Origin of the sequence: Domibacillus robiginosus, from assembly GCF_000966195.1 — a bacterium.
Taxonomy (GTDB): domain Bacteria; phylum Bacillota; class Bacilli; order Bacillales; family Domibacillaceae; genus Domibacillus; species Domibacillus robiginosus.
This window is the reverse complement of the sequence record NZ_LAHL01000024.1, coordinates 1-54,865: the sequence shown is the minus strand read 5'-3', so window position 1 is coordinate 54,865 and position 54,865 is coordinate 1. Positions and strand designations below refer to the sequence as shown.

Here is a 54,865-nt window from a genome sequence, read left to right as displayed (position 1 = left end):
AGCAGGACGCCGCCTGGCACGTTAAGACAACTTGAGAAATCAGGTTGTCTTTTTTGTATTTAAAGGCAAAATAATTGAAGGAATGCTTTCTTTCCTTTATAATTATCGTCAAATATAGTCAAGGTCAAGGTGGGGAAAACCATGAGAAACGTTTCTGATATTATTGAACAGTATTTGAAACAAGTACTCGAACGCAATGGAAGTGAAATTGTCGAAATTAAGCGAAGTGAGATTGCTGACAAATTTCAATGTGTCCCATCTCAAATCAATTATGTAATTAATACGCGTTTTACGATTGAGCGCGGGTATATAGTTGAAAGTAAAAGAGGTGGCGGCGGCTACATTCGCATTATTAAAGTGACTGTACATGAGCAAAGTGATCTTCTTGATCAATTAATGACCCTTACAGGTACAAGGCTTTCACAAGCGAGCGCAGAAAATTTTGTTTATCGTTTGCTTGAAGAAAAGGTAATTTCCACTCGCGAGGCGAAATTAATGATAGGTGTAATGGAACGTTCTGTAATTAACACCGAGTTGCCTGAACGAGATGAATTAAGGGCACGAATGATGAAGTCATTTTTAGCATCTCTTAAATATGTAGAAGGCAGGTGAGCAGAATGATATGTCAAGAGTGTCATGAGCGGCCGGCAGCCCTTCATTTCACTAAAACAGTAAATGGAGAAATGACGGAAGTTTATTTATGTGAGCATTGCGCTCATGAAAAGGGTGAACACTTATTTAGCAGCCACCCGGCTTTTTCATTAAATAATTTGCTGGGAGGGTTATTTAATCCTGAGCCTCACTTTTCTGCAAACCCTTCTTTTCGGGAAAAGGAACTACATTGCGAAAAATGCCATATGACATTTCAGCAATTTCTACAAAGCAGCAAGTTTGGCTGTTCTTACTGTTACAAGTCGTTTGATTCAAAATTATTATCTATTTTAAAACGGCTTCATGGTGGTAATACTGTTCACCAAGGGAAGATTCCAGCACGTATGGGAGGGGCTCTTCACTTGCAAAAAGAAGTACATCAACTGCGTGAAAAACTTCAAGACATGATAAGTAATGAGCAATTTGAAGAAGCAGCAGGTATTCGTGATCAGATTCGTGCCTTAGAGAAAAAAATGCTGGGTGAAGGAGGCGGTTTGTAATGTCTCTGGAACGATTCATCAACCAGCAAACCACTGCATGGATGAGTGGAACAGGGCCTGATTCTGATGTGGTCCTTAGTACACGTATAAGATTAGCACGTAATTTAGAGGATGTCTTGTTTCCATCAATATTGTCGGCGGAAAAAGCAAAAGAAGTTGTAGACCAGATAAATGAAGCGGCTTCTGAACCATTATCACTTGAACTGTTAAAAATGGAGGATATCTCGCCTCTGCAAAAAAGAGTACTGGTAGAAAAACATTTAATCAGCCCTTACTTAGCTGAAACATCTTTATACGGTGCAGTACTTATTTCTGAACAAGAGGACGTAAGTATTATGGTGAATGAAGAAGATCACCTCCGTATACAGTGTTTATCTTCAGGATTACAGCTGCATGAAACACTTGAAAGAGCCAATCAGATTGATGATGTCATTGAAAGCCGTGTGCAATATGCTTTTGATGAAAAGATGGGTTATTTAACTGCTTGCCCGACCAATGTAGGAACAGGACTTCGGGCGTCTGTTATGATTCACCTCCCTGGCCTGGTGTTAACCCGGCAAATGAGTCGTATTATTCCAGCTATTAGCCAGTTAGGACTTGTTGTTAGAGGAATTTACGGGGAAGGCAGCGAAGCTTTAGGTAACATCTTTCAAATTTCAAATCAGCTGACACTTGGAAAATCAGAGGAAGACATCATTAACGACTTAGACAGTGTTGTACATGAATTGATGTCTCGTGAGCAGTCAGCACGCGATGCTTTAATGCAAACGTCGCCTATTCAGCTTGAAGATCGGATCTTTCGTTCGTACGGCGTTTTATCAAACAGTCGTGTCATTGAAACAAATGAAGCATTTCAATGTTTGTCAGATGTTAGATTAGGGATCGATTTAGGGTATATCACTCATATACCAAAAAGCATCTTAAATGAGCTGATGATTTTAACGCAGCCAGGCTTTTTGCAGCAATACGCCGGAGGACCGCTTCGAGCGGAAGAACGGGATATTCGCCGAGCCGCATTGATTCGAGAACGGCTTGAACTAGAGGAAACGAATTAAGATAAGGGGGAAATGGATATGATGTTTGGACGTTTTACAGAAAGAGCACAAAAGGTATTAGCGTTAGCACAGGAAGAAGCGATTCGCCTGGGTCACAATAATATTGGAACAGAACACATTCTACTCGGACTTGTTCGTGAAGGCGAAGGAATTGCGGCTAAAGCGCTGTACGGTCTCGGTCTTAGCGCGGAGAAGATTCAAGAAGAAGTAGAAGAGCTAATTGGAAAAGGTGACGGTGCTTCTAAAACTGTTCATTATACACCACGAGCAAAAAAAGTGATTGAGCTCTCCATGGATGAGGCTCGTAAGCTTGGTCATTCTTATGTAGGGACAGAGCACATTTTACTTGGATTGATCCGTGAAGGAGAAGGAGTAGCGGCACGCGTACTTGGAAATCTTGGTGTCAGCTTAAACAAAGCGCGCCAGCAAGTATTACAGCTGCTTGGCAGTAGTGAATCAGGCGGTGGCCAGGGCGGCCAGGCGTCAAATGTTAGTACGCCAACGCTTGATGGCCTGGCGCGTGACTTGACGGTGATTGCTCGGGAAGGAAGCTTAGACCCAGTTATCGGCCGCAGTAAAGAAATTCAGCGTGTCATTGAGGTGCTCAGCCGACGTACGAAAAACAATCCGGTTTTAATTGGGGAACCAGGTGTAGGTAAGACAGCTATTGCTGAAGGTCTTGCTCAGCAAATCATTAATAATGAGGTGCCAGAAACCCTTCGCAACAAGCGTGTGATGACACTTGATATGGGAACGGTAGTGGCTGGAACAAAATACCGTGGTGAATTTGAAGACCGCCTGAAAAAAGTAATGGATGAAATTCGTCAGGCAGGTAATATTATTTTATTTATTGACGAACTGCATACATTGATCGGTGCAGGAGGCGCAGAAGGTGCCATTGATGCTTCCAACATCTTAAAACCGTCCCTTGCAAGGGGCGAACTACAATGTATTGGTGCTACCACGCTTGATGAGTATCGCAAATACATTGAAAAAGATGCAGCGCTAGAACGTCGATTCCAGCCGATTCAAGTTGACGAACCAACACTTGATGAGTCCATTCAAATTTTAAAAGGACTGCGTGACCGGTATGAAGCTCATCACCGTGTAGCCATTTTAGATGAGGCGATTGAAGCAGCTGTAAAAATGTCTGATCGCTATATTTCTGACCGGTTCCTGCCGGACAAAGCAATTGATTTAATCGATGAAGCTGGCTCAAAGGTTCGACTTCGCTCTTTTACAACACCGCCAAACTTAAAAGAGCTTGAAGTGAAGCTTGAAGCACTGAAGCATGAAAAAGATTCTGCCGTACAAAGCCAGGAGTTTGAAAAAGCAGCCTCTCTACGTGATTCTGAACAAAAGCTTCGTGAAGAGCTGGAGCAGACAAAAAACAGCTGGAAAGAAAAGCAGGGTACAGAAAACAGTGAAGTGACAATGGAAGACATTGCGATGGTTGTGTCAAGCTGGACTGGAATCCCGGTTTCTAAATTGGCACAGACTGAAACAGACCGCTTGCTAAATCTGGAAGAAATTTTGCATTCCCGCTTGATCGGCCAGGAAGAAGCAGTAACGTCTATTTCCAAAGCGGTTCGCCGGGCACGTGCAGGACTAAAAGATCCAAAACGCCCAATCGGCTCGTTTATTTTCCTCGGCCCAACAGGCGTCGGGAAAACAGAACTGGCTAAAGCATTGGCTGAATCTATGTTCGGTGATGAGGATGCGATGATTCGTATTGATATGTCCGAGTACATGGAGAAGCATTCAACCTCTCGTCTCGTTGGTTCGCCTCCAGGCTATGTAGGTTATGAAGAAGGCGGTCAGCTGACGGAGAAAATTCGCCGCAAGCCATACTCCGTTGTTCTATTGGATGAAATTGAAAAAGCGCACCCGGACGTATTCAATATCTTGCTTCAAGTTCTTGAAGATGGACGCTTAACGGATTCAAAAGGCCGTACGGTGGATTTCCGCAATACTGTCCTCATTATGACATCTAACGTTGGGGCACAGTCATTGCAAAAAAATAAATACGTCGGTTTCAATATTCAAGATGCGTCGCAGGACCATAAAGATATGAAAGGAAAAGTGATGGATGAGCTAAAACGTGCATTCCGTCCTGAATTCTTAAACCGTATCGATGAAATTATCGTCTTCCATGCTCTTGAAAAGAAACATTTGAAAGAAATTGTTACTCTTATGACGGATCAGCTGACAGCACGTTTAAAAGAGCAGGACATCAATGTCGAGCTGTCTGATAAAGCGAAAGAGAAAATTGCAGATGAAGGATATGATCCGGAATATGGGGCGCGTCCGCTTCGCCGGGCACTTCAAAAGCAAGTAGAGGATCGCTTGTCAGAAGAGCTGCTTAAAGGTAACGTGTTAACTGGACAGCACGTTGTGGTGGATGTAGATGAAAAAGGTGATTTTGTCGTCCGCACAGCGGCAGGTTCAGCTTCGTAACAAAAGAGTACAGCGGGTCTGCCATGGACCCGCTGTTTTTTATGAAAAAGGAGAAGGAAAATGGCTAAAGTAAAAACAAAGTTCGTTTGTGGAGCATGTGGGTACGAATCACCAAAATGGATGGGGAAATGCCCGGGCTGTGGTCAGTGGAATCAAATGGTTGAAGAAACAGAAATCACTGGAAAGCCAAAGAGAACGACCTTTGCCCATTCAGACACGGTCATGGCAAAACCATCCAGGCTGATTGATGTAGAAACCTCTCAGGAGCCGAGAGTAGAAACTGATTTAAAAGAATTAAATCGAGTGTTAGGCGGCGGCGTTGTTCCTGGTTCACTCGTTTTAATAGGCGGCGATCCGGGTATTGGAAAATCTACGCTTCTTTTACAGGTTTCTTCACAGCTTTCGTCAAAAGGAAGCAATGTACTTTATATATCGGGTGAGGAATCAGTAAAACAAACAAAAATGCGGGCTTCTCGAATGGGCATTAACGAAACAAGCTTATATATTTATGCTGAAACCAATTTGCAGCTTATTCATTCAGCAATTGAAAGCATGAAGCCGCAGTTTGTAATTATAGATTCGATTCAAACGGTTCACCATCCGGAAGTAACCTCAGCACCAGGAAGTGTATCCCAGGTGCGTGAGTGTACAGCTGAACTTATGCGTATTGCTAAAGTAAACAATATTGCTATTTTTATCGTGGGCCATGTAACAAAAGAAGGGGCTATTGCAGGTCCTCGTTTGCTGGAACACATGGTAGACACTGTGCTTTACTTTGAAGGAGAGCGGCACCATACGTATCGGATTTTAAGGGCTGTGAAAAATCGATTCGGCTCAACGAATGAAATGGGCATCTTTGAAATGAAGGAAGCGGGCCTTGAAGAAGTAGCAAATCCATCTGAGATTTTTTTAGAAGAGCGGACAAAAGGAACATCTGGTTCCACTGTCGTAGCTTCAATGGAGGGGACGCGGCCGGTATTGGTAGAAATACAGGCACTTGTGTCACCAACGGTCTTTGGAAATCCACGGCGGATGGCAACAGGCATTGATCATAATCGTGTGACGCTTATTATGGCTGTGCTGGAAAAGCGTGTCGGTCTGCTTTTGCAAAATCAAGATGCTTACTTGAAGGTAGCAGGCGGCGTAAAGCTTGATGAACCGGCGATTGACTTGGCGGTAGCAGTAAGCATTGCCTCCAGCTTTCGCGACGAGCCAACAGGTGCTTCTGACTGCTTGATCGGTGAAGTAGGGCTGACTGGTGAAGTGCGCCGGGTGTCACGAATTGAGCAGCGTGTAAACGAGGCGGCAAAGCTTGGATTTACTCGTATTATTGTTCCAGCTAACAATATTGGCGGCTGGACAGCGCCCGCAGGAGTCCAAATTATTGGGGTTTCTACCGTAAACGAAGCATTAAAAACGGTATTTGGTAAGTAAAACCAAAATGAAGCGTATTCGAGTCTCGTATTATTAGCGCGGGGCTCGAAACGCGTTTATAATAGAAAGAATAAGGAGGTGAAAACAAAACATGTTAAAGCGTCTTGTACAGGGTGGGTTCATTATTTTAGGCGGTACGCTTGGCGTATTTCTTATCCCGGACTTATTCCTTTACTTTCATCTTGCTCATCCATTTATTAATAACCCCTATGTAACAGCGCTTTTAGGAGCACTCCTTTTCTATTTGCTTACCTTTTGGGCAGTAGACTACATTGTGGAGTTTATTAAATGGATTGAAGATCGAATTGTCAATGCTCCGCTGAAAGATATAGTAACAGGCGGCCTTGGTTTGTTAGCCGGCCTTCTTGTGGCTATATTGGTCGGTATCCCGCTTGCTCAGCTGGAGCTGCCGATTGTCAATACGGTAGTACCCATTTTGCTGACGATTGGCCTCGGCTACCTTGGCTTTCAGTTTGGCTTTAAGCGCCGGGACGAACTGGCTTCTCTTTTTTCTTCAAACAAATCTTCAAAACGAAAAGAAGTCCAGGCAGAAGAAACCACACCTGCACTGCCGGCAAAGTCACTGAAAATATTGGATACAAGCGTCATTATTGATGGACGAATAGCCGATATTTGTGAAACAGGTTTTTTAGATGGAACTATTGTAATTCCACAATTTGTTCTTGAAGAATTACAGCATATTGCTGATTCTTCTGATACACTAAAGAGAACAAAAGGACGCCGTGGTCTTGATATTTTAAACCGCCTGCAAAAAGATGTCCCCATTGATGTTGAAATGACAGAAAAGGATTATGAGGATGTACAGGAGGTAGATTCAAAGCTTGTAAAGCTGGCGAAAGAAACAGGTGGGATCGTCGTCACGAATGATTTTAACTTAAATAAAGTATGTGAATTTCAAAAGGTGCAGGTACTCAATATCAACGATCTTGCCAATGCTGTAAAGCCAGTAGTGATTCCAGGGGAAGTCATGCATGTATTGGTAATTAAGGATGGAAAAGAACAGCGCCAGGGCGTTGCCTACCTTGATGATGGAACAATGATTGTCGTAGAGGACGGCCGCGATTTTATCGGCAAGCAAATTGACGTGATCGTTACAAGTGTCCTGCAGACATCTGCCGGACGGATGATTTTCGCAAAACCGAAGCATGCATAAGAAGAAAGGAAAGGTTTAAACGAATGGACTATTATGTCGTGATTCCGGCTGCCGGAAAAGGAAAGCGCATGAAAGCAGGTATGAACAAAGTGCTGCTTGAGCTCGAGGGTCTGCCACTTATTATTCATACGCTCACTGTATTTGAGGAGGATGCTTCATGCAGGGGCATTGTGTTGTCCGTTCATCCGGATGAGAGGAAGGAGTTTGAGCAGCTTTTAGCGATACACCGGATTACAAAGGTGTGCGCATTCGCAGATGGCGGCAAAGAACGACAGCACAGTGTTTACAGCGGTTTAAAAGCACTTCCGCCGGAATCAGACATTGTCCTCGTTCATGATGGCGCAAGGCCGTTTATAACAAGAGAAACGGTAGCTGCGCTTGTGGAGAGTGCTCAGGCAACCGGGGCTGCCATTGCAGCTGTTCCGGTAAAAGATACAATAAAAAAAGCGCAAAGCGGTATTGTGTCCGAAACGGTGGAACGGTCAAGTCTTTGGTCTGTACAAACGCCTCAGGCTTTTCAAAAAGCCGTTCTCCTTGCCGCGCAGAAAAGGGCGGAAGAAGAAGATTTCCTGGGAACGGATGAATCTTCACTGGTAGAACGGACGGGATACCCAGTTTGTATTGTCGAAAGTGATTATGACAATATTAAATTAACCACACCGGAAGATTTGTATTTTGCCCGGGCCATTATCGCAAAAAGAGATGAAAGCAAGGTGTAAACAACATGTTTCGAATCGGACAAGGGTTTGATGTACATCAACTTGTAGAAGGACGGCCGCTCATTATTGGCGGCATCACCATTCCACATGATAAAGGACTGCTCGGCCATTCAGACGCGGATGTGCTTTTGCACACGGTAGCGGATGCGTGTCTGGGAGCAATTGGTGAAGGAGATATTGGCCGTCATTTTCCAGATACGGATGCGGCATTTAAAGATGCAGATTCTGCCAGGCTGCTGGAGCACGTTTGGCAGCTTGTAGATAATAAAGGCTATGAATTGGGGAATATCGACTGTACGATTATTGCCCAAAAGCCAAAAATGGCGCCTTACATCGGCGCAATGCAGGAGCGCATTGCCGAACTGCTTCAAGCAAATACGGATCAGGTAAATGTGAAAGCCACCACGACCGAAAAACTCGGATTCCCGGGAAGAGGCGAAGGCATCGCATCGCAGGCAGCCGTTCTATTGGTAAAAAAACAAAGGTAAAACAGCATCGGAGGAAAAAGCAATGACAAACAATGTACGTGTTCGCTACGCGCCGAGCCCAACTGGCCATTTACATATCGGGAATGCGCGCACAGCGCTTTTTAACTATTTATATGCCCGCAATCTTGGTGGATCATTTATTATCCGGATTGAGGACACAGATCAAAAACGGAATATCGAAGGCGGCGAGCAAAGCCAGCTTAATTATTTAAAATGGCTTGGCGTCGATTGGGACGAGGGGCCGGATGTTGGTGGAGAATACGGACCTTATCGCCAATCAGAGCGTAACCATTTATACAAAGAATACTATAAGCGGCTTTTGGAAGAAGGAAAAGCATACAAATGCTACTGTACTGCCGAAGAGCTTGAAGCAGAGCGTACAGCACAGCAGGAACGCAATGAAATTGCCGGGTACTCCGGAAAATGCCGTCATCTGACGGATGAGGAGCGGGCTGCTTTGGAAGCAGAGGGCCGCCGTCCAAGTATTCGTTTTCTTGTTCCGTCTGGTGAAACGATCACATTCGATGATATGGTTAAAGGCGAGGTATCTTTTGATTCAGATGGCATTGGCGGGGACTTTGTCATTGTAAAGCAGGATGGAACACCGACTTATAACTTTGCTGTAGCGGTGGACGATTATTTAATGAAAATGACACATGTTCTTCGCGGAGATGACCATATCTCGAATACGCCGAAGCAGCTGCTTGTGTATAAAGCGCTTGGTTTTGAACCGCCGGTATTTGGTCATATGACCTTGATTGTTAACGAAAGCCGAAAGAAATTAAGTAAACGTGATGAATCCATCATTCAATTTATCGAGCAGTACAAAGAGCTTGGCTATTTGCCGGAAGCACTGTTGAACTTTATTACGCTTCTTGGCTGGTCGCCGAAAGAAGAAGAAGAAATTTATACAAAAGAGCAGTTTATCGAACAATTTGATGCGGAGCGTTTGTCCAAGTCACCGGCATTTTTCGATAAACAAAAGCTTCTATGGATGAACAACCAGTACATGAAAGACCAGCCAGTTGAGCGCGTCGTTAAACTTGCCCGCCCTCACCTTGTGAAAGCAGGCTTGATTGAAGAAACGCTTTCCGCTGACAAAGAAGAATGGGTCACAAACCTAATTGCGCTTTATCAGGAAAAAATGAGCTACGGAGCAGAAATTGTCGAATTGTCGAATCTGTTCTTTAAAGAAGAGGCTTCTTATGAAGAAGAAGCGAAAGAAGTTCTTTCAGAAGAGCAAGTTCCTGAAGTACTTCGTGCTTTCGCAGAAAAAGCAGGTGCACTGGAGCCATTCCAGGCAGATGGCGTAAAAAAAGCGATGAAGGAAGTACAGAAAGAAACGGGCCACAAAGGGAAAAAGCTGTTTATGCCAATTCGTGCAGCTGTAACTGGCCAGACGCACGGACCGGATCTTCCGAAAGCGATTGAGCTGCTTGGCCGCGAAAAAGTAATGGCACGTTTGCACGCTGTTCTTGATTAAACGGTGGACCTGTATATAATAGAATATATATAAAGTAAAGCGTTGAAGAGGAAAAGTAAGCGGCAGATGCCTTTCAGAGAGAACCGCCATGGCTGCGAGCGGTTCAGGCCTCTCTGTCCGCAGAAGTGCCCCTCGGAGCCTGCAGCTGAACAAAAAGTAAGCGGCAGCGGGAAATCCCCGTTATCGATCTGGAGTTGGGAGAATGGTGAAGAACCGTTTTTCAAACAGAGTGGAACCGCGTATACAAAACGTCTCTGTCGATCAGAGGCGTTTTTTGTATGTCTGAAAAAGGATTTGGAAGGAGTGGATGGGCAATGTTGCGTGTATTAAAGCAAGATATCGATACGATTTTTGAGCAGGACCCGGCAGCAAGAAGCTACTTGGAAGTGATTTTAACGTATTCGGGGCTGCATGCCATCTGGTCGCACCGACTGGCACACGGGTTTTATAAAAGGAAATTTTATTTTATTGCCCGGGTTATTTCTCAAATCAGCCGCTTCTTCACTGGGATTGAAATTCACCCGGGTGCCCGGATTGGCCGGGGGCTATTTATCGACCACGGCATGGGCGTGGTGATTGGGGAAACCTGTGAAATTGGTGATAATGTTACGCTCTATCAAGGGGTAACACTAGGGGGAACCGGTAAAGAAAAAGGCAAGCGCCATCCCACTGTTCTTGATGGAGCATTAATTGCCACGGGGGCGAAGGTGCTCGGATCGATTACCATTGGGGAATGCGCTCGGGTTGGCGCCGGCTCGGTTGTGTTAAAAGATGTACCGGCCAATTCAACTGTTGTTGGGATTCCGGGCCGGATTGTTATACAGAATGGCAAAAAAGTTCAGCCTTCTGTAAAGGATTTAAACCACAGCAATATGCCTGACCCGGTTGCCGACCGCTTAAAAAGCCTGGAAGCAGAAATTGCTTACTTGAAGGAAGAAATGAAGAGAGGGGACCACACGAATGTCCATTAAATTATATAATACGCTGACGCGCAAAAAAGAAGAATTTGTCCCGCTTGAAGAGGGGAAAGTAAAGATGTATGTATGCGGTCCGACCGTTTACAACTACATTCATATCGGGAACGCCCGTCCGGCTATTGTATTTGATACAGTACGCCGCCATCTGCAATACCGCGGATACGAAGTAAAGTACGTATCAAACTTTACCGATGTGGATGACAAGCTGATCCGGGCAGCGAACGAGCTCGGAGAAGAAGTACCGGTCATTGCCGAGCGTTTTATTGAAGCATACTTTGAAGATACTCACGCACTTGGGTGCCAGAAAGCCGACGTTCATCCACGTGTTACGGAAAACATTGAACTCATTGTTGATTTTATTGCCGAGCTTGTTAAAAAAGGCTTTGCTTATGAATCCGGGGGCGACGTATATTACCGGACTCGAAAATTTGATGGATACGGAAAGCTGTCTCACCAGTCCATTGATGAATTAAAAGTCGGTGCCCGCATTGGCGCAGGTGAGAAAAAAGACGACGCACTTGACTTTGTTTTATGGAAAGCAGCGAAAAAAGGAGAAATCTCCTGGAGCAGCCCATGGGGAGAAGGGCGCCCCGGCTGGCATATTGAATGCTCGGCAATGGCACGTAAATATCTGGGCGACTCGATCGATATTCATGCAGGCGGCCAGGATTTAACATTTCCGCACCATGAAAATGAAATTGCCCAGTCTGAAGCCCTGACAGGCAAGCCGTTTGCTCGCTACTGGCTGCATAACGGGTACATTAACATCGATAACGAAAAAATGTCCAAATCACTTGGCAACTTTGTTCTTGTGCATGACATCATTAAAGAAGTTGATCCACAGGTTCTCCGCTTCTTTATGCTGTCCGTGCATTACCGTAACCCGGTTAACTACAACAAAGAGCTACTTGATAGCTCCGCTGCTTCACTTGATCGATTGAAAACGGCATATCAAAATTTAAAACACCGGAAAGAATCCAGTACAAATTTAACCGAGCATAATGATCAGTGGATCGAAAAGGTCGATCAACATCATGCGCGCTTCCTTCGGGAAATGGATGATGACTTTAATACAGCCAATGCCATTTCAGTGCTGTTCGATTTATCAAAAGATGCCAATGTATATTTGCTCGAGGACCATACATCGACAGCAGTCATTGATGCCTTTTTGTCGAAATTTGAAGATATGTTTTTTGTGCTTGGCCTTCAGCTGCAGCAGGAAGAATTACTGGATGAGGAAATTGAAGCGTTGATTCAGGAAAGAAATGAAGCGCGTAAAAACCGGGACTTTGCCCGCGCCGACAGCATTCGCGATCAACTCAAAGATATGAATATTATTCTGGAAGACACTGCCCAGGGAATACGGTGGAGACGAGGATGATGAAAGGACTTGCAGAACCACTTAAGGATGCAAGGCAGTTGAACGGGCTGGCGCTTGCTTACATGGGGGACGCTGTGTACGAGGTGTATGTGCGCAAATTTTTGCTCGAGTCGGGACGGGTTAAACCGAATGACTTACACCGCGCTTCGACAAAATTCGTCTCTGCTAAAGCACAAGCTGCCCAGCTTCACCGTTTGTTTGAAGAGCAATTTTTAACCGAAGAAGAAGAAACGGTCGCCAAGCGCGGCCGTAATGCAAAATCAGGGCATGTTCCCAAAAATACAGATGTTCTGACCTATAATCACAGCACCGCTCTTGAAGCTGTCATTGGTTTTTTATTTTTAACTGGCCGGCTTGAACGAATGGAAGCGATCATTTATAACATCTTAGAGAACGGAGGGGCGAACGGATGACACAGGAACAGGAATGGATCGGAGGAAGAAATCCGGTTATGGAAGTACTGCGTGCCGGACGTGATATTAATAAACTTTGGGTACAAGAAGGCGCACAAAAAGGATCAATTCAGCAAATTATTGCCAAAGCAAAAGAGATGAGCATCCCGGTACAAATTGTGCCGAAACGGAAAATCGAACAAGTCGTGCCGGATAACCATCAAGGAGTCGCCGCATCTGTCGCAGCGTATCAATATGCAGAAATAGATGACTTATTTGCCAAAGCAGAAGAAAGTGGCGAGCCGCCGTTTTTTCTCCTGCTCGATGAACTAGAAGATCCACACAACCTGGGCTCGATTATGCGGACAGCCGATGCAGTTGGGGCCCATGGGATTATTATTCCAAAACGCAGATCCGTTGGTTTAACTGCAACGGCTGCTAAATCCTCTACAGGAGCAATTGAATACATTCCCGTTGCACGTGTAACGAACCTTGCCCGGACCATGGAAGAATTAAAAGAGCGGGGCATTTGGATTGCTGGAACAGACGCAACAGGAGCGGATGATTATCGCCGGTTTGACGGAACAATGCCTCTTTGCCTGGTAATTGGCAGTGAAGGCCGTGGTGTCAGCCGTCTTGTAAAAGAAAAATGCGATTTTCTTATTCAACTGCCAATGGTCGGCCATGTTACTTCTCTTAATGCGTCCGTCGCGGCTGCTCTGCTGATGTACGAAGTCTACCGAAAACGTCATCCACTGGGGAACTGAAGATGGATATTCTCCTCGTCGATGGCTACAATATGATCGGCGCGTGGCCGGAGCTTCGTCAGTTGAAAAACACGGATTTCGCCGGCGCCCGTGACCGCCTTGTCGAATTAATGGCGGAATACCAAGGGGCGCACGGTTGCCGTGTGATTGTCGTATTCGATGCACATTTTGTCAAAGGAACAGAAAAGAAATATCGGGACGCCAGGGTTGAAGTTATTTTTACACGTGAAAATGAAACGGCGGATGAACGAATTGAAAAAATGGCTATTGAATTGACGAATGTACGCGATCAAGTAACGGTCGCTACATCGGACTATACAGAGCAATGGGCTGTCTTTGGTCAGGGGGCTCTTCGTATTTCAGCCCGGGAGCTTTTAACAGAATTGTCAATTACGCAAAAAGGCATTCGGAAAAACCTCGGAGAGATCAGTGAGATCAAGCCTCATGCAAGAATTCCGCTTAGCAAAGAAACAGCTGAAACATTCGAGAAGTGGCGAAGAGGAAAAAAATGAAGGATTGACGAAGAAAAAAATGGTACTGTATACTAATCCTAGCGAAGATTGACAGGCGGAGGGAGATGTGTAAGCGTGAACCGTTTGATTAGTGCAGGGATGGATATGCTTAGTGATGAACAGCTTGTAGAACTTGTGCACAAAGGAAACAGCGATGCCCTCGATTTTGTCATTCACAAATACCGAAATTTTGTTCGGGCAAAAGCCCGCTCTTATTTTTTAATTGGAGCTGACAAAGAAGATATTGTGCAGGAAGGCATGATTGGCTTGTATAAAGCGGTCCGTGATTACAAAGGGGACAAGCTTAGCACATTCCGGGCTTTTGCGGAGCTGTGCATTACCCGCCAGATTATTACCGCCATTAAAACGGCGACCCGCCAGAAACACATCCCGCTTAATTCCTACGTATCGCTCGATAAGCCGATTTACGATGAAGAATCAGATCGAACGCTTATGGATGTACTGACAGGAACAAAAGCGAGCGACCCACAGGAATTAATTATTAACCGCGAACAATTTTCAAGTATTGAAGGAAAAGTAAACGAGCTTTTAAGTGATTTAGAGCGGCAGGTGCTGGCTCTTTACCTTGACGGCCGTTCGTACCAGGAAATATCAGAACAATTAAATCGACACGTAAAGTCTATTGATAATGCCTTGCAAAGGGTGAAACGAAAGCTGGAGCGCTATCTGGAATTCAAAGAAATTACTATTCAATGAAACTTGACGAGTGACCGCTTTCAATGATACGTTTTAAGAATTGAAATGGTAAGGTGATAATATGGCGAAAAAAGTGCCACTTGCGTGTTCAGTATGCGGATCACGCAACTACTCGACGACGGTAAATACAGCCAGCGGCGAGCGCCTTGAAATAAAAAAATTTTGCGGTGTCTGCAACCAGCATACTATGCATAAACAAACAAAATGACACCGGCGCTTCTTTTGGAGGTTTCAGCAAATGTCACGCATTACGCAGTTTTTTGGTAACGTGCGTTCTGAATTGGGCAAGGTCAGCTGGCCGAAACGGAAAGAGCTTACAACGTATACGATTACCGTTATTTCAACAGTGATCTTTCTGGCTCTTTTTTTCTCGGTCGTTGATTATGGCATTTCAGCGCTCGTACGCTGGGTTTTAGCAATGTAAAGAGGTTTCTGGAAAATTACTTGAATACACAGTGTTTTTTCCGTGCTATAATGGATAATGATAATAAGATCAGAGGCAAGCTATACTGTGCTATGCAGTAATGCCTTTATGACCCGCATCATGCGGACCTGAAAAGCCCGTTTAACGGGTTTTTTCATTTGGTTCAAAATGAAAAAGGAGGGAAGGACACAAGTCCCTTTCTATGGAAAAAAATTGGTATGTTGTTCACACGTATTCAGGTTACGAAAACAAAGTGAAAGCGAACTTAGAAAAACGCGTTGAGTCAATGGCTATGCAGGATAAAATCTTTCGTGTGATTGTACCGGAAGAAGAAGAGCGCGACGTGAAAAACGGCAAAGAAAAAATTACGAAGCGAAAAGTATTCCCGGGATATGTGCTCGTTGAAATCGTAATGACGGACGATTCATGGTATGTAGTTCGTAACACACCTGGGGTTACCGGTTTCGTTGGATCAGCGGGTCATGGCTCTAAGCCAACGCCGCTTCTTCCGGATGAAGTAACCTCCATTCTGAAGCAAATGGGAATGGATGAACGCCGTCAGGATGCAGACTATGAGCTTGGTGAAACGGTTATTGTAAAAGAAGGGCCGTTCGCGGACTTTGAGGGCAGTGTTGAAGAAATTGACCAGGACAAAGGAAAGCTGAAAGTGCTTGTCAATATGTTCGGCCGTGAAACCCCTGTTGAGCTTGATTTTGACCAGGTGAATAAATTATCCTGAAAACGGGTTGAAATCTTGTTTGAAAAATGTTACTATTTTTTAGGTCAGTACGTCTTGTACTGCGTAAGACTCATTTTTATTAATCATCTTTATTTAAATAAAGATAGACAGAGTGGGAGGGGCAAAGCCCCATGTACCACATCACGGACTTAAGGAGGTGTGTCTCGTGGCTAAAAAAGTAATTAAAGTCGTAAAACTGCAAATTCCTGCAGGTAAAGCAAACCCTGCGCCGCCGGTTGGTCCGGCACTAGGTCAAGCTGGTGTTAACATCATGGGATTCTGTAAAGAATTCAATGCGCGTACAGCAGATCAAGCAGGTTTGATTATCCCGGTTGAGATTTCGGTTTTTGAAGACCGTTCATTTACATTCATCACAAAAACTCCGCCTGCAGCTGTTCTTTTGAAAAAAGCAGCTGGTATTGAATCAGGATCTGGAGAACCGAACCGCAACAAAGTTGCAACGGTTAAGCGTGATAAAGTGCGTGAAATTGCTGAAACAAAAATGCCTGACCTAAACGCAGCTGACGTTGAAGCAGCTATGCGTATGGTTGAAGGTACTGCCCGCAGCATGGGTATTGTGATTGAAGACTAATCAGTTGTTCGTTTTTGGGAGGTTGCGAGTGAAGTAGCGATACTTCATCCGCAGCCTTTATTCGTGGGAGGTAAATTCCGCTAAAACCACATAAGGAGGAAACAAAACATGGCTAAACAAGGTAAAAAGTTTCAAGATGCGGCTAAGCTTGTTGACCGCACGAAACAATATTCAGTAGAAGAAGCAATCGAGCTTGTAAAGAAAACAACTACAGTTAAATTCGATGCAACAGTTGAGGCGGCATTCCGTCTTGGCGTTGACCCGAAAAAAGCAGACCAACAAATCCGCGGTGCGCTTGTTCTTCCAAACGGAACAGGTAAAACACAACGCGTTCTTGTATTCGCAAAAGGCGAAAAAGCGAAAGAAGCTGAAGCAGCTGGTGCAGACTACGTAGGCGACAGCGATTTCATCAACAAAATCCAACAAGGCTGGTTCGAATTTGATGTAATCGTAGCTACACCTGACATGATGGGTGAAGTTGGTAAACTAGGTCGTGTTCTTGGACCAAAAGGCTTAATGCCGAATCCGAAAACAGGCACAGTAACATTTGATGTAACAAAAGCGATTCAAGAAATCAAAGCAGGTAAAGTAGAGTACCGTGTTGATAAAGCCGGTAACATCCACGTACCAGTTGGTAAAGTGTCATTCGATAGCGAAAAGCTGATCGAAAACTTTACAGCAATCTTTGATACAATGATGAAAGTAAAGCCTTCTGCAGCAAAAGGCGTTTACATGAAAAACATCGCTGTTACGTCAACAATGGGTCCTGGCGTGAAAGTAGATGCTTCATCTTTTACAGCAGTAAAAAACTAAGTTGACAACGTAAAAACTTTATGTTAAAGTAATATTCGTTGGGCTTACACCAGTAAGCAGCAACTTAATCACATACGTACATTTGTACCGTAGACAGCAGGGGCTTCCGAGCTTAATCATCCTGCCGAGGACTTGCGAAATAGATTGCGCGGCTTTTCGTCCGCTTTTCGTGCCTCCATGTCTTCCGGGACATGGAGGCTTTTTACGTTTCCTAAACGGTATAAAATGATTGAACGTTTTTCGTTCAGACAAATTTTACAGGAGGTGTAGCAGATGAGCAGCGTTATCGAGAAAAAACAAGAACTTGTTGGCCAAATCGCCGACAAACTAAAAAACAGCCCATCGACAGTCATCGTTGACTACCGCGGTCTTTCCGTGGCACAAGTAACGGAACTTCGTAAGCAGCTTCGTGAAGCAGGCGTTGAGTTCAAAGTATACAAAAATACGATGACTCGCCGTGCAGCTGAACAAGCAGGTATCGAAGGACTTGGAGAGTTCCTTACAGGTCCAAACGCAATCGCGTTCGGTGCTGAGGATGTTGTGGCTCCAGCGAAGATCTTGAACGAATTCGCGAAGAAAAACGAAGCACTTGAAATTAAAGCTGGTGTTCTTGAAGGCAACTTCGTATCTGTTGAAGAAGTTAAAGCACTTGCAGAACTTCCATCACGCGAAGGACTTCTTTCTATGGTACTCAGCGTTCTTCAAGCGCCAATCCGCAACTTCGCTCTTGCAGCGAAAGCAGTGGCCGACCAAAAAGAAGAGCAAGGCGCATAATTGTAAGAGGAACCGCTTAGCGGTTTAACGAATAAAAAAACATTTTTAAAACATACTAAGGAGGAAATACAAAATGTCTAAAGAGCAAATCATTGAAGCAATCAAAGAAATGTCCGTTCTTGAATTGAACGACCTTGTAAAAGCAATCGAAGAAGAATTCGGCGTAACAGCAGCTGCACCAGTTGCAGTAGCAGGTGCTGCAGGCGGCGAAGCAGCAGCAGAAAAAACAGAATTCGACCTTATCCTTGCTGGAGCAGGCGACCAAAAAATCAAAGTTATCAAAGTAGTTCGCGAAATCACAGGTCTTGGCTTGAAAGAAGCGAAAGAGCTAGTTGATAACACACCAAAAGCGCTTAAAGAAGGTATCGCGAAAGATGAAGCTGAAGAGCTTAAAGCGAAACTTGAAGAAGTTGGCGCTTCTGTAGAAGTTAAGTAATTCTTTGATACAATGACACAAAAGTCCGCTGGTTCTGCAGCGGGCTTTTGTTTGTTGAAAGGGGAAATGGTCGTGGCAGATCATTATTTTTCCAATAAACCAAACAGTGAGCATCGTCCGCAGCAGTTTACTTTTGATTTGCGCGGCCGATCCTATATCTTTGAAACAGATGCGGGTGTTTTTTCAAAATCGGAAGTTGATTTTGGCTCAAGGCTGTTGATTGAAACATTTGAATGGCCGGAAGTAGATGGGCCAATATTAGATGCAGGTTGTGGCTACGGACCAATTGGTCTTTCGATTGCGCCTGAGCAGCTGAACCGAACTGTCCATATGATTGATGTGAACGAGCGGGCTCTTGATCTTGCACGCAAAAATGCACAGCGAAATAAGGTGGAAAATATTCGGATTTACAAAAGCGATCGTCTTCAAGATGTAACCGAAGAGGGCTTTGGAGCTGTTTTGACAAATCCACCTATTCGGGCAGGGAAAGATGTTGTGTTTGATATGATTCAAACAGGATTTGCTAAGCTTGCAGAAGGCGGCGACCTATGGGTAGTCATTCAGAAAAAACAAGGGGCACCATCTGCGATGAAAGAAATGGAGCGTTTGGCCGGCTCGTGTGATGTAGCAGCGAAATCAAAGGGCTATTTTATTTTGCGTGCGAAAAAATAATTGACCCTAAAAAAACCGTATGCTATTATTGTAAAATGCCAATATAATATTTGTGCCCGTTTGTCAATGAGAATATTTTTTTGTTAAAATGGGAACAATGACAACAAAATAGGGCCAATTGTGATAAAAATGAGGTTTTCTTTGACAAAACCTTTTTCTTTTTGTCTTGTTGAGTATGAAAATACTCTGCTTGAAGATAAATTATAGGCAATAATAACGCTTGATTTGAGGGGTGAATCAGTTGACAGGTCAACTAGTTCAGTATGGACGACACCGCCAGCGCAGAAGCTATGCGCGCATTAGTGAAGTATTAGATTTACCGAATTTGATTGAAATTCAAACAGCCTCCTATCAATGGTTTCTTGATGAGGGTCTGCGTGAAATGTTCCAGGACATTTCTCCGATTGAAGATTTCACAGGTAATCTGGCACTGGAATTTATCGATTACAGCCTGGCAGAGCCTAAGTATCCCGTGGATGAGTCGAAAGAGCGAGATGTTACGTATTCTGCGCCGCTCCGCGTGAAAGTCCGTCTTTTAAATAAAGAAACGGGCGAAGTGAAAGATCAAGAAGTTTTCATGGGCGATTTCCCGCTTATGACCGAAACAGGAACATTTATTATTAATGGTGCAGAGCGCGTTATCGTTTCTCAGCTTGTTCGTTCTCCAAGCGTGTATTATAACGGTAAATTGGACAAAAACGGAAAACGCGGATTCACTGCGACTGTTATTCCAAACCGTGGTGCATGGCTTGAGTATGAAACAGATGCAAAGGATATTGTATATGTTCGTATTGACCGGACACGCAAACTGCCAATTACAGTATTACTTCGTGCATTAGGGTTTGGCACTGATCAAGAAATCATCGACTTGCTTGGTGATAACGAATACTTACGCAATACACTCGAAAAAGACAATACTGAAACGACAGAAAAAGCGCTGATTGAAATTTACGAGCGTCTTCGCCCAGGGGAGCCGCCAACAGTTGAAAATGCGAAAAGCCTATTGGTTTCTCGTTTCTTTGACCCAAAACGGTATGACCTTGCAAGCGTTGGTCGTTACAAAATGAATAAAAAGCTTCATACGAAAAACCGTTTGTTTGGACAGCGTCTGGCAGAAACACTTGCCGATCCGGAAACGGGTGAAATTATCGCAGAAGCAGGCACTGTGCTGGATCGCCGCACACTCGATAAAATCATTCCATACCTGGAAAATGGCGTTTCCTTTAAAACATACCGTCAAAGCGGCGGTGTAGTGGAAGACGACATGACTGTTCAAACTATTAAAGTATATGCGCCAAACAGCGAAGAAGAGCAGGTTATCAACATTATCGGAAACGGCTTCCCAGAAATGAACGTGAAGAATATCACACCGGCAGACATCATTGCGTCAATCGGTTATTTCTTCAACCTTCTTTACGGAGTAGGCGACACAGATGATATTGACCATCTTGGTAACCGCCGTCTGCGTTCAGTAGGTGAGCTGCTGCAAAACCAATTCCGTATCGGTTTATCCCGTATGGAGCGTGTGGTTCGTGAGCGTATGTCTATTCAAGACACACAAACCATTACACCGCAGCAGTTAATTAATATTCGCCCGGTTATTGCGTCTATTAAAGAGTTCTTTGGAAGCTCTCAGCTTTCACAGTTTATGGACCAGACAAACCCGCTTGGTGAATTAACGCATAAACGCCGTTTATCTGCACTCGGCCCAGGTGGTTTGACGCGTGAGCGTGCCGGCTTTGAAGTCCGTGACGTTCATTATTCTCACTATGGCCGTATGTGTCCGATTGAAACACCAGAGGGTCCAAATATCGGGCTGATCAACTCATTGTCTTCTTTTGCAAAAGTAAACCGCTTTGGTTTCATTGAAACACCATACCGTCGTGTTGATCCAGACACAGGCCGTGTAACAGGGCGTATTGATTACTTGACTGCAGACGAAGAAGACAACTATGTAGTGGCCCAGGCGAATGTTCCATTGAATGAAGATGGATCATTTGCGGAAGAAGAAGTCGTTGCGCGTTTCCGCGGTGAAAACACTGTCGTTAAACGCGAGCGTGTAGACTACATGGATGTATCGCCTAAGCAGGTTGTTTCTGCCGCGACAGCATGTATCCCATTCTTGGAAAACGATGACTCCAACCGTGCCCTCATGGGAGCGAACATGCAGCGTCAGGCTGTGCCGTTGATGCAGCCGGAAGCACCGATCGTCGGAACAGGTATGGAATACGTATCTGCAAAAGACTCAGGAGCTGCTGTTATTTGTAAGTATGAAGGAATCGTTGAACGTGTGGAAGCGCGTCAAATCCTTGTCCGTCGTATTGAAGAAGTAGATGGACAGGAAGTCAAAGGCGATCTTGATAAATACAAATTGCAAAAATTCATTCGTTCCAATCAGGGAACGTGCTATAACCAGCGTCCGATTGTTGCAGTCGGAAACCGTGTGAAAAAAGGTGAGATTTTAGCAGATGGTCCGTCAATGGAGCTCGGCGAACTTGCCCTTGGACGCAACGTTCTTGTTGCGTTTATGACATGGGACGGCTATAACTATGAAGATGCGATCATCATGAGCGAACGTCTTGTGAAAGATGACGTATATACATCGATTCACATTGAAGAGTATGAGTCAGAATCACGTGATACAAAGCTTGGACCTGAAGAAATTACGCGTGATATTCCAAACGTTGGTGAAGATGCGCTTCGCAATCTTGATGACCGTGGGATTATCCGTGTCGGCGCAGAAGTAAAAGACGGTGACTTGCTTGTCGGGAAAGTAACGCCTAAAGGTGTAACAGAATTGACAGCAGAAGAACGCCTTCTTCATGCGATCTTCGGTGAAAAAGCACGTGAAGTTCGTGACACGTCCCTTCGTGTTCCTCATGGCGGAAGCGGGATTGTCCTTGATGTAAAAGTCTTTAACCGTGAAGATGGCGATGAGCTGCCACCGGGTGTAAATCAGCTGGTGCGCGTGTATATCGTTCAAAAACGGAAGATTTCTGAAGGGGATAAAATGGCCGGTCGTCACGGTAATAAAGGGGTAATCTCCCGTATTTTGCCGGAAGAAGACATGCCGTTCCTTCCAGACGGAACACCGGTTGATATCATGCTTAACCCACTCGGCGTACCATCTCGTATGAACATTGGTCAGGTGCTTGAGCTTCACTTGGGTATGGCTGCCCGCTACCTCGGCATTCATGTTGCTTCACCAGTATTTGATGGTGCAACGGAGGACGATGTATGGGAAACAATCGAGGAAGCCGGCATGAGCCGCGATGCGAAAACGGTCTTGTATGATGGCCGCAGTGGTGAGCCGTTTGATAACCGTGTATCAGTCGGAATCATGTACATGATCAAACTTGCGCACATGGTTGATGACAAGCTTCACGCGCGTTCTACTGGACCATACTCACTCGTTACGCAGCAGCCTCTTGGCGGTAAAGCCCAGTTTGGCGGACAGCGTTTTGGTGAGATGGAAGTATGGGCACTTGAAGCGTACGGAGCTGCTTATACACTTCAAGAAATCTTAACGGTTAAATCCGATGACATCGTTGGACGTGTAAAAACGTACGAAGCGATCGTGAAGGGTGAAAATGTTCCAGAGCCAGGTGTTCCTGAATCATTCAAAGTATTGATCAAAGAACTTCAAAGTCTTGGTCTCGACGTGAAAATCATGTCAGGTGACGATCAGGAAATTGAAATGCGTGATCTTGAAGATGAAGATGATGTGCAGCAGGCAGATACGTTAAATATTGCCCCTGAAACCGCTGGAACTGAACCAATCGGATCAACAGACTGACCTATATAAATAGCTCTTCGTCCAAAAAGCGCTCCGAGCGCTTTTTGGGCGCTTTCAAGGAAATCGGTAAAAAGAAAAGGGAGGTAGGCCCCTTGCTGGATGTCAATAATTTTGAGTACATGAAAATCGGTCTTGCTTCACCGGATAAGATTCGTTCATGGTCTTATGGAGAAGTGAAAAAACCTGAAACTATCAACTACCGTACACTAAAGCCAGAAAAAGACGGCTTATTCTGTGAACGGATTTTTGGTCCTACGAAAGACTGGGAATGTCATTGCGGTAAATACAAACGCGTTCGTTATAAAGGCGTTGTTTGTGACCGTTGTGGCGTTGAAGTAACAAAAGCGAAAGTGCGCCGTGAGCGTATGGGTCACATTGAGCTGGCTGCGCCTGTTTCGCATATCTGGTATTTCAAAGGAATTCCGAGCCGTATGGGTCTTGTTCTAGACATGTCTCCACGTGCTTTGGAGGAAGTTATTTATTTCGCATCTTACGTGGTAACGGAATCAGGAGATACAGCGCTTGAGAAAAAGCAGCTTCTTTCTGAAAAAGAGTTCCGCACATACCGCGATAAATACGGCAGTAAATTCCAGGCTTCAATGGGTGCAGAAGCGATTAAAAAGCTTCTTCAGGATATTGATCTGGATAAAGAAACAGAACAGTTGAAAGAAGAATTAAAATCAGCTCAAGGACAGCGTCGTACACGTGCAATCAAGCGCCTTGAAGTCATTGAAGCATTCCGTCATTCCGGCAACCGTCCGGACTGGATGATTCTAGACGTGCTGCCGGTTATTCCGCCAGAACTTCGCCCAATGGTACAGCTTGATGGCGGCCGCTTTGCGACGTCTGATTTAAATGACTTGTACCGCCGTGTTATTAACCGGAACAACCGCCTTAAGCGTTTATTGGATCTTGGTGCGCCAAGCATCATCGTTCAAAACGAAAAGCGTATGCTTCAAGAAGCAGTAGATGCGTTAATCGACAATGGACGTCGTGGACGCCCTGTTACTGGACCGGGTAACCGTCCGTTAAAATCTCTGTCACACATGCTGAAAGGGAAGCAGGGACGTTTCCGTCAAAACTTGCTCGGTAAACGGGTTGACTACTCCGGTCGTTCCGTAATCGTTGTTGGTCCGAACTTGAAAATGTATCAGTGTGGTCTTCCGAAAGAAATGGCACTTGAGCTTTTCAAGCCGTTCGTTATGAAAGAACTTGTTGAACGCGGACTTGCACATAACATTAAAAGTGCAAAACGCAAAATCGAGCGTGTTCAGTCTGACGTATGGGACGTACTTGAAGAAGTGATCCGTGAGCACCCAGTTCTTCTGAACCGTGCACCGACGCTTCACCGTCTTGGTATCCAGGCATTCGAACCAACATTGGTAGAAGGCCGTGCGATTCGTCTTCACCCGCTCGTATGTACAGCATACAACGCGGACTTTGACGGTGACCAGATGGCGGTTCACGTACCGCTTTCAGCGGAAGCGCAGGCAGAAGCGCGTATGCTTATGCTCGCTGCACAAAACATTTTGAATCCGAAAGACGGAAAACCGGTTGTTACGCCGTCACAGGATATGGTACTCGGTAACTACTACCTGACGCTTGAGCGTGAAGGAGCAGTAGGAGAAGGGGCCGTCTTTAAAGATACAAACGAAGCGATCTTGGCGTATCAAAATGGATATGTTCACCTTCACACACGTGTCGCGGTGGCAGCTTCATCTCTTGAAAACCAGACCTTCACAGAAGAGCAAAACAAAAAGCTTCTTGTCACAACGGTTGGTAAATTGATCTTTAATGAAATTTTACCGGATACATTCCCGTACATTAACGAACCAACAAGCAGCAACCTTGAAGTAAAAACGCCGGAGAAATACTTTGTTGAGGCGGGCGTAAATGTGCCTGAGCACATTGCCAAACAAGAAGTTGTCGAGCCGTTTAAAAAGAAAATTCTCGGTAACATTATCGCGGAAGTGTTTAAACGCTTCAAGATTACGGAAACATCTAAAATGCTTGACCGTATGAAAGACCTTGGTTTTAGACACTCAACAAAAGCCGGTATTACGGTAGGGGTAGCAGATATCGTCGTATTGGGTGAAAAAGAAGAAATTCTAAAAGAAGCACAGGCAAAAGTGGACAATGTTATGAAGCAATTCCGTCGCGGTTTAATTACCGAGGAAGAGCGCTATGACCGTGTTATTTCTGTCTGGAGTGCGGCGAAGGACGTTATTCAGGGCAAATTGATGGCGTCTCTTGACAAGCGCAACCCGATTTTCATGATGAGTGATTCCGGAGCCCGTGGTAACGCGTCCAACTTTACACAGCTTGCTGGTATGCGTGGACTCATGGCCAACCCGGCTGGCCGGATTATCGAACTTCCGATCAAATCTTCGTTCCGTGAGGGTCTGACGGTACTCGAGTACTTTATTTCAACACACGGTGCGCGTAAAGGACTTGCCGATACCGCTCTGAAAACAGCCGATTCCGGTTACTTAACGCGTCGTCTTGTTGACGTAGCACAGGATGTTATCGTCCGTGAAGATGACTGTGGAACAGACCGGGGCTTGGAAATCAGCTCCATCAAAGATGGTACAGAAATTATCGAAGCACTCGAAGAACGTCTTGTAGGTCGTTATTCGCGTAAAGCGATCAAGCACCCAGAAACGGGTGAAGTGCTTGTCCGTGAAAACGAGCAAATTGATGAAGACCTGGCGAAAGTGGTTGTAGAAGCAGGCGTAGAGAAAGTGTGGATTCGCTCAGCCTTCACTTGTAACACACGTCATGGCGTATGTAAAAAATGTTACGGACGCAACCTGGCAACAGGCCAGGAAGTGGAAGTTGGCGAAGCGGTTGGTATTATCGCTGCCCAGTCAATCGGAGAGCCGGGAACACAGCTTACAATGCGTACATTCCACACAGGCGGTGTAGCTGGAGACGATATCACACAGGGTCTTCCTCGTATCCAGGAGATTTTCGAAGCGCGTAATCCGAAAGGGCAGGCGATTATTTCTGAAATCAACGGAACCGTTACTTCTATTACGGAAGGACGCGACCGTCAGCAGGAAATTACCATTGCGGGTGACGTGGAAACACGTACTTACAATGCGCCTTACACAGCACGCTTGAAAGTAGCTGTGAATGATACGATCGAGCGCGGCCAAGTTCTAACAGAAGGGTCTATCGATCCGAAAGAATACTTGAAAATCAAAGACGTAACATCTGTTCAGGAATACCTGCTGCGTGAAGTGCAGAAGGTATACCGTATGCAGGGTGTTGAAATCGGCGATAAGCACGTTGAAGTAATGGTTCGCCAAATGCTTCGTAAAGTGCGTGTGCTTGAAGCTGGAGATACAGATGTGCTTCCAGGCAGCCTGCTTGAAATTCATCAGTTCCGTGATGCCAACGAAAAAGTTCTACTCGAAGGCGGAATTCCGGCAACAGGCCGTCCAATCCTTCTTGGAATTACCAAAGCATCACTCGAAACCGATTCCTTCTTGTCTGCTGCATCCTTCCAGGAAACAACTCGTGTCCTGACCGATGCTGCGATCAAAGGAAAACGCGACGAATTGCTTGGTTTGAAAGAGAACGTTATTATCGGAAAGCTCGTTCCGGCAGGTACTGGTATGCAGCGTTACCGTCAATCCGAGGCGAATTTAAAAGAAGAAGAGTCAGTTACAGTCGAATAAATGCTATCGGCGTCCGGTTAATTGCCGGCGCCGATAATATTTTTTAAAAGAATGGTTGACACTGAAAAATGAAAATGGTAATATGATCAAGGTGTTCCTGTACGACATTATTTTTATGTACGGAGATAGGACCAAAACAATCATTGCTACTATACGCAAAGAACGTTTTTGCAGGCTTGCTGCAAGAACTTTGTTTTTACCCAAAAATGAGCCACCTGGTTGTGTTGGCTTAGAAAAAAAGGAAGGGAGGATCTTTACATGCCTACTATTAATCAGTTAGTACGTAAGCCTCGTAAATCAAAGATCACTAAATCGAAGTCTCCGGCGCTTAATAAAGGATTCAACAGCTTTAAGAAATCCCAAACAGATGTACTTTCTCCGCAAAAACGCGGTGTTTGCACACGTGTGGGAACAATGACGCCGAAAAAACCGAACTCAGCGCTTCGTAAATATGCGCGTGTGCGTTTGAGCAACGGTATTGAAGTAACAGCTTATATCCCTGGTATCGGCCATAACCTTCAAGAGCACAGTGTCGTTTTGATTCGCGGCGGACGTGTAAAAGACTTACCGGGGGTACGTTACCACATCGTTCGTGGTGCGCTTGATACTGCCGGCGTTGAAACTCGTCGTCAAGGCCGTTCAAAATACGGTACAAAACGTCCTAAAGCACCAAAAGCATAATTTTAAAACAAATATAATTTGAATTTCCGAAAGGAGGAAAACACATGCCACGTAAAGGTCCTGTAGCAAAAAGAGACGTATTGCCTGATCCGCTTTACAACTCAAAATTAGTTACTCGTCTTATTAACAAAATGATGGTTGACGGGAAGCGTGGAAAATCCCAAGCCATCCTTTACGCAGCTTTTGATACAATCCGTGAACGCACGGGAAATGATCCAATGGAAGTATTCGACCAGGCAATGAAAAACATCATGCCGGTACTAGAGGTAAAAGCACGCCGTGTCGGCGGTGCGAACTACCAGGTACCTATTGAAGTTCGTCCTGAGCGCCGCACAACACTAGGTCTTCGCTGGTTGGTAAACTATGCGCGCCTACGCGGTGAAAAAACAATGGAAGAACGCCTTGCAGCTGAAATTCTTGATGCGGCAAACAACAGCGGTGCTTCTGTTAAAAAACGCGAAGATACACACAAAATGGCGGAAGCGAACAAAGCATTCGCTCACTACCGCTGGTAATTTTTAAAACAAACTTAAACCTACCCTAATTCAGGAAGGAGAAAGACAATAGATGGCAAGAGAGTTCTCCTTAAAAAACACTCGTAACATCGGAATCATGGCTCACATCGATGCTGGTAAAACAACAACGACTGAGCGTATCCTTTATTACACTGGCCGTATCCACAAAATTGGTGAAACGCACGAAGGTGCTTCGCAAATGGACTGGATGGAGCAAGAGCAGGAGCGCGGGATTACAATCACGTCTGCTGCAACAACTGCTCAATGGAAAGGTCACCGCGTTAACATCATCGATACACCAGGGCACGTAGACTTCACAGTAGAAGTTGAACGTTCTCTACGCGTACTTGATGGTGCGGTAACTGTTCTTGATGCACAATCAGGTGTAGAGCCGCAAACGGAAACAGTATGGCGTCAGGCGACAACATACGGTGTTCCACGTGTTGTATTCGTCAACAAAATGGACAAATTGGGTGCTGACTTCCTTTACTCTGTTGGCACAATCCATGACCGTCTAATGGCGAATGCACACCCAATTCAATTGCCAATCGGTGCTGAAGACGAGTTCTCAGGTATCATTGACTTAATTGAAATGAAAGCAACAATGTATGGCAATGACCTTGGTACTGAAATTGAGGTTGTTGACATTCCTGCAGATTACCAGGATCAAGCTGAAGAATACCGTGAAAAGTTAATTGAAGCGGTTGCTGAGCTTGACGAAGAACTAATGGAGAAATACCTTGGCGGCGAAGAATTGACGAATGATGAAATCAAAGCTGCGATCCGTAAAGGTGTTATCAACGTAGAATTCTTCCCAGTAATGGTTGGTTCTGCATTTAAAAACAAAGGTGTTCAGCTTATGCTTGACGCTGTTATCGACTATCTTCCTGCACCGGTTGATGTGCCAGCAATCAAAGGTACACTTCCAGACAGCGACGAAGAAGTGGAACGCGTATCTAGCGATGAAGAGCCGTTCTCAGCTCTTGCATTTAAAGTTATGACAGATCCATATGTCGGTAAATTAACGTTCTTCCGCGTGTATTCAGGTGTTCTTTCATCTGGTTCATACGTACAGAACTCAACAAAAGGCAAGCGTGAGCGCGTAGGTCGTATCCTGCAAATGCACGCAAACTCTCGTGAAGAGATCTCACAAGTATACGCTGGTGATATCGCTGCCGCTGTTGGATTGAAAGATACAACAACTGGTGACACACTTTGCGACGAGAAAAACCTTGTAATTCTTGAGTCTATGGAGTTCCCTGAGCCGGTTATCCACTTGTCAGTTGAGCCTAAAACAAAAGCTGACCAGGACAAGATGACAACAGCACTTCAAAAACTTCAAGAAGAAGATCCAACATTCCATGCACGTACAGACCAGGAAACTGGCGAAGTCGTTATCTCAGGTATGGGTGAGCTTCACCTTGATATCCTTGTTGACCGTATGCGTCGCGAGTTCAAAGTAGAAGCAAACGTTGGTGCACCACAGGTAGCATACCGTGAAACTTTCCGTGCAAGTGCACAGGTTGAAGGGAAATTTGCCCGTCAATCCGGTGGTCGCGGTCAGTTTGGTCACGTTTGGATCGAGTTTTCTCCTAACGAAGAAGGAAAAGGCTTTGAATTCGAAAACGGTATCGTCGGTGGTTCTGTACCACGTGAATACATCCCTGCTGTACAAGCTGGTCTAGAAGACGCTATGCAAAATGGTGTTCTTGCTGGTTACCCATTGATCGACGTTAAGGCCCGCCTATTTGACGGTTCTTACCATGATGTCGATTCATCTGAGATGGCATTTAAAATTGCTGCTTCAATGGCGCTTAAAAATGCCGTGTCAAAATGTAACCCAGTACTTCTTGAGCCGCTTATGAAAGTTGAAGTTGTTATTCCAGACGAATATCTTGGCGATATCATGGGTGATGTTACATCACGCCGTGGACGTGTAGAAGGTATGGAAGCACGCGGTAACGCGCAAGTTGTTAAAGCGTTTGTTCCACTTTCTGAGATGTTTGGTTACGCAACGACTCTTCGTTCTAATACGCAAGGTCGCGGTAACTACTCTATGCACTTCGATCATTATGAAGAAGTACCAAAGAGTGTTATGGAAACAATCATCAAAAAAAATAAAGGCGAATAATTGATTTATACTTCCTAATCAAGTATAAATACTATTGTAAGCTTTCTCTTCCTGCGGGAAATGACAATTTTCTGCAGGGAGCCTAATATAACTAATACTTATCTCTATAATTTGAGGAGGAACTTCCTAATGGCAAAAGCAAAATTCGACCGTTCAAAACCACACGTTAACATTGGTACAATTGGCCACGTTGACCATGGTAAAACAACTCTAACAGCTGCAATCACAACTGTTCTTGCAAAATCAGGTGGTGCAGAAGCACGTGCATACGATCAAATCGATGGTGCTCCAGAAGAGCGCGAGCGCGGTATCACAATCTCAACTGCACACGTTGAGTACGAAACTGAAAGCCGTCACTATGCACACGTTGACTGCCCTGGACACGCTGACTATGTTAAAAACATGATCACTGGTGCAGCACAAATGGACGGCGGTATCCTAGTGGTATCTGCTGCTGACGGTCCAATGCCACAAACTCGTGAGCACATCCTTCTTTCTCGTCAAGTAGGTGTACCTTACCTAGTTGTATTCATGAACAAATGTGACATGGTAGATGACGAAGAGCTTCTTGAGCTAGTTGAAATGGAAGTTCGCGATCTTCTTTCTGAATATGAGTTCCCTGGCGATGACATCCCTGTTATCAAAGGTTCTGCTCTTAAAGCACTTGAAGGCGATGCTGCATGGGAAGAAAAAATCCATGAGCTTATGTCTGCAGTAGATGAGTACATCCCAACTCCAACACGTGACACTGACAAACCATTCATGATGCCTGTTGAGGATGTTTTCTCAATCACTGGCCGTGGTACAGTAGCAACTGGCCGCGTTGAGCGTGGACAAATCAAAGTCGGTGACGTAATCGAAATCATCGGTTTGACTGAAGAGCCAAAATCAACAACTGTAACAGGTGTTGAAATGTTCCGTAAGCTTCTTGACTATGCTGAAGCTGGCGACAACATCGGTGCACTTCTTCGTGGTGTAGCTCGTGAAGAAATCCAACGTGGTCAAGTATTGGCTAAACCAGGTTCAATCACACCACACACAACTTTCAAAGCGGAAGTTTATGTTCTTTCTAAAGAAGAGGGTGGACGTCACACTCCATTCTTCACAAACTACCGCCCACAGTTCTACTTCCGTACAACTGACGTAACTGGTATCTGCAACCTTCCTGAAGGCGTAGAAATGGTTATGCCTGGTGACAACGTAGAAATGTCAGTAGAATTGATTGCTCCAATCGCGATTGAAGAAGGTACTAAATTCTCAATCCGTGAAGGCGGCCGTACAGTAGGCGCTGGCGTTGTAGCAACAATCCAAAAATAATTATATTTTCACCGAAAACAGCTCGGTTTCGGCCGGGCTGTTTTTCTTTGTATTTTTTTTCGATCTACTGTTGCATTCCTCAGAGAATGCATGTATAATAATCAATGTTGGTTTTTGACAGCGTTGATGCGGAAGGTTGCTGACACACCCGGCCGCTTTGCCATGGCGGTGATGTCAGGGAAAAATTTTCGCGGAGTATGTCTATTAGCTAAATAGGCGATAAAGGAGGGAAAATAATGGCAAAACAAAAAATTCGTATTCGTTTGAAAGCATATGATCATCGTATTCTAGATCAATCAGCAGAAAAAATCGTTGAGACAGCTAAACGTTCTGGTGCAAATGTATCCGGTCCGATCCCGCTTCCAACTGAGAAATCTGTTTACACGATTCTTCGTGCGGTTCACAAGTACAAAGATTCTCGTGAGCAGTTTGAGATGCGTACACATAAACGTTTAATCGATATCGTGAACCCAACTCCAAAAACAGTTGATTCATTGATGCGTTTAGACTTGCCGTCAGGCGTTGACATTGAAATTAAACTTTAATAAATAAATAACAATTAATCAGGAGGTGTGACTCATGACCAAAGGAATCTTAGGAAGAAAAGTAGGTATGACGCAAGTGTTTGCTGAAAATGGTGAACTTATCCCTGTAACAGTAATCGAAGCAGCACCAAACGTTGTACTTCAAAAGAAAACAGTCGAAAACGACGGTTACTCAAGCGTTCAGCTAGGTTTTGAAGACAAGCGCGAAAAGCTTGCAAACAAACCAGCTCTTGGACACGTGAAAAAAGCAGGCGAAGGCATCGCTCCTAAGCGCTTCATTCGTGAGTTCCGTAACATCGACAGCGATCTTGAAATTGGTCAAGAAGTCAAAGTTGATATTTTTGCAGAAGGTGACGTCGTAGACGTAACAGGAATCTCTAAAGGGAAAGGCTTCCAGGGTGCAATTAAGCGTCACGGACAAAGCCGCGGCCCTATGTCTCACGGTTCCCGCTACCACCGTCGTCCAGGTTCAATGGGACCTGTAGCGCCAAACCGCGTATTTAAAAACAAACTTCTCCCTGGCCGTATGGGTGGAGAGCAAGTAACAGTACAAAACCTTCAAATCGTCAAAGTGGACGCTGAGCGCAACGTTCTTCTTATTAAAGGAAACGTTCCAGGATCCAAAAAAGCCTTAATTCAGGTTAAAACGGCGGTTAAAGCAAAGTAATCAACTTTTACAGGAAAGGAGGAAACAGAAATGGCTAAAGTTAAAGTATTAAACCAAACTGGTTCTGAAGTCGGCGATATCGAACTAAACGATGCAGTATTCGGAATCGAACCAAACGAACATGTGGTATTCGAAGCAGTTGTGATGCAGCGCGCGTCATTACGCCAGGGTAACCACAAAGTAAAAACGCGTTCTGAAGTACGCGGTGGCGGCCGTAAACCATGGCGCCAAAAAGGAACTGGACGTGCGCGTCAAGGTTCTATCCGTTCACCTCAATGGCGCGGTGGTGGTACAGTATTCGGACCAACTCCACGTAGCTACAGCTACAAGCTGCCGAAGAAAGTACGCCGTCTTGCATTGAAATCTGCTCTTTCTTCAAAAGTACAAGAGCAAAACATTCTAGTATTGGACGCTTTGTCATTCGAAGCACCAAAAACAAAAGAATTTACAGCAGTACTTAAAAACTTATCTGTTGACTCAAAAGCATTGATCGTAACAGATACAGTAAACGAATTCGTTGCATTGTCAGCACGCAACATCCCTGGTGTAACAGTGGTTGAAGCTTCTGGCATCAACATCCTCGACCTGCTTGGCCATGAGAAGCTTATCATGACAAAAGCAGCGGTTGAAAAAGTAGAGGAGGTGCTTGCATAATGGATGCACGCGATGTGATTAAGCGCCCCGTTATTACTGAACAATCAATGGCTGTAATGGCTGATAAAAAGTATACTTTTGAAGTGGACGTACGCGCGAACAAAACGCAAGTGAAGACTGCTGTTGAAGAGATCTTCGGCGTTAAAGTGAAAAACGTTAACGTTATGAACTACAAAGGTAAATTCAAGCGTATGGGACGTCATGCTGGCTACACAAACAAACGCCGCAAAGCAATCGTAACATTAACGCAAGATAGCAAAGAAATCGAACTTTTCGAAGCTTAATAAACGTATAAAATAGAAGAGGAGGGACACGAAATGGCGATTAAAAAGTACAAACCGACCACAAACGGTCGTCGTAATATGACAACTCTTGACTTTGCTGAGATTACAACAAGCACGCCGGAGAAATCATTGCTCGAGCCTTTGAAAAAGAAAGGCGGCCGTAACAACCAAGGTAAAATCACTGTTCGTCATAAAGGCGGCGGTCATAAACGCCAATACCGTATTATCGATTTCAAACGCGATAAAGATGGCATTCCAGGCCGCGTTGCTACAATCGAATACGATCCAAACCGTTCGGCTAACATCGCACTCGTGCACTACGTTGACGGAGAAAAACGCTACATCCTAGCTCCAAAAAACATCCAAGTTGGAATGGAAATCATGTCCGGACCGGAAGCAGATATTAAAGTAGGAAACGCACTTCCACTTGTTAATATCCCAGTCGGTACAGTTATCCACAACATTGAATTGAAACCAGGAAAAGGCGGACAGTTGGTTCGTTCTGCTGGTACTTCAGCTCAAGTACTTGGTAAAGAAGGTAAATATGTTCTTGTACGCTTAAACTCTGGCGAAGTGCGCATGATTCTTGCAACATGCCGCGCGACAATCGGCCAGGTTGGTAACGAGCAGCATGAACTTGTAAACATCGGTAAAGCAGGCCGTTCTCGCTGGTTAGGTAAAAAACCTACAGTTCGCGGTTCTGTAATGAACCCTAACGACCATCCACACGGTGGTGGTGAAGGACGCGCTCCAATCGGACGTAAAGGTCCTGTTACACCATGGGGCAAACCGGCTCTTGGTTACAAAACACGCAAAAAAGTTAACAAATCCGATAAATTTATCGTTCGTCGTCGTAAAAAATAACGTAATTGTCCTACGGTTCCAAAAGCGAACCGTAGATCAATCACGAAGGGAGGTACACAAATGGGCCGTAGCTTGAAAAAAGGACCTTTTGTTGATGATCATTTATTCAAGAAAGTTGAAGCATTGAACGAAACGGAGAAAAAGCAAGTTGTTAAAACTTGGTCACGTCGTTCTACAATTTTCCCGCAATTCATCGGACACACAATCGCAGTGTACGATGGTCGCAAACACGTACCTGTATATGTAACTGAAGATATGGTTGGACACAAACTTGGTGAATTCGCGCCAACGCGTACGTACAAAGGACACGTTGCTGACGATAAGAAAACAAGACGTTAATTGAGAGGAGGATATTCCAATGGAAGCTAAAGCTGTCTTAAGAACAGTCCGCATTGCTCCTCGTAAAGCACGTCTAGTAATTGACTTGATTCGAGGCAAGCAAGTTGGAGAAGCGGTGGCGATCTTGAAGCATACGCCAAAAACGTCATCTCCTGTAATTGAAAAACTTTTAAACTCTGCGATCGCTAATGCAGAGCACAACTACGATCTTGATGTAAACAAACTTGTTGTTACTCAAGCATTCGTAAACGAAGGACCAACATTGAAACGTTTCCGTCCACGCGCAATGGGACGTGCAAGCGCAATTAACAAACGCACAAGCCACATCACAATCGTCGTGGCAGAAAAAAAGGAGGGATAATTCGTGGGTCAAAAAGTACATCCTCATGGACTACGGGTCGGGATCATTCGCGACTGGGATTCTAAATGGTACGCTGAAAAAGACTACGCTAATCTTCTTCACGAAGATTTGAAAGTGCGCGGATACATCGAAGAGCGTCTTAAAGATGCTTCTCTATCCCGTGTTGAAATCGAACGTGCTGCAAACCGCGTGAACATCACTGTTCATACTGCAAAACCAGGTATGGTTATCGGTAAAGGTGGTTCTGAAGTAGAAGCACTTCGTAAAGCTTTGAACGAACTAACAGGCAAACGTGTTCACATTAACATCGTTGAAGTGAAACGCGCTGACCTTGATGCAAAACTAGTAGCGGAAAACATCGCTCGTCAACTTGAAAACCGTGTATCATTCCGTCGTGCTCAAAAGCAGGCTATCCAACGGACAATCCGTTCTGGTGCAAAAGGAATCAAAACACAGGTTTCAGGACGTCTTGGCGGAGCAGATATTGCCCGTGCTGAACATTACAGCGAAGGAACAGTTCCACTTCATACTCTTCGTGCTGACATCGACTATGCACATGTTGAAGCAGACACAACTTACGGCAAACTTGGCGTAAAAGTATGGATCTACCGTGGAGAGGTTCTTCCTGCGAAGAAGAAAACTCAGGAAGGAGGCAAATAATATGTTGTTGCCAAAACGCGTTAAATATCGTCGTGTACACCGCGGCAAAATGCGTGGTCAAGCAAAAGGCGGAACAGAAGTAGCATTTGGTGAATACGGTCTTCAAGCAACAGAAGCTTCATGGATCACAAACCGTCAAATCGAATCTGCTCGTATTGCGATGACTCGTTACATGAAACGTGGCGGTAAAGTTTGGATTAAAATTTTCCCTCACAAACCATATACGAAAAAACCTCTTGAAGTACGGATGGGTTCCGGTAAAGGTGCTCCTGAAGGCTGGGTAGCGGTTGTAAAACCAGGCAAGATCATGTTTGAAATTGCCGGCGTTTCTGAGGAAGTAGCACGTGAAGCACTTCGTCTGGCAGCTCATAAGCTTCCAGTGAAATGCAAAATCGTAAAACGCGAAGAAATTGGTGGTGAATCAAATGAAAGCTAATGAAATCCGTGAACTTACCACTGCTGAAATTGAACAACAAGTAAAGTCGCTCAAAGAAGAACTTTTCAACCTTCGCTTTCAATTGGCGACGGGACAGCTTGAGAATACTGCCCGTATTCGTGAAGTACGTAAAGCAATCGCCCGCATGAAAACCGTGATTCGTCAACGGGAAATTGATAATCGATAATTGAAAGGAGGTTTGCACGATGAGCGAACGCAATCAGCGCAAAGTTTACACAGGCCGTGTTGTTTCTGACAAAATGGATAAAACAGTAACGGTTCTTGTTGAAACATACAAAACACACAAGCTTTACGGCAAACGCGTAAAGTACTCTAAGAAATTTAAAGCTCATGATGAGAACAACGAAGCAAAAATCGGTGACGTAGTACGCATCATGGAAACTCGCCCGCTTTCTGCAACAAAACGTTTCCGCCTTCTAGAAGTAGTGGAAAAAGCAGTCATCATCTAATTTAATTGTTCGGATAGATGTTAAAGTCCGAAAGGAGGTAACCTAAATGATCCAGCAAGAATCACGTTTAAAAGTAGCTGACAACTCTGGTGCGCGTGAAGTATTAACGATTAAAGTCCTCGGTGGTTCAGGCCGCAAAACAGCTAACGTCGGTGATGTAATCGTATGTACAGTAAAACAAGCAACACCAGGTGGCGTTGTCAAAAAAGGTGAAGTGGTAAAAGCGGTTATCGTTCGTACGAAACGCGGCGTTCGCCGTAATGACGGTTCATACATCCGCTTCGACGAAAACGCGTGCGTTATCATTCGTGACGACAAGAGCCCACGTGGCACACGTATTTTCGGCCCGGTTGCCCGCGAACTTCGCGACAGCAATTTCATGAAGATTGTTTCCCTAGCTCCGGAAGTAATCTAATTGAACGAATAAATAAAAGGCCCATCAAGGAGGTGCGCAACATGCACGTGAAAAAAGGCGATAAAGTCATGGTCATCACAGGTAAAGACAAAGGCAAAACAGGCGTTGTTCTTGCAGCTTTCCCTAAAAAAGACCGTGTACTTGTTGAAGGAATCAACATCGTGAAAAAACACGCGAAACCTTCACAATTAAATCCGCAGGGCGGCATCCTAAGCCAGGAAGCAGCTATTCACGTATCCAACGTTATGCTGTTGGATCCGAAAACAAACGAACCTACTCGTGTAGGTTACAAAGAAGTGGACGGCAAGAAAGTCCGCGTAGCAAAAAAATCCGGTGAAACTCTAGATAAATAAAAAGTTCAAGAAGGGAGGTATTCTAAGTGAACCGCCTTAAAGAAAAATACCTTAAAGAAATTACTCCTGCTCTTGTGAGCAAGTTCAATTACAGCTCTGTTATGCAGGTGCCGAAAATTGAAAAAATCGTCGTGAACATGGGTGTCGGTGAAGCTGTTCAAAACGCAAAAGTACTTGATACTGCTGTGGAAGAATTGACTCAAATCACTGGCCAAAAGCCAATGGTCACAAAAGCAAAAAATTCAATCGCGGGATTCCGTCTTCGTGAAGGTATGCCAATCGGTGCGAAAGTAACTCTTCGCGGCGAGCGCATGTACGAATTCCTTGATAAACTTGTTTCTGTATCACTTCCACGTGTACGTGACTTCCGTGGCGTTTCTAAAAAAGCGTTCGACGGTCGCGGTAACTACACACTTGGTGTAAAAGAACAGTTGATCTTCCCTGAGATTGATTACGATAAAGTATCAAAAGTACGCGGCATGGACATTGTTATCGTCACTACTGCCAACACGGACGAAGAAGCTCGTGAATTGTTAACACAAATTGGAATGCCGTTCCAAAAGTAATCGCTATATAAGGGAGGCGAAAACGTGGCTAAAAAATCAATGATTGCGAAACAAAAGCGCACACAAAAGTTTAAAGTACAAGAGTACACACGTTGCGAACGCTGCGGACGTCCACACTCTGTATACCGCAAATTTAAACTTTGCCGTATTTGTTTCCGTGAACTAGCTTATAAAGGTCAAATTCCTGGCGTTAAAAAAGCCAGCTGGTAATACACTGATTCCGGAAGGAGGTAAATATAAATGGTTATGACTGATCCGATTGCTGACTTGCTGACTCGCATCCGTAATGCGAACATGGTTCGTCACGAAAAACTGGAAGTACCTGCTTCCAAAATTAAACGCGAAATCGCTGAAATCTTGAAACGTGAAGGATTCGTCCGTGACGTTGAGTTCATCGAAGACGACAAACAAGGTGTTATCCGTATTTTCTTGAAATACAGTGGCAACGAGCGTGTAATCACAGGCTTGAAGCGTATTTCTAAACCAGGTCTTCGCGTTTACGCGAAAGCTGATGAGGTACCTCGTGTACTTAACGGTCTTGGTATTGCAATTCTTTCTACATCTACTGGTGTAGTGACTGATAAAGAAGCCCGCGCTAAACAAGTAGGCGGCGAAGTACTCGCGTACGTTTGGTAATAATCTTTTAAAGAATGGAGGTGCGACTATGTCACGCGTAGGTAAAAAAGTAATCGAGCTTCCAGAAGGCGTAACGATTACAAACAACAACAATGAAGTGACTGTCAAAGGTCCTAAGGGAGAATTGACTCGTCAGTTCAACAAAGATTTAACAATCGAAGTAGACGGCAGCAACCTAACAGTTGTTCGTCCTTCAGAATCTAAAGAACACCGTACAATCCACGGAACAACTCGTGCACTTCTTGCCAATATGGTAGAAGGCGTATCAAAAGGGTTCGAACGCAACCTTGAGTTGGTTGGTGTCGGTTACCGTGCTCAAAAACAAGGAACGAAGCTTGTATTAAGCGTTGGTTACTCTCACCCAGTAGAATTCGAAGCTGAAAACGGCATCGAGATCGAAGTTCCTGCAAATACAAAAATCAGCATTAAAGGGATCGACAAAGAGCGCGTTGGTGCTATTGCTGCTAACATCCGCCAAGTTCGTCCTCCTGAGCCGTACAAAGGCAAAGGTATCCGTTACGAAGGTGAACAGGTTCGCCGCAAAGAAGGTAAAACAGGTAAATAATGCCGCATAGGCATCAGAAAGGAGTGACCTCGGGATGATCACAAAAGCTGATAAGAATAAAACGCGTAAAAGACGCCATGCCCGTGTACGTGCGAAAATCGCTGGTACAGCTGCGCGTCCTCGCTTGAACGTATTCCGTTCAAACAAGCACCTTTACGCTCAATTGATTGATGATGCAAATGGTGTTACACTTGCAAGTGCTTCAACTATTGAAAAAGATTTCGGTCTTGAATCAACAGGCAACCTTGAAGCTGCTGCGAAGGTTGGCGAATTGCTCGCTAAACGCGCAACTGAACAAGGTGTCGCTGCTGTTGTATTCGACCGTGGGGGCTACCTTTATCATGGCCGCGTAAAAGCTTTGGCTGACGCTGCTCGTGAAAACGGCCTACAATTCTAATAAAAGGAGGGACACATTTAATGCGTCGCATTGATCCAAACAAACTTGAACTTGAAGAACGCGTAGTAACGGTCAACCGTGTTGCGAAAGTTGTAAAAGGTGGACGTCGTTTCCGCTTTACTGCACTGGTTGTCGTTGGCGATAAAAATGGTAATGTCGGTTTTGGAACTGGTAAAGCTCAAGAAGTTCCAGACGCAATCCGTAAAGCAATTGAAGATGCGAAGAAAAACCTAGTATTCGTACCAATGGTCGGCACAACTTTGCCACACCAGGTAATCGGTCAATTCGGTGCGGGTTCAGTTCTATTAAAACCTGCTTCTGAAGGTACTGGAGTTATCGCTGGTGGACCTGTCCGTGCGGTACTTGAACTTGCTGGTGTTGGTGATATCCTCTCCAAATCACTTGGTTCAAACACACCAATCAACATGGTTCGCGCTACAATTGCAGGTCTTAAAGACTTGAAAACAGCTGAAGAAGTAGCAAAACTTCGCGGCAAATCTGTAGAAGAACTGTTAGGATAAGGAGGGAATCATAATGGCTGAAAAATTACAAATTACCCTCACTCGCAGCCTGATCGGTCGTACACAAGATCAGCGCGATACTGTTAAGGCACTTGGTCTTCGCAAAATGCATCAAACGGTTGAACAAAATGACAACCCGGCAATTCGCGGTATGATCAACAAAGTGTCTCATCTTGTGACTGTTACAGAAAAATAATTTGATTTTATAGAACAAGGAGGTGCAAGAGCATGAAACTTCATGAATTGAAACCAGCTGCAGGATCTCGCAAAGAGCGTAACCGTGTAGGTCGCGGTACAGGTTCTGGTAACGGTAAAACGGCAGGTAAAGGTCATAAAGGTCAAAACGCACGTTCAGGCGGTGGTGTCCGTCTTGGATTTGAAGGTGGACAAACTCCTTTATTCCGTCGTCTTCCAAAACGCGGCTTTACAAACGTAAACCGTAAAGACTATGCAGTTGTGAACATCGATACATTGAATCGTTTCGAAGAAGGAACAGAGGTTACACCTGAACTTCTTATCGAAAGCGGCATTGTGAAAAGCGAAAAAGCAGGAATTAAAATTCTTGCGAACGGCAACGTAGAGAAAAAGCTTTCAGTAAAAGCGCACAAATTCTCTGCTGCTGCTAAAGAAGCAATTGAAGCGGCTGGCGGTAAGATTGAGGTGATCTAATGTTTCGCACAATCTCCAATTTTATGCGTGTGGGTGATATAAGAAACAAAATTATATTCACCCTCCTTATGTTAATCGTGTTCCGTATCGGTACATTTATTCCTGTTCCCTATGTTAATGCGGATGTCCTCCGCATGCAGGAGCAGGCTGGACTGATTGGATTCCTTAATACGTTTGGCGGAGGAGCGCTCCAAAACTTCTCGATTCTCGCAATGGGGATTATGCCTTACATTACAGCATCTATTATTGTGCAGCTTTTGCAAATGGATGTTGTGCCTAAATTTACTGAATGGTCGAAGCAGGGTGACGTTGGACGGCGCAAACTGACTCAGTTTACCCGTTACTTCACAATTGTGCTCGGCCTCATTCAAGGTTTTGGGATGTCATATGGATTTAACCGTCTATATGGAGGATTACTTGTCGAAAACAGCAGCGTTGGCGGCTATTTGCTTATTGCATTGGTGCTGACAGCGGGAACTGCTTTCCTTATGTGGCTTGGTGAGCAAATCACTGCTAAAGGGGTCGGCAACGGAATCTCGGTTATCATTTTCGCCGGAATTGTGGCGGCCATTCCAGGAGCAGTAAACCAAATTTACGCACAGCAAATTGAAGGTGCGGGCGATCAGCTCTTCCTGCGTATTGTTGTACTTCTTTTGATTCTGCTTGCGGTATTGGCGATTATTGTCGGAGTTATTTATTTCCAGCAGGCGCTGCGGAAAATTCCGATTCAATATGCGAAACGTGTTGGAACGGGTGGCGGCATGACACCGGTTGGTGGTCAGTCGACTCATCTTCCACTCAAAGTAAACGCTGCGGGTGTTATCCCGGTTATCTTTGCGATTTCATTTTTGATGACACCGCAAACGATCGCTTCGTTTTTTGGATCAAACGATGTGACGTCTACGATTCAAAACGTCTTTGACTATCAGCAACCAATCGGCATGGCTATCTATGTTGCATTGATTGTGGCATTTACGTATTTCTATGCTTTCATTCAAGTAAACCCTGAACAAGTTGCTGACAACTTGAAAAAACAGGGTGGATATATTCCGGGCATTCGCCCAGGGAAGAACACACAGGATTATTTGACAAATGTGCTTTACCGTCTGACTTTTGTCGGTGCAATTTTCCTTTCAGCCGTTGCTGTGCTGCCTGTTTTCTTCATTAAATTCGCGGGTCTTCCACCAGCGGCGCAAATCGGCGGTACTAGTCTTTTGATCGTCGTCGGTGTGGCACTTGAAACAATGAAGCAGCTTGAAGCACAACTTGTGAAGCGCCATTACAAGGGCTTTATGAAGTAAGCACGGTGAAGAGTGTGTGATTCACTTCACCTCGATTAGATTGAGGGGGTATATCAATGAATCTCGTGTTAATGGGATTGCCGGGTGCCGGTAAAGGGACCCAGGCAGAAAAAATTGTTGAAAAGTACGGTGTGCCGCACATTTCAACAGGGGACATGTTCCGTGCTGCAATGAAAGATGAAACGGAACTAGGCTTAAAAGCAAAATCATTTATGGATAAAGGCGAGCTCGTTCCTGATGAGGTAACGATTGGGATTGTTAACGAGCGCTTGGCAAAAGCGGACTGCGAAAAAGGCTTCTTACTAGATGGCTTTCCTCGGACAGTAGCGCAGGCAGAAGCACTTGAAGACATTTTATTCGGCTTAAACCGTAAAATTGATTACGTCATCAATGTTGAAGTAGATCAAGATATTTTGATGGCGCGCTTAACTGGCCGACGCATTTGCAAAACTTGCGGTGCGACGTATCATTTGGAATTCAATCCGCCTGCAAAGGAAGATACATGCGACCGCTGCGGTGGAGAATTGTATCAGCGTGCTGATGACAATGCAGAAACGGTTCAGAACCGCCTTGACGTAAATGTAAAGCAAACAGCACCATTGCTTGCTTTCTACAGCGAAAAAGGCTATTTAAAGAACATTAACGGCCAGCAGGATATCAATGTTGTTTTCGAAAACATTGATGAACTCCTAAAAGGTCTTCGTAACTAATGATCATTTGTAAAACCCCTCGTGAACTGGAGATTATGAAAGAAGCGGGGCGTATTGTCGCGCTTACACATCAGGAACTGCAAAACCATATCTCTCCCGGTATAAGTACGATGGAGCTGGATGCTGTTGCGGAAAAATTCATTCGAAGTATGGATGCAACACCTTCTTTTAAAGGGTATAATGGTTTTTCGGGCAGCATTTGCGCTTCAGTGAATGAAGAGCTGGTGCATGGAATTCCAGGCAGCCGTGTTTTAAAAGAAGGCGACATTATCAGCATTGATATTGGTGCTTATTATAAGGGGTATCATGGCGACTCGGCTTGGACATATGCTGTTGGCCGGATTGCACCTGAGACGGAGAAGCTTCTCGACGTAACAGAGGAATCGCTTTACATCGGACTCAATGAAGCGAAACCGGGTGAACGTCTTTCAAACATCTCCCATGCGATTCAAACGTATGTGGAATCGAATGGCTTTTCAATCGTTCGTGAGTATGTTGGGCACGGTGTCGGGCAGGACCTCCACGAGGCTCCGCAAATCCCCCATTATGGTCCGCCAGGGAGGGGACCGGTACTGAAACCTGGTATGGTGCTTGCGATCGAACCGATGGTCAATGCCGGTCATCGTTACGTAAAAACACTTGAGGATAATTGGACTGTCGTTACACAGGATGGAAAAATGTGTGCTCATTTTGAACATACAATTGCGATTACCGAAACAGGCTTTGAGATTTTAACGAAAGCTTGAGGCAGCTGCCAATCGGATGAAAAGTGAAGGGAGATGAAACAAATGGCGAAAGACGATGTAATTGAAATTGAAGGTACAGTCACTGAAACTTTGCCAAATGCCATGTTTAAGGTAGAATTGGAAAATGGGCATACTATTTTAGCGCACGTTTCAGGCAAAATCCGTATGCATTTTATCCGTATCTTGCCTGGTGATAAAGTAACAGTAGAACTTTCACCGTATGATTTAACACGCGGACGGATCACGTACCGTTACAAATAACATATATGGCGCTCCGGACTATGAAGGAGGTTGGAGAAATGAAAGTAAGACCATCAGTTAAGCCAATCTGTGAGAAGTGTAAAGTTATTCGCAGACGCGGCAAAGTTATGGTTATTTGTGAAAACCCTAAGCATAAACAAAAACAAGGCTAATATTAAAGGGAGGTGCACATTTTATGGCACGTGTAGCAGGTGTTGATATTCCACGCGACAAGCGTGTAGTTATCTCATTAACTTATATTTTCGGTATTGGCAGACCAACTGCTGAGCAAATTCTTGAAGAAGCAGGTGTTTCTCAAGAAACGCGCGTACGCGACTTAACGGAAGATGAACTAAACAAAATCCGTGATATCGTTGACCGCTTAAAAGTAGAGGGTGACCTTCGTCGTGAAGTCTCTCTTAACATCAAACGTTTGATGGAAATCGGTTCATTCCGTGGTATCCGTCACCGTCGTGGTCTTCCAGTTCGCGGACAGAACACAAAAAACAACGCGCGTACTCGCAAAGGCCCGCGTAAAACTGTAGCTAACAAGAAAAAATAATTGGTAAAGGAGGCAGAATTAGAACATGGCTCGTAAACAACAAACTCGTAAGCGTCGTGTGAAAAAGAATATCGAATCTGGTATTGCTCACATCCGCTCAACGTTCAATAACACAATTGTCACTATTACAGACGTTCACGGTAACGCTCTATCTTGGTCAAGTGCAGGTGCCCTTGGTTTCAGAGGATCACGTAAATCCACTCCGTTTGCTGCTCAAATGGCTGCTGAAACAGCTGCAAAAGCATCAATCGAACATGGTATGAAAACTCTTGAAGTAACAGTAAAAGGTCCAGGTTCAGGCCGTGAAGCAGCTATTCGTGCGCTTCAAGCAGCAGGTCTAGAAGTTACAGCAATCAAAGACGTAACTCCAGTACCTCACAATGGCTGCCGTCCTCCAAAACGTCGTCGTGTTTAATCTTCCTGCATAAAGGAGAACTATTCCGGTTATAATGGAAAATTGACTGTTTTGATTCAGGAATTGACCACTTACTTTGTACAATCGGGAATGGTAAACATGGAAATTTCGGGTTGCCGGAATTTCGACGTATTCAAGGAGGGAAAATGGAATGATCGAAATTGAAAAGCCAAAAATTGAAACGGTTGAGATCAGCGGTGATGCTACGTTTGGAAAGTTCGTTGTGGAACCACTTGAACGCGGATATGGTACTACTCTAGGGAACTCCTTGCGTCGTATTTTATTATCTTCACTTCCGGGTGCCGCAGTGACGGCCATTCAGATCGATGGCGTACTGCACGAATTCTCAACAATTGAAGGCGTCGTAGAAGATGTTACGTCGATCATTTTGAACATTAAAAAACTTGCGCTTAAAATTTACTCGGATGAGGAAAAAACGCTTGAAATTGATGTTCAAGGTCCAGGAACCGTAACGGCTGCCGACATTACTCACGACAGCGATGTGGAAATTTTAAATCCGGATCTGCATATTGCGACATTAGGCGAAAATGCCAATTTCCGTATGCGTTTGACGGCACAACGTGGAAGAGGGTACAACCGGGCTGATCACAACAAAAAAGAAGATCATCCAATCGGCGTCATTGCGATCGACTCCATCTACACACCTGTATCACGCGTGAATTTCCAGGTGGAAAACACACGTGTTGGTCAGCTTTCAAACTTTGATAAGTTGTCATTGGACGTTTGGACAGATGGCAGCATCGGACCAAAAGAAGCGATTTCTTTAGGGGCGAAAATTTTAAATGAACATCTTAACATTTTCGTAGGATTAACAGACGAAGCACAGCATGCGGAAATTATGGTAGAAAAAGAAGAAGACCAGAAAGAAAAAGTCCTTGAGATGACGATCGAAGAACTTGACCTGTCTGTTCGTTCTTACAACTGCTTGAAGCGCGCTGGTATTAACACTGTTCAAGAACTTGCGAACAAGAGCGAGGACGATATGATGAAAGTCCGCAACCTTGGCCGTAAATCACTTGAAGAAGTAAAAGCGAAGCTGGACGAGCTTGGGCTCGGCTTACGAAAAGAAGATTGAATTAAATAAACGACATCAATAAAGGAGGGTATCTTCATGGCTTACAGAAAGCTAGGACGTACAAGCGCTCAGCGCAAAGCGATGCTTCGTGATTTGACAACAGATCTTATCATCAGCGAACGCATTGAAACGACTGAAGCACGTGCAAAAGAATTGCGCTCAGTTGTAGAAAAAATGATTACACTCGGTAAACGTGGTGACTTGCATGCCCGCCGTCAGGCTGCAGCATTCCTTCGTCACGAAGTAGCTTCTACTGTAGAAGTAGAGAAAAAAGGCAAAACGAAAGAACAGCCAGTTTACGCACTTCAGAAATTATTTGATGATGTAGCACCACGCTACACAGAGCGTCAAGGTGGCTACACTCGTATTATGAAAGTCGGTCCACGCCGCGGCGATGGCGCACCAATGGTAATTATTGAGCTAGTTTAAGCCAATAAAACCGTGAAATGGGCAGAACAAAACGAACGTTGCTTTGTTTTGCCCTTTTTTTATACTTTAAGAAAGTGACAGTTTTTGGAATGTCCAGTTCCAATTGCTCTTGGAGTCTGCGGCAGATGAAGGGTAAAAGTGTTGCGGACCACGAAACCGTATTCTTTGCTTTTACTTTTTGTTTGATCATCATCTCCATAATACCTTTCTATGAACAAGCTTAGAGCGTTACGATGGGCGTACCTTTTCAAACGCTTCACGTGCGTCCCGTCTAGCTCATGCACCCCCTGCCACGCTGCTTAAAGCAGCAAGAAGAACTTTTTTCTTCGGCTCGGGGTGCGGGCTTTTTTTATTTTGCCGAAATGAGGAGGTACCAGCATGAAAGATTCCATTATCTCGATTGACGATGTGTCATTCCAGTATCCGGATCAAACTGCTTTCGCCCTTCAACATGTCTCTCTCCATGTACAGCGTGGTGAATGGCTGGCCATTGTTGGACATAATGGATCGGGAAAGTCCACACTTGCCAAAATGCTGAACGGCCTTCACTATCCGAAGGAAGGAACCGTCACAATCAGCGGACTGGCTCTTTCAGAAGAAAATGTATGGGCGATTCGGGAAAAGCTCGGAATGGTATTTCAAAATCCGGATAACCAGTTTGTCGGCACGACTGTGCAGGATGATGTGGCTTTTGGGTTAGAAAATAACGGTGTCGAACAAAAGGAAATGAAAGAACGTGTCCAGGAAGCGCTCGAAAAAGTCGGCATGACCGCTTTTCTGAATCAAGAGCCACACCATCTTTCCGGCGGTCAAAAACAGCGGGTAGCGATTGCCAGTGTAATTGCGCTGCGACCGGACATTATTTTGCTGGACGAAGCCACCTCCATGCTTGATCCTGCCGGACGAGATGAAGTAATGAACACGATTCGTAGTATCAAGGATGAAGAAGGATTGACGGTTATCTCTATTACACATGATCTGGAAGAAGCGGCAAAAGCAGACCGGGTCGTCGTATTGAATCAAGGCAGCGTATACACAGAAGGATCTCCACAGGCTATTTTCCAACTGGATCAAGAATTGCTCACATTGGGTCTTGATGTCCCATTTCCGGTTCGGATGAGCCAGCTGCTCGCAGATGAGGGGCTTATTCTGTCACAGCGCCATTTTACGGAAGAAGAGCTGGTGAAAGACGTATGGACATTAAATTTCAAGAAGTAGAGTACCGTTATGCAGCGGGCACGCCATTTGAGCGTCTTGCGATCACAGATGTAACCTTTCATGTCCCCTCCGGTGAGTATGTGGCTTTAATCGGTCACACCGGCTCTGGGAAGTCGACAGTGCTTCAGCATTTAAATGTGCTGTTGAAGCCGCTACAAGGCGAGATAGAGATTGGCAGCCGGACTATTGCGGCCGGCCGGAAGGAAAAGAATTTAAAAGAAATCCGCCGTCGTGTCGGCATTGTATTTCAATTTCCAGAGCATCAGCTGTTTGAAGAAACAGTAGAGAAGGATATTTGTTTTGGTCCCATGAATTTTGGCATGTCTGAAGAAGAAGCCAGACAGCGTGCGCGCGAAGCCGTTCGTCTCGTTGGACTTCCTCCCTCTGTCCTGGAGCGCTCTCCTTTTGACCTGTCAGGAGGGCAAATGCGCCGGGTAGCAATCGCGGGGGTGCTCGCCATGAAGCCTGATGTGCTTGTATTAGATGAACCGACCGCAGGGCTGGATCCTCGAGGCCGCCGAGAGGTGATGGAGCTGTTTGCGTCTCTTAAAAAGGAAAATGGCCTGACCTGTGTGCTCGTTACGCACAGCATGGAAGATGCGGCTCGTTACGCAGATCGGATTGTGGTGATGCATAAGGGCAGAGTGGCGAAAAGAGGAACGCCACGTGACCTTTTTCATGATCGTGCCAGTTTGACGGCCCTTGGGCTTGACGTGCCGGAAACGGTGCGGATGCAGCGTTTGTTTGAAGAAAAGCTGGGACAGCCGCTTCGTCAGCTTTGTTTAACACCCGAAGAATTGGCCCAAGAAATAGCACGGCTTCAAGGTGAACGCTCATGATGGAAAAAATTATTTTGGGACGCTATTTGCCGCTGAATTCCGTTGTACATCGCATGGATCCGCGTGCAAAGCTTTTATTTATTTTCGGTTTTGTTTTTGTTGTGTTTTTGGCCAATAATGTGCTTACGTACGCCTTACTCGGCGTTTTTACACTTTTCGTTATTGTGCTATCAAATATAAAGATTCAGTTTTTAATGACTGGATTAAAGCCGGTCATTTGGCTTATTCTATTTACATTTCTATTGCATGTGTTTTTCACAAAAGAGGGAGAGGTGCTGGCTCAGCTTGGGTTCTTAAGCATCTACAAAGGCGGGGTTATAAAAGGCGCTTTTATTTCCCTGCGCTTCCTTTTGCTTATCTTCGTGACGTCACTGCTCACGCTGACAACACCTCCTATATCGGTAACAGACGGCATTGAATCGCTTTTTGGCCCCTTAAAAAGGGTGAAGGTCCCGGTTCATGAGCTTGCGTTAATGATGTCGATCTCTTTGCGTTTCATCCCGACTCTATTGGATGAAACGGATAAAATTATGAAAGCGCAAATGGCGCGGGGTGCTGATTTTACAAGCGGGTCCCTTACAAGCCGGATCAAAGCGGTTATCCCGCTTTTAATCCCTCTGTTTGTAAGTGCCTTTAAGCGAGCGGAGGAGCTGGCAGTAGCGATGGAAGCGCGGGGGTACCGCGGCGGGGAAGGGCGCACAAAATACCGCGTGCTTGCCTGGCATGGTCGGGATACGGCTGCGCTGCTCGTTCTTGTGGCACTTGCCGCTGCTTTATTCGGGCTGAGAAGCTGATGGAGGAATGAGCGTGAAGCGAATTAAATGTGAGTTAATGTATGACGGCTCGCGCTTTTCTGGCTACCAGTCACAGCCGAAGGATCGGACTGTGCAGCAGGAGTTAGAGCGGGCACTTTGGAAGATCCATAAAAAAGTACCGATAAAAACGCACGCATCAGGCCGCACTGATGCCGGCGTGCATGCAATGGGGCAAATCGTTCACTTTGATACGCCAATAGGGATGCCGGCCGAGCGATGGGCACGTGCCTTAAATGGAGAACTACCAAGTGACATATCCGTTAAGCGGACCGAGGAAGTTCCGGAGTCCTTTCATGCCCGTTACTCGGTTACAGGCAAAGAGTACCGCTACCGTATTTACCGGACACCGTATCGGGATCCGTTTCGCACGGTGCATGCCTATCATTATCCATATCCACTGGACGTTGAACGAATGAAGCGAGCGGCTGTCCATCTGCTGGGAGAGCATGATTTTACTTCTTTTTGCTCGACGAAAACGGATAAAGAAAATAAAGTGCGAACTGTCACAGATATTTCATTTTTAGAGCAGGGTGACGACCTGGAAATCCGCTTTGCGGGTACCGGCTTTTTATATAACATGGTGCGGATCATGACAGGAACCCTTATAAAGGTCGGAAACGGGCGTCTGGAGCCTGATGAGGTCGCTCATATTCTAGCAGCAAGAGACCGCAATTGTGCCGCTCAGACGGCTCCTGCAGAAGGCTTGTATCTATGGCGTGTTGATTATCAATAACGGGGTTTCTACCAATCTGAGCGTCCTCAAAAAGCTGTATTTTAAATTCTTTTCGTGACAACTTCACCAAGTGTTGCATTTTTTCTTGACAATGAATAACAAGCGGTATATTATAGCATATGGTATGTTATTTGACCCCACGATAAGCCCCGGAAACTTATTCGTGATATAAATACATGGAACCGTAAAATACAAACAAATCAGGAGGGTAAATAATGCGTACGACTTATATGGCGAAAGCAGGCGAAATCGAGCGTAAATGGTTCGTAATCGATGCTGAAGGCAAAACATTGGGCCGTCTTTCAAGCGAAGTAGCATCTATTTTGCGCGGCAAACATAAACCAACTTTCACACCACACATTGACACAGGCGACAACGTAATCATCATCAACGCGTCTAAAATCGAATTAACAGGTAACAAACTTCAAGGGAAAATCTACTACCGTCACAGCATGTATCCAGGTGGTTTAAAATCAACTACTGCAGGTCAAATGCGTGATAAAAACCCTGAAAGAATGCTTGAGCTTGCAATTAAAGGCATGCTTCCAAAAGGTTCTTTAGGTCGTCAAATGTTCAAGAAACTTCACGTTTACGCTGGAGCAGAACACAAACACGAAGCACAACAACCAGAAGTTTACGAACTTCGCGGATAATTTATTTAACTAAAAGGAGGAAATGACATTGTCACAAGTTCAATACTTAGGCACAGGACGCCGTAAAAGTTCAGTAGCTCGCGTACGCCTCGTACCAGGCGAGGGTAAAATCATCATCAACGGCCGTACTGCTGAAGATTATATTCCATTCGAAGCGCTGCGCACTGTGATCAACCAGCCGCTTGTTGCGACTGAAACAGTAAACAGCTACGATGTACACGTAAATGTAAACGGAGGCGGCTACACAGGACAAGCGGGAGCGATCCGTCATGGTATCGCGCGTGCTCTTCTGCAAGCTGATCCAGAATTCCGTCCAACACTAAAACGTGCTGGCTACCTTACACGTGATGCACGTGCGAAAGAACGTAAAAAATACGGTCTTAAAGGCGCTCGTCGCGCACCTCAGTTCTCAAAACGTTAATTTTTGGCGTTTGGAAGGCTCTCAACCATTTTGGTTGGGAGTCTTTTTTGTGCTTAAAAAGAGCTTTTGACCAAAGTTCAGAGCACAATATACTTTTGGCAGTTGCTGCTGGCTTGCTTTCCAAGCCGTCTATCAGGCATCCCAGCCCGTAAGTCGCCGTATATAAAATCTATGACAGCTTATCATTCTTTTGTACAGTAAACGACAATGAAACGATGAGAAAGCGGAGAGGCTGGCAGCACATTGGGTGGTCTCGACTCTACCCAATTTCTTCACTCAGATACATCGGGGACCCTGGAAGGTACGTTAACAGTTGAAAAAAATTTAATTGTAAATGGAAGCTTCCTTCGCCTTCCCTTAAGCCCTGTTCTTCCTTCTCTGGCTAAAGGCATGCTTTGCTTATTAACCGTTCTTTCTTTCATTTGGAGAAAGGATTTTTTCATGTGCACGGAGTTTTTTTCATATAGTGATCGTGACAGGGGGGAGAAGCGATGAAAAAGCTTGTTTTCGTTCTGATGCTCGCAGCAGCAGCTGCTTTTTTATACCAAGGGGTAAAGCCGGTGTTTAATGATTGGCGTCCTCCGCTTACCGGCATGACGATTATGATTGATCCAGGGCATGGAGGAATGGACGGCGGTGCGGGAAACGAGCCGGCACTTGAAAAAGATATCGCCCTGGCTGTTTCGGAAAAGCTGCGCGAGTATTTAAATGGACAAGGGGCCGTTGTTCTCATGACCCGTGAAAAAGATAAAGATTTAGCCGCAGAAGATACGAAAAGTGTCCGCACCCGAAAAACCGAGGATTTACGAAAAAGAAAACAGTTGATCAATGAATCGGGAGTCGATTTGTTTGTCAGTGTCCATTTAAATGCGATTCCAGCTGAGCAATGGCGGGGTGCGCAGACTTTTTACTCGCCCCACATACCCGAAAACAAGCAGATCGCCGTATCGATTCAAAAAGAACTGGTCGGCAACCTTGGGAATACAGACCGGCAGCCGGCCGAGATTGGCCATGTATTTATTTTAAAAGAAGCAAAGGTCCCTGGTGCACTTGTGGAAATTGGCTTTCTCTCAAATCCTGCTGAACGCCGGCTTTTAGAAAGCGAAAGTTATCAGGAAAAAACAGCGGCTGCTATTTCCCGGGGTATTTTACGTTATGTAGACCAGCAGTAACCGTTTTCTAACATTCCTAGTAGAGTATGCTATACTGAATAATGAGAATAATATAGGCGAAGGATGGTGCCCTTATGATTACAGAAACGCAAGTGCGTGACATCATTAATACCCTTGAAGACCCTTTTTTACATAAACAGCTTTCTGAAACAGGTGGTCTTGAAGAGGTATCAATCAAAGAAGAAAAAAACCATGTCAGTGTGAAAATTGCTATCGCACAAACAGGCACACCCGAACAGCTTCAGCTGCAAATGCGTATTGTGAATTCTTTGAAAGAAGCGGGCGTTGAAACGGTGGGTATTCGGTTTAAGGAACTTCCTGAAGAAACCATTGCTAAATTTCGTGGAGCCGATGCGGCGGAAAAGGATGAAGGACTTCTTTCTCCTAACAGTGAAACAACCTTCCTGGCGATTGCAAGTGGAAAAGGCGGAGTAGGGAAATCAACGGTGTCGGTGAACCTGGCTGTGGCCCTTGCGCGTCTTGGCAAAAAAGTCGGACTGGTTGATGCCGACATTTATGGGTTCAGTGTGCCCGATATGATGGGGATTACAACACGCCCGGTCGTACGCGGTGAAAAGATTTTTCCGGTTGATCGCTTTGGTGTTAAAGTGATTTCCATGGGCTTTTTCGTAGATGATAATGCGCCGGTTATCTGGCGTGGCCCAATGCTTGGAAAAATGCTGAACAATTTCTTTTCGGAAGTAGAATGGGGCGATCTGGACTACCTGCTTTTAGATCTTCCTCCTGGTACAGGGGATGTAGCACTTGATGTACATACGATTCTGCCTCGTTGTAAAGAAGTCATTGTGACAACACCACATCCAACTGCTGCTTTTGTAGCGGCTCGTGCTGGTGCGATGGCACTTCAAACAGACCACGAAGTAGTAGGTGTCGTTGAAAACATGGCGTATTTTGAAAGCAAAACAACAGGCGAAAAAGAATACATTTTTGGACGCGGCGGCGGGGACAAGCTCGCTGACGAGCTGCGGACTGATGTGCTGGGCCGTCTGCCGCTGCAGCAACCGGACTGGGATGAAGAAGACTTTGCTCCGTCGGTTTATGCGGAAGACCACCCGCTTGGCGCTATTTATCAGGAGATTGCTCAAAAACTTGATCAAAAGATTGCATCCAATTAAAAGCTTTTGGGCTTCGGCCCAAAAGCTTTTTTTATGATGAATAAAAAATGTTCATGGTGTAAGGGTATTTGTCTTGGTACAATTAAAGAAGAAGAATATACAGGAGGATTTATGTGTGGGTATACGAAATTGGATCCGTTTTTTTACACATACGCTGCTGATTGGTGGAGCAGTAACAGGTATTTTAGGGTTTATTCTCCGCTGGGATGAATTTTCTCCGCTGTTTGCAAATGGGGAGTGGAGAGAGATTCTATCAGTTTTAACATGGCTCATTGGAGTCGGCTTTACTTTCAGCGTCATCAGCCAAATGGGTTTTTTTGCGTATTTAACGATTCACCAATTTGGGCTCGGGCTGTTTCGGTCTTATTGGGGATTTATCCAAGTAGCTCTTATTGCCGTAGTGTTATTTGATCTCGTTTACTTTCGCTTTCAAGCCTTTAGCAGCGGCGAAACGATCAGCTCATATTTACTGCTCGCTGCAATCCTTCTCATGGTTGGTCTTGTGACCGCTTACAGCAAAGCAAAGGGCAAGAACCGGAGTGTATTTACAGCGGCCTTATTTTTTATGGTCGTTGTTACGACACTTGAATGGCTGCCTGTCCTGCAGGCGAATGAAAAAAGCTGGCTGTACTTGATGCTCTTTACCCTGCTGCCGTGCAATGCATTTCAGCTGCTCATGCTTCCAAAATATAACCATAAAAGACAGGGAGCAGCGTAATGCAGTGCTCCCTGTCTTTTATGGGATATAATCAATTTTTGTTTGCCCGCCGGCCATCTCAGATAAACTGATGGCTTTTTCTTTTGTTAATAACAGAGACAGCCACTTTCTGGTTACACGCAAATCTTCTTCTGGATTAAGCAGAATAATATCTCCTTTATCAACGTGACGTATAACATCTGAAGGGGGACGGTCCGCTAAATTTACGCTCCATTGAATGGGCAGGTAACCTTGAGCGGAGGCCATAGTCGGCAGTTCTCCAGTGTCTTCAACTTCTCGTATATAAAGAACAGAGTCTCTCCCGTAAGTACGCAATATTTTTTGAACAGAAGCGATTTCTTTTTCTACCGTCCTGTCGTCTGAAACGTCTGTCAACAGTACACCGATATCAAAAGCTCGATCCACTAAAAGTTTGGCTGTTTTAGGATGTTTTTTTAGCCAGGCTGAGGTGACAAAAAAAGAAGCTGTTACTTTCTGTTTGATGAATATATTTACAAGCTTGGCCGTATTTTTCGAAGAAGAGTCTACATTGACTGTCAAAGCAACGTGCTGATCACCTTTGTAAATTGCTGCAGGCTTCCCGGCAAATGAAATAGCTGGCCGTTCAGCCGGGGGGGACACCATAACAAAAAAAATGGTTACGGATGAAAGAAAAAGAACAGCCCATTTCAACTGTTTTGATCGAATAAATAACCATGGCATCGCGGCTTCAGCCTCCGTTTTAAAGTGATTTGACAAAGTATATGAAAAAAAATAAAAAAAAGAAGAAAAACTATTGACCTTTTGATTGTATGCATGGTAAATTAAATCTTGCCCGTTACGAGATACAAACGTACAGAAAACATTTTGAAAAAAGTGTTGACGTACAGTGAACAGGGTGCTATGATATAAAAGTTGCTGTTGAGCGACAAATTGAACATTGAAAACTGAACAAAATCAATAAAAACGTCAACGTTTTAATTTTTTATCTTTCATTAAA

Annotated in this window: 69 protein-coding genes and 2 other annotated features; of the genes, 68 read left to right on the top strand and 1 reads right to left on the bottom strand. The window is 44.9% G+C overall.

Annotated elements, in window-relative coordinates; all coding sequences use genetic code 11:
- Positions 1–141 precede the first annotated feature (141 nt).
- The 68 genes from VP97_RS13755 to VP97_RS13415 all read left to right on the top strand — a co-directional run bounded on the left by VP97_RS13755 (position 142) and on the right by VP97_RS13415 (position 53,886).
- The gene (locus VP97_RS13755; RefSeq protein WP_050182421.1) at positions 142–612 is read left to right on the top strand and encodes a CtsR family transcriptional regulator; all 471 of its coding nucleotides are present in this window, start codon (positions 142–144) and stop codon (positions 610–612) included.
- A gap of 5 nt (positions 613–617) precedes the next feature.
- Positions 618–1,151 carry a protein-arginine kinase activator protein McsA gene (mcsA, locus tag VP97_RS13750; protein ID WP_050182420.1) on the top strand — a complete coding sequence of 178 codons (534 nt, stop codon included), beginning with the start codon at positions 618–620 and terminating at the stop codon, positions 1,149–1,151.
- The gene (gene mcsB / locus VP97_RS13745; protein WP_050182419.1) at positions 1,151–2,206 is read left to right on the top strand and encodes a protein-arginine kinase McsB; all 1,056 of its coding nucleotides are present in this window, start codon (positions 1,151–1,153) and stop codon (positions 2,204–2,206) included. The genes mcsA and mcsB overlap by 1 nt, the downstream gene beginning before the upstream one ends.
- Before the next feature lie 18 nt (positions 2,207–2,224).
- Positions 2,225–4,663, top strand: coding sequence for an ATP-dependent protease ATP-binding subunit ClpC (gene clpC, locus VP97_RS13740; RefSeq protein WP_050182418.1), 2,439 nt, complete (start codon positions 2,225–2,227; stop codon positions 4,661–4,663).
- A gap of 60 nt (positions 4,664–4,723) precedes the next feature.
- Complete coding sequence (gene radA / locus VP97_RS13735) at positions 4,724–6,097, top strand: DNA repair protein RadA (RefSeq protein WP_050182417.1); 1,374 nt, start codon at positions 4,724–4,726, stop codon at positions 6,095–6,097.
- Positions 6,098–6,188: 91 nt separating this feature from the next.
- A complete protein-coding gene (locus VP97_RS13730; RefSeq protein ID WP_050182416.1) occupies positions 6,189–7,271 on the top strand; it encodes a PIN/TRAM domain-containing protein in 1,083 nt (360 codons plus the stop codon).
- Between the two features lie 23 nt (positions 7,272–7,294).
- Positions 7,295–7,990: a 2-C-methyl-D-erythritol 4-phosphate cytidylyltransferase gene (gene ispD / locus VP97_RS13725; protein WP_050182415.1), complete on the top strand. Its 696-nt coding sequence runs from the start codon at positions 7,295–7,297 to the stop codon at positions 7,988–7,990.
- Between the two features lie 5 nt (positions 7,991–7,995).
- A complete protein-coding gene (gene ispF / locus VP97_RS13720) occupies positions 7,996–8,478 on the top strand; it encodes a 2-C-methyl-D-erythritol 2,4-cyclodiphosphate synthase (RefSeq protein ID WP_050182414.1) in 483 nt (160 codons plus the stop codon).
- 22 nt (positions 8,479–8,500) lie between these two features.
- On the top strand, positions 8,501–9,961 hold the full coding sequence (gene gltX / locus VP97_RS13715) for a glutamate--tRNA ligase (RefSeq protein WP_050182413.1): 1,461 nt from the start codon (positions 8,501–8,503) through the stop codon (positions 9,959–9,961).
- A 33-nt stretch (positions 9,962–9,994) separates the two neighbouring features.
- Positions 9,995–10,220, top strand: a binding site (T-box leader).
- 55 nt (positions 10,221–10,275) lie between these two features.
- Positions 10,276–10,932: a serine O-acetyltransferase gene (gene cysE, locus VP97_RS13710; RefSeq protein ID WP_050182412.1), complete on the top strand. Its 657-nt coding sequence runs from the start codon at positions 10,276–10,278 to the stop codon at positions 10,930–10,932.
- Complete coding sequence (cysS, locus tag VP97_RS13705; RefSeq protein ID WP_050182411.1) at positions 10,922–12,319, top strand: cysteine--tRNA ligase; 1,398 nt, start codon at positions 10,922–10,924, stop codon at positions 12,317–12,319. The genes cysE and cysS overlap by 11 nt, the downstream gene beginning before the upstream one ends.
- On the top strand, positions 12,319–12,732 hold the full coding sequence (locus VP97_RS13700) for a Mini-ribonuclease 3 (protein WP_281175099.1): 414 nt from the start codon (positions 12,319–12,321) through the stop codon (positions 12,730–12,732). The genes cysS and VP97_RS13700 overlap by 1 nt, the downstream gene beginning before the upstream one ends.
- Positions 12,729–13,478, top strand: coding sequence for a 23S rRNA (guanosine(2251)-2'-O)-methyltransferase RlmB (gene rlmB / locus VP97_RS13695; RefSeq protein ID WP_050182409.1), 750 nt, complete (start codon positions 12,729–12,731; stop codon positions 13,476–13,478). The genes VP97_RS13700 and rlmB overlap by 4 nt, the downstream gene beginning before the upstream one ends.
- A gap of 2 nt (positions 13,479–13,480) precedes the next feature.
- On the top strand, positions 13,481–13,990 hold the full coding sequence (locus VP97_RS13690) for an NYN domain-containing protein (RefSeq protein ID WP_050182408.1): 510 nt from the start codon (positions 13,481–13,483) through the stop codon (positions 13,988–13,990).
- A gap of 99 nt (positions 13,991–14,089) precedes the next feature.
- Positions 14,090–14,707 carry an RNA polymerase sporulation sigma factor SigH gene (gene sigH / locus VP97_RS13685; RefSeq protein ID WP_050182423.1) on the top strand — a complete coding sequence of 206 codons (618 nt, stop codon included), beginning with the start codon at positions 14,090–14,092 and terminating at the stop codon, positions 14,705–14,707.
- A gap of 61 nt (positions 14,708–14,768) precedes the next feature.
- The gene (rpmG, locus tag VP97_RS13680; RefSeq protein ID WP_050182407.1) at positions 14,769–14,915 is read left to right on the top strand and encodes a 50S ribosomal protein L33; all 147 of its coding nucleotides are present in this window, start codon (positions 14,769–14,771) and stop codon (positions 14,913–14,915) included.
- A gap of 30 nt (positions 14,916–14,945) precedes the next feature.
- The gene (secE, locus tag VP97_RS13675) at positions 14,946–15,131 is read left to right on the top strand and encodes a preprotein translocase subunit SecE (protein ID WP_050182406.1); all 186 of its coding nucleotides are present in this window, start codon (positions 14,946–14,948) and stop codon (positions 15,129–15,131) included.
- Between the two features lie 202 nt (positions 15,132–15,333).
- Positions 15,334–15,870: a transcription termination/antitermination protein NusG gene (nusG, locus tag VP97_RS13670; RefSeq protein ID WP_050182405.1), complete on the top strand. Its 537-nt coding sequence runs from the start codon at positions 15,334–15,336 to the stop codon at positions 15,868–15,870.
- A 166-nt stretch (positions 15,871–16,036) separates the two neighbouring features.
- Positions 16,037–16,462 carry a 50S ribosomal protein L11 gene (gene rplK, locus VP97_RS13665; protein ID WP_045851841.1) on the top strand — a complete coding sequence of 142 codons (426 nt, stop codon included), beginning with the start codon at positions 16,037–16,039 and terminating at the stop codon, positions 16,460–16,462.
- Between the two features lie 108 nt (positions 16,463–16,570).
- The gene (rplA, locus tag VP97_RS13660) at positions 16,571–17,275 is read left to right on the top strand and encodes a 50S ribosomal protein L1 (RefSeq protein ID WP_050182404.1); all 705 of its coding nucleotides are present in this window, start codon (positions 16,571–16,573) and stop codon (positions 17,273–17,275) included.
- Positions 17,276–17,344: 69 nt separating this feature from the next.
- Positions 17,345–17,489 (top strand) — a sequence feature (ribosomal protein L10 leader region).
- 59 nt (positions 17,490–17,548) lie between these two features.
- Positions 17,549–18,049 carry a 50S ribosomal protein L10 gene (gene rplJ, locus VP97_RS13655; RefSeq protein ID WP_050182403.1) on the top strand — a complete coding sequence of 167 codons (501 nt, stop codon included), beginning with the start codon at positions 17,549–17,551 and terminating at the stop codon, positions 18,047–18,049.
- A 73-nt stretch (positions 18,050–18,122) separates the two neighbouring features.
- Positions 18,123–18,485, top strand: a complete 363-nt coding sequence (gene rplL / locus VP97_RS13650; RefSeq protein ID WP_050182402.1) for a 50S ribosomal protein L7/L12 — start codon at positions 18,123–18,125, stop codon at positions 18,483–18,485.
- 72 nt (positions 18,486–18,557) lie between these two features.
- Positions 18,558–19,157, top strand: coding sequence for a class I SAM-dependent methyltransferase (locus VP97_RS13645; RefSeq protein ID WP_050182422.1), 600 nt, complete (start codon positions 18,558–18,560; stop codon positions 19,155–19,157).
- Between the two features lie 241 nt (positions 19,158–19,398).
- On the top strand, positions 19,399–22,953 hold the full coding sequence (rpoB, locus tag VP97_RS13640) for a DNA-directed RNA polymerase subunit beta (RefSeq protein WP_050182401.1): 3,555 nt from the start codon (positions 19,399–19,401) through the stop codon (positions 22,951–22,953).
- A 92-nt stretch (positions 22,954–23,045) separates the two neighbouring features.
- Positions 23,046–26,636 carry a DNA-directed RNA polymerase subunit beta' gene (rpoC, locus tag VP97_RS13635; RefSeq protein ID WP_050182400.1) on the top strand — a complete coding sequence of 1,197 codons (3,591 nt, stop codon included), beginning with the start codon at positions 23,046–23,048 and terminating at the stop codon, positions 26,634–26,636.
- A 258-nt stretch (positions 26,637–26,894) separates the two neighbouring features.
- The gene (gene rpsL, locus VP97_RS13630) at positions 26,895–27,317 is read left to right on the top strand and encodes a 30S ribosomal protein S12 (protein WP_045851848.1); all 423 of its coding nucleotides are present in this window, start codon (positions 26,895–26,897) and stop codon (positions 27,315–27,317) included.
- Positions 27,318–27,361: 44 nt separating this feature from the next.
- Positions 27,362–27,832: a 30S ribosomal protein S7 gene (gene rpsG, locus VP97_RS13625; protein ID WP_045851849.1), complete on the top strand. Its 471-nt coding sequence runs from the start codon at positions 27,362–27,364 to the stop codon at positions 27,830–27,832.
- A gap of 52 nt (positions 27,833–27,884) precedes the next feature.
- Entirely contained in the window at positions 27,885–29,963 is a 2,079-nt protein-coding gene (fusA, locus tag VP97_RS13620) for an elongation factor G (protein WP_050182399.1), read from the top strand.
- Positions 29,964–30,092: 129 nt separating this feature from the next.
- Positions 30,093–31,280: an elongation factor Tu gene (gene tuf / locus VP97_RS13615; RefSeq protein ID WP_050182398.1), complete on the top strand. Its 1,188-nt coding sequence runs from the start codon at positions 30,093–30,095 to the stop codon at positions 31,278–31,280.
- Between the two features lie 236 nt (positions 31,281–31,516).
- The gene (gene rpsJ / locus VP97_RS13610) at positions 31,517–31,825 is read left to right on the top strand and encodes a 30S ribosomal protein S10 (RefSeq protein WP_046176547.1); all 309 of its coding nucleotides are present in this window, start codon (positions 31,517–31,519) and stop codon (positions 31,823–31,825) included.
- Between the two features lie 34 nt (positions 31,826–31,859).
- Complete coding sequence (rplC, locus tag VP97_RS13605; protein WP_050182397.1) at positions 31,860–32,492, top strand: 50S ribosomal protein L3; 633 nt, start codon at positions 31,860–31,862, stop codon at positions 32,490–32,492.
- 30 nt (positions 32,493–32,522) lie between these two features.
- Positions 32,523–33,146: a 50S ribosomal protein L4 gene (gene rplD, locus VP97_RS13600; protein WP_050182396.1), complete on the top strand. Its 624-nt coding sequence runs from the start codon at positions 32,523–32,525 to the stop codon at positions 33,144–33,146.
- A complete protein-coding gene (rplW, locus tag VP97_RS13595) occupies positions 33,146–33,430 on the top strand; it encodes a 50S ribosomal protein L23 (protein ID WP_046176550.1) in 285 nt (94 codons plus the stop codon). Before rplD ends, rplW begins: the two co-directional genes overlap by 1 nt.
- Positions 33,431–33,463: 33 nt before the next feature.
- Positions 33,464–34,294 carry a 50S ribosomal protein L2 gene (rplB, locus tag VP97_RS13590; RefSeq protein WP_050182395.1) on the top strand — a complete coding sequence of 277 codons (831 nt, stop codon included), beginning with the start codon at positions 33,464–33,466 and terminating at the stop codon, positions 34,292–34,294.
- Between the two features lie 60 nt (positions 34,295–34,354).
- The gene (rpsS, locus tag VP97_RS13585; RefSeq protein WP_050182394.1) at positions 34,355–34,633 is read left to right on the top strand and encodes a 30S ribosomal protein S19; all 279 of its coding nucleotides are present in this window, start codon (positions 34,355–34,357) and stop codon (positions 34,631–34,633) included.
- Positions 34,634–34,652: 19 nt separating this feature from the next.
- Positions 34,653–34,994: a 50S ribosomal protein L22 gene (gene rplV, locus VP97_RS13580; RefSeq protein WP_050182393.1), complete on the top strand. Its 342-nt coding sequence runs from the start codon at positions 34,653–34,655 to the stop codon at positions 34,992–34,994.
- Positions 34,995–34,997: 3 nt separating this feature from the next.
- Positions 34,998–35,654 (top strand): 30S ribosomal protein S3, encoded by a 657-nt coding sequence (gene rpsC, locus VP97_RS13575; protein ID WP_050182392.1) that lies wholly within the window; start codon positions 34,998–35,000, stop codon positions 35,652–35,654.
- Between the two features lies 1 nt (position 35,655).
- Complete coding sequence (rplP, locus tag VP97_RS13570) at positions 35,656–36,090, top strand: 50S ribosomal protein L16 (RefSeq protein WP_050182391.1); 435 nt, start codon at positions 35,656–35,658, stop codon at positions 36,088–36,090.
- A complete protein-coding gene (gene rpmC, locus VP97_RS13565; RefSeq protein ID WP_045851860.1) occupies positions 36,080–36,277 on the top strand; it encodes a 50S ribosomal protein L29 in 198 nt (65 codons plus the stop codon). The genes rplP and rpmC overlap by 11 nt, the downstream gene beginning before the upstream one ends.
- 19 nt (positions 36,278–36,296) lie before the next feature.
- Positions 36,297–36,560 carry a 30S ribosomal protein S17 gene (gene rpsQ, locus VP97_RS13560; RefSeq protein ID WP_050182390.1) on the top strand — a complete coding sequence of 88 codons (264 nt, stop codon included), beginning with the start codon at positions 36,297–36,299 and terminating at the stop codon, positions 36,558–36,560.
- A 46-nt stretch (positions 36,561–36,606) separates the two neighbouring features.
- On the top strand, positions 36,607–36,975 hold the full coding sequence (rplN, locus tag VP97_RS13555) for a 50S ribosomal protein L14 (RefSeq protein WP_018395165.1): 369 nt from the start codon (positions 36,607–36,609) through the stop codon (positions 36,973–36,975).
- 41 nt (positions 36,976–37,016) lie between these two features.
- Entirely contained in the window at positions 37,017–37,328 is a 312-nt protein-coding gene (rplX, locus tag VP97_RS13550; RefSeq protein ID WP_050182389.1) for a 50S ribosomal protein L24, read from the top strand.
- A 26-nt stretch (positions 37,329–37,354) separates the two neighbouring features.
- On the top strand, positions 37,355–37,894 hold the full coding sequence (rplE, locus tag VP97_RS13545) for a 50S ribosomal protein L5 (protein ID WP_050182388.1): 540 nt from the start codon (positions 37,355–37,357) through the stop codon (positions 37,892–37,894).
- Between the two features lie 24 nt (positions 37,895–37,918).
- On the top strand, positions 37,919–38,104 hold the full coding sequence (gene rpsN, locus VP97_RS13540; RefSeq protein ID WP_046176559.1) for a 30S ribosomal protein S14: 186 nt from the start codon (positions 37,919–37,921) through the stop codon (positions 38,102–38,104).
- Positions 38,105–38,134: 30 nt separating this feature from the next.
- On the top strand, positions 38,135–38,530 hold the full coding sequence (gene rpsH, locus VP97_RS13535) for a 30S ribosomal protein S8 (protein WP_046180679.1): 396 nt from the start codon (positions 38,135–38,137) through the stop codon (positions 38,528–38,530).
- 28 nt (positions 38,531–38,558) lie between these two features.
- On the top strand, positions 38,559–39,095 hold the full coding sequence (gene rplF / locus VP97_RS13530) for a 50S ribosomal protein L6 (protein WP_050182387.1): 537 nt from the start codon (positions 38,559–38,561) through the stop codon (positions 39,093–39,095).
- 34 nt (positions 39,096–39,129) lie between these two features.
- The gene (gene rplR, locus VP97_RS13525) at positions 39,130–39,492 is read left to right on the top strand and encodes a 50S ribosomal protein L18 (RefSeq protein ID WP_050182386.1); all 363 of its coding nucleotides are present in this window, start codon (positions 39,130–39,132) and stop codon (positions 39,490–39,492) included.
- Positions 39,493–39,512: 20 nt separating this feature from the next.
- Positions 39,513–40,013: a 30S ribosomal protein S5 gene (gene rpsE / locus VP97_RS13520; protein ID WP_050182385.1), complete on the top strand. Its 501-nt coding sequence runs from the start codon at positions 39,513–39,515 to the stop codon at positions 40,011–40,013.
- Positions 40,014–40,026: 13 nt separating this feature from the next.
- Complete coding sequence (rpmD, locus tag VP97_RS13515; protein ID WP_050182384.1) at positions 40,027–40,209, top strand: 50S ribosomal protein L30; 183 nt, start codon at positions 40,027–40,029, stop codon at positions 40,207–40,209.
- 32 nt (positions 40,210–40,241) lie between these two features.
- On the top strand, positions 40,242–40,682 hold the full coding sequence (gene rplO, locus VP97_RS13510; RefSeq protein WP_050182383.1) for a 50S ribosomal protein L15: 441 nt from the start codon (positions 40,242–40,244) through the stop codon (positions 40,680–40,682).
- A complete protein-coding gene (gene secY, locus VP97_RS13505; RefSeq protein ID WP_050182382.1) occupies positions 40,682–41,983 on the top strand; it encodes a preprotein translocase subunit SecY in 1,302 nt (433 codons plus the stop codon). The genes rplO and secY overlap by 1 nt, the downstream gene beginning before the upstream one ends.
- 56 nt (positions 41,984–42,039) lie before the next feature.
- Positions 42,040–42,693 (top strand): adenylate kinase, encoded by a 654-nt coding sequence (locus VP97_RS13500; RefSeq protein ID WP_050182381.1) that lies wholly within the window; start codon positions 42,040–42,042, stop codon positions 42,691–42,693.
- Positions 42,693–43,439 carry a type I methionyl aminopeptidase gene (gene map / locus VP97_RS13495; RefSeq protein WP_050182380.1) on the top strand — a complete coding sequence of 249 codons (747 nt, stop codon included), beginning with the start codon at positions 42,693–42,695 and terminating at the stop codon, positions 43,437–43,439. The genes VP97_RS13500 and map overlap by 1 nt, the downstream gene beginning before the upstream one ends.
- A 42-nt stretch (positions 43,440–43,481) precedes the next feature.
- A complete protein-coding gene (gene infA / locus VP97_RS13490) occupies positions 43,482–43,700 on the top strand; it encodes a translation initiation factor IF-1 (RefSeq protein ID WP_018395177.1) in 219 nt (72 codons plus the stop codon).
- 38 nt (positions 43,701–43,738) lie between these two features.
- Positions 43,739–43,852: a 50S ribosomal protein L36 gene (gene rpmJ / locus VP97_RS13485; RefSeq protein ID WP_000868344.1), complete on the top strand. Its 114-nt coding sequence runs from the start codon at positions 43,739–43,741 to the stop codon at positions 43,850–43,852.
- 23 nt (positions 43,853–43,875) lie between these two features.
- The gene (gene rpsM / locus VP97_RS13480; protein ID WP_050182379.1) at positions 43,876–44,241 is read left to right on the top strand and encodes a 30S ribosomal protein S13; all 366 of its coding nucleotides are present in this window, start codon (positions 43,876–43,878) and stop codon (positions 44,239–44,241) included.
- 25 nt (positions 44,242–44,266) lie between these two features.
- The gene (gene rpsK, locus VP97_RS13475; protein WP_045851874.1) at positions 44,267–44,656 is read left to right on the top strand and encodes a 30S ribosomal protein S11; all 390 of its coding nucleotides are present in this window, start codon (positions 44,267–44,269) and stop codon (positions 44,654–44,656) included.
- A gap of 151 nt (positions 44,657–44,807) precedes the next feature.
- A complete protein-coding gene (locus VP97_RS13470) occupies positions 44,808–45,752 on the top strand; it encodes a DNA-directed RNA polymerase subunit alpha (RefSeq protein WP_050182378.1) in 945 nt (314 codons plus the stop codon).
- A gap of 36 nt (positions 45,753–45,788) precedes the next feature.
- Positions 45,789–46,181, top strand: coding sequence for a 50S ribosomal protein L17 (gene rplQ / locus VP97_RS13465; protein WP_050182377.1), 393 nt, complete (start codon positions 45,789–45,791; stop codon positions 46,179–46,181).
- A 378-nt stretch (positions 46,182–46,559) separates the two neighbouring features.
- Entirely contained in the window at positions 46,560–47,399 is an 840-nt protein-coding gene (locus VP97_RS13455) for an energy-coupling factor ABC transporter ATP-binding protein (protein ID WP_050182375.1), read from the top strand.
- Positions 47,375–48,238 carry an energy-coupling factor ABC transporter ATP-binding protein gene (locus VP97_RS13450; protein WP_050182374.1) on the top strand — a complete coding sequence of 288 codons (864 nt, stop codon included), beginning with the start codon at positions 47,375–47,377 and terminating at the stop codon, positions 48,236–48,238. Before VP97_RS13455 ends, VP97_RS13450 begins: the two co-directional genes overlap by 25 nt.
- Positions 48,235–49,032: an energy-coupling factor transporter transmembrane component T family protein gene (locus tag VP97_RS13445; protein WP_050182373.1), complete on the top strand. Its 798-nt coding sequence runs from the start codon at positions 48,235–48,237 to the stop codon at positions 49,030–49,032. Before VP97_RS13450 ends, VP97_RS13445 begins: the two co-directional genes overlap by 4 nt.
- Positions 49,033–49,045: 13 nt before the next feature.
- On the top strand, positions 49,046–49,786 hold the full coding sequence (gene truA / locus VP97_RS13440) for a tRNA pseudouridine(38-40) synthase TruA (protein WP_050182372.1): 741 nt from the start codon (positions 49,046–49,048) through the stop codon (positions 49,784–49,786).
- Between the two features lie 215 nt (positions 49,787–50,001).
- Complete coding sequence (gene rplM, locus VP97_RS13435) at positions 50,002–50,439, top strand: 50S ribosomal protein L13 (protein ID WP_050182371.1); 438 nt, start codon at positions 50,002–50,004, stop codon at positions 50,437–50,439.
- 28 nt (positions 50,440–50,467) lie between these two features.
- Entirely contained in the window at positions 50,468–50,860 is a 393-nt protein-coding gene (rpsI, locus tag VP97_RS13430; RefSeq protein ID WP_045851882.1) for a 30S ribosomal protein S9, read from the top strand.
- A 491-nt stretch (positions 50,861–51,351) separates the two neighbouring features.
- Positions 51,352–52,032, top strand: a complete 681-nt coding sequence (gene cwlD, locus VP97_RS13425) for an N-acetylmuramoyl-L-alanine amidase CwlD (RefSeq protein WP_050182370.1) — start codon at positions 51,352–51,354, stop codon at positions 52,030–52,032.
- 74 nt (positions 52,033–52,106) lie between these two features.
- Entirely contained in the window at positions 52,107–53,168 is a 1,062-nt protein-coding gene (locus tag VP97_RS13420) for an Mrp/NBP35 family ATP-binding protein (RefSeq protein WP_050182369.1), read from the top strand.
- 115 nt (positions 53,169–53,283) lie between these two features.
- Positions 53,284–53,886 carry a KinB-signaling pathway activation protein gene (locus VP97_RS13415; protein WP_050182368.1) on the top strand — a complete coding sequence of 201 codons (603 nt, stop codon included), beginning with the start codon at positions 53,284–53,286 and terminating at the stop codon, positions 53,884–53,886.
- An 18-nt stretch (positions 53,887–53,904) separates the two neighbouring features.
- Here the strand turns inward: VP97_RS13415 and VP97_RS13410 are convergent, their stop codons facing one another.
- Entirely contained in the window at positions 53,905–54,588 is a 684-nt protein-coding gene (locus VP97_RS13410) for a polysaccharide deacetylase family protein (protein WP_050182367.1), read from the bottom strand.
- Between the last annotated feature and the right edge of the window lie 277 nt (positions 54,589–54,865).

Bases quoted from the DNA above. Each gene is read 5' to 3' on its own strand.
- ispF (WP_050182414.1), top strand. From the start codon at position 7,996: ATGTTTCGAATCGGACAAGGGTTTGATGTACATCAACTTGTAGAAGGA.
- VP97_RS13700 (WP_281175099.1), top strand. From the start codon at position 12,319: ATGAAAGGACTTGCAGAACCACTTAAGGATGCAAGGCAGTTGAACGGG.
- cwlD (WP_050182370.1), top strand. From the start codon at position 51,352: ATGAAAAAGCTTGTTTTCGTTCTGATGCTCGCAGCAGCAGCTGCTTTT.
- rpsS (WP_050182394.1), top strand. From the start codon at position 34,355: ATGGGCCGTAGCTTGAAAAAAGGACCTTTTGTTGATGATCATTTATTC.
- rpmD (WP_050182384.1), top strand. From the start codon at position 40,027: ATGGCTGAAAAATTACAAATTACCCTCACTCGCAGCCTGATCGGTCGT.
- nusG (WP_050182405.1), top strand. From the start codon at position 15,334: ATGGAAAAAAATTGGTATGTTGTTCACACGTATTCAGGTTACGAAAAC.
- rpsG (WP_045851849.1), top strand. From the start codon at position 27,362: ATGCCACGTAAAGGTCCTGTAGCAAAAAGAGACGTATTGCCTGATCCG.
- fusA (WP_050182399.1), top strand. From the start codon at position 27,885: ATGGCAAGAGAGTTCTCCTTAAAAAACACTCGTAACATCGGAATCATG.
- clpC (WP_050182418.1), top strand. From the start codon at position 2,225: ATGATGTTTGGACGTTTTACAGAAAGAGCACAAAAGGTATTAGCGTTA.
- rpmJ (WP_000868344.1), top strand. From the start codon at position 43,739: ATGAAAGTAAGACCATCAGTTAAGCCAATCTGTGAGAAGTGTAAAGTT.
- VP97_RS13730 (WP_050182416.1), top strand. From the start codon at position 6,189: ATGTTAAAGCGTCTTGTACAGGGTGGGTTCATTATTTTAGGCGGTACG.
- rpsJ (WP_046176547.1), top strand. From the start codon at position 31,517: ATGGCAAAACAAAAAATTCGTATTCGTTTGAAAGCATATGATCATCGT.
- rpsE (WP_050182385.1), top strand. From the start codon at position 39,513: ATGCGTCGCATTGATCCAAACAAACTTGAACTTGAAGAACGCGTAGTA.
- VP97_RS13470 (WP_050182378.1), top strand. From the start codon at position 44,808: ATGATCGAAATTGAAAAGCCAAAAATTGAAACGGTTGAGATCAGCGGT.
- VP97_RS13445 (WP_050182373.1), top strand. From the start codon at position 48,235: ATGATGGAAAAAATTATTTTGGGACGCTATTTGCCGCTGAATTCCGTT.
- ispD (WP_050182415.1), top strand. From the start codon at position 7,295: ATGGACTATTATGTCGTGATTCCGGCTGCCGGAAAAGGAAAGCGCATG.
- secE (WP_050182406.1), top strand. From the start codon at position 14,946: ATGTCACGCATTACGCAGTTTTTTGGTAACGTGCGTTCTGAATTGGGC.
- rplV (WP_050182393.1), top strand. From the start codon at position 34,653: ATGGAAGCTAAAGCTGTCTTAAGAACAGTCCGCATTGCTCCTCGTAAA.
- VP97_RS13455 (WP_050182375.1), top strand. From the start codon at position 46,560: ATGAAAGATTCCATTATCTCGATTGACGATGTGTCATTCCAGTATCCG.
- VP97_RS13690 (WP_050182408.1), top strand. From the start codon at position 13,481: ATGGATATTCTCCTCGTCGATGGCTACAATATGATCGGCGCGTGGCCG.
- rpsH (WP_046180679.1), top strand. From the start codon at position 38,135: ATGGTTATGACTGATCCGATTGCTGACTTGCTGACTCGCATCCGTAAT.
- rpsQ (WP_050182390.1), top strand. From the start codon at position 36,297: ATGAGCGAACGCAATCAGCGCAAAGTTTACACAGGCCGTGTTGTTTCT.
- sigH (WP_050182423.1), top strand. From the start codon at position 14,090: ATGGATATGCTTAGTGATGAACAGCTTGTAGAACTTGTGCACAAAGGA.
- rpsL (WP_045851848.1), top strand. From the start codon at position 26,895: ATGCCTACTATTAATCAGTTAGTACGTAAGCCTCGTAAATCAAAGATC.
- gltX (WP_050182413.1), top strand. From the start codon at position 8,501: ATGACAAACAATGTACGTGTTCGCTACGCGCCGAGCCCAACTGGCCAT.
- rplB (WP_050182395.1), top strand. From the start codon at position 33,464: ATGGCGATTAAAAAGTACAAACCGACCACAAACGGTCGTCGTAATATG.
- rplR (WP_050182386.1), top strand. From the start codon at position 39,130: ATGATCACAAAAGCTGATAAGAATAAAACGCGTAAAAGACGCCATGCC.
- VP97_RS13500 (WP_050182381.1), top strand. From the start codon at position 42,040: ATGAATCTCGTGTTAATGGGATTGCCGGGTGCCGGTAAAGGGACCCAG.
- rlmB (WP_050182409.1), top strand. From the start codon at position 12,729: ATGACACAGGAACAGGAATGGATCGGAGGAAGAAATCCGGTTATGGAA.
- mcsB (WP_050182419.1), top strand. From the start codon at position 1,151: ATGTCTCTGGAACGATTCATCAACCAGCAAACCACTGCATGGATGAGT.
- rpsK (WP_045851874.1), top strand. From the start codon at position 44,267: ATGGCTCGTAAACAACAAACTCGTAAGCGTCGTGTGAAAAAGAATATC.
- rplJ (WP_050182403.1), top strand. From the start codon at position 17,549: ATGAGCAGCGTTATCGAGAAAAAACAAGAACTTGTTGGCCAAATCGCC.
- rplQ (WP_050182377.1), top strand. From the start codon at position 45,789: ATGGCTTACAGAAAGCTAGGACGTACAAGCGCTCAGCGCAAAGCGATG.
- infA (WP_018395177.1), top strand. From the start codon at position 43,482: ATGGCGAAAGACGATGTAATTGAAATTGAAGGTACAGTCACTGAAACT.
- rplO (WP_050182383.1), top strand. From the start codon at position 40,242: ATGAAACTTCATGAATTGAAACCAGCTGCAGGATCTCGCAAAGAGCGT.
- mcsA (WP_050182420.1), top strand. From the start codon at position 618: ATGATATGTCAAGAGTGTCATGAGCGGCCGGCAGCCCTTCATTTCACT.
- rplC (WP_050182397.1), top strand. From the start codon at position 31,860: ATGACCAAAGGAATCTTAGGAAGAAAAGTAGGTATGACGCAAGTGTTT.
- VP97_RS13420 (WP_050182369.1), top strand. From the start codon at position 52,107: ATGATTACAGAAACGCAAGTGCGTGACATCATTAATACCCTTGAAGAC.
- rplW (WP_046176550.1), top strand. From the start codon at position 33,146: ATGGATGCACGCGATGTGATTAAGCGCCCCGTTATTACTGAACAATCA.
- cysS (WP_050182411.1), top strand. From the start codon at position 10,922: ATGTCCATTAAATTATATAATACGCTGACGCGCAAAAAAGAAGAATTT.
- rplF (WP_050182387.1), top strand. From the start codon at position 38,559: ATGTCACGCGTAGGTAAAAAAGTAATCGAGCTTCCAGAAGGCGTAACG.
- VP97_RS13450 (WP_050182374.1), top strand. From the start codon at position 47,375: ATGGACATTAAATTTCAAGAAGTAGAGTACCGTTATGCAGCGGGCACG.
- rplA (WP_050182404.1), top strand. From the start codon at position 16,571: ATGGCTAAACAAGGTAAAAAGTTTCAAGATGCGGCTAAGCTTGTTGAC.
- map (WP_050182380.1), top strand. From the start codon at position 42,693: ATGATCATTTGTAAAACCCCTCGTGAACTGGAGATTATGAAAGAAGCG.
- rpsM (WP_050182379.1), top strand. From the start codon at position 43,876: ATGGCACGTGTAGCAGGTGTTGATATTCCACGCGACAAGCGTGTAGTT.
- VP97_RS13410 (WP_050182367.1), bottom strand. From the start codon at position 54,588: ATGCCATGGTTATTTATTCGATCAAAACAGTTGAAATGGGCTGTTCTT.
- secY (WP_050182382.1), top strand. From the start codon at position 40,682: ATGTTTCGCACAATCTCCAATTTTATGCGTGTGGGTGATATAAGAAAC.
- rplN (WP_018395165.1), top strand. From the start codon at position 36,607: ATGATCCAGCAAGAATCACGTTTAAAAGTAGCTGACAACTCTGGTGCG.
- cysE (WP_050182412.1), top strand. From the start codon at position 10,276: ATGTTGCGTGTATTAAAGCAAGATATCGATACGATTTTTGAGCAGGAC.
- rplM (WP_050182371.1), top strand. From the start codon at position 50,002: ATGCGTACGACTTATATGGCGAAAGCAGGCGAAATCGAGCGTAAATGG.
- rpmG (WP_050182407.1), top strand. From the start codon at position 14,769: ATGGCGAAAAAAGTGCCACTTGCGTGTTCAGTATGCGGATCACGCAAC.
- tuf (WP_050182398.1), top strand. From the start codon at position 30,093: ATGGCAAAAGCAAAATTCGACCGTTCAAAACCACACGTTAACATTGGT.
- rplX (WP_050182389.1), top strand. From the start codon at position 37,017: ATGCACGTGAAAAAAGGCGATAAAGTCATGGTCATCACAGGTAAAGAC.
- VP97_RS13755 (WP_050182421.1), top strand. From the start codon at position 142: ATGAGAAACGTTTCTGATATTATTGAACAGTATTTGAAACAAGTACTC.
- rplD (WP_050182396.1), top strand. From the start codon at position 32,523: ATGGCTAAAGTTAAAGTATTAAACCAAACTGGTTCTGAAGTCGGCGAT.
- rplL (WP_050182402.1), top strand. From the start codon at position 18,123: ATGTCTAAAGAGCAAATCATTGAAGCAATCAAAGAAATGTCCGTTCTT.
- rpmC (WP_045851860.1), top strand. From the start codon at position 36,080: ATGAAAGCTAATGAAATCCGTGAACTTACCACTGCTGAAATTGAACAA.
- radA (WP_050182417.1), top strand. From the start codon at position 4,724: ATGGCTAAAGTAAAAACAAAGTTCGTTTGTGGAGCATGTGGGTACGAA.
- rplP (WP_050182391.1), top strand. From the start codon at position 35,656: ATGTTGTTGCCAAAACGCGTTAAATATCGTCGTGTACACCGCGGCAAA.